The sequence below is a fragment of the Bordetella genomosp. 4 genome, assembly GCF_002261185.1.
GTDB lineage: Bacteria > Pseudomonadota > Gammaproteobacteria > Burkholderiales > Burkholderiaceae_B > Bordetella_A.
Window position 1 is genome coordinate 460678 of record NZ_NEVQ01000022.1, and the last position, 57392, is coordinate 518069.

The following is a 57392-nucleotide window of genomic DNA, read 5'->3' on the forward strand; positions in this document are numbered from 1 at the left end:
TGGCTACCGCCTCAGAGGCTTCCTCCTCGGCCCCCACTCGAACAGCCCACCTCTACCGTAAGAACCTCTTTTCCACCCTCCGCATCGCCTCATCCCCCTGCAGTCCAATGATCTCCCCCACCGTAGGCAACTCCGCATCAACTTCTCGAATGCCACCATCACGACGAATCTGCGCGAACACCTTCTGCATCGCCCCTACCGCCGCACGAATCGCGTGATTGCCATAAATCACTACCCCAACCTTCCCCAGCGCACTGATGTCCGCCTCCGTCAATGCCGGATAAGCCGTAGGCACCAGCACCAGTGGCACCTTGCCCGGCCAGGCATGGACGAAAGCCAGAATCTCATCCGGCGTCTTCTGCTTGGAGTGAATCAAGATCGCATCCGCACCCGCCTCTTCGTAGGCCAGCCCGCGCTTGGTTGCCTCCTCCTGCCCCAACCCTGCAATCAACGCCTCGACCCGTGCAATCACCACGAAGTCTTTGTCCTTGCGTGATGCTGCAGCGGCGGCAATCTTTCCCTGAAACTCTTCGATTCGAACCAGTTCCTGTCGGCCATTTGCACGAAGACTGGTGTCTTTGGGGAAGGTCTTGTCTTCCATCACAATGGCCGACGCGCCGGCGGCTTCGTATTGCGGCACGATGTAGTGCACATTCACCGCGTTGCCGAATCCGGTGTCGATGTCGGCAATGATGGGGATGGACACGATGGAGGCCATGGCACGCATCATCTCAAGGTGGGTGCCCATGGACAGAATGTTGGCGTCGGGTACGGCGTAACTGGCTGACAGTTCGAAGCCGCTGCCCCAGATGCCGCCAAAGCCCGCCTGCTCGGCGAGCTTTGCGCTCAAGGGATTATGCGCGGCCATGGCTGTGAATAACTTGCCGCTGTTCAGTGCATTGCGCAGGATCTGGTTCTTGGTCATTTGAGTTGGTCCCGTTCTATCCATATTGATTACCGGAGGTTGCCCTCGTTGCGCAACCTGTGTCCATTCAGCGCAATGTTGCGCAGGCTTGGGCGATGCGTGTCATGGCGATCTCGAGGTCTTCGTCGGACGCGGCGTAGGACACCCGAAAGTGACCAGGGAGTTCGAATGCCGATCCAGGCACGATGGCCACGCCGGCCGTGCGTAACAGATAGAGCGCGAGATCGCTATCGGTGGCGATGATGGTATTGTCGGCGTAGCGTCTGCCGAGCAGGCCTTCGCAACTGGGAAAGGCGTAGAAGGCGCCAGGGGGCAGATCGCAGGACAGGCCGTCGATGGCGTTGAGCTTGCTGACGACGCTGTCTCGGCGCGATCGGAACGCGGCCACGAAGCCTGGGAGGAAGTCCATCGGGCCATCAAGTGCGGCAATCGATGCGGCCTGACTGATGGAACTGGTGTGCGATGTCGACTGCGATTGCACGAGGTTCATGGCCTTGATGAGTTCGACGGGCCCGGCACCGAACCCGACCCGCCATCCCGTCATGGCGTATGCTTTGGACACGCCGTTGATGGTGAGGGTGCGCGTGGCGAGCTCGGGCGAGATGGCTGCGGGAGTGGCAAAGGGGGTGTCGTCGTAGCGGATTTTTTCGTAGATGTCGTCGGCCATCAACCACACATGGGGGTGGCGTACGAGCACTTCGGCCAAAGCGGCCAACTCATCGTGCGAATACACGGCACCGCTGGGGTTGGACGGCGAGTTGAGCATCAGCCATTTGGTGCGTGGCGTAATGGCCGCTTCCAATTGGGCGGGCGTGATTTTGAACGCGGTGCCTGCGCCGCAGCGAACGATGACGGGCTTTCCACCGGCGAGCAACACCATCTCGGGGTAGGACACCCACGCGGGGGTCGGCACGACAACCTCGTCGCCTGGGTTGATGGTGGCTTGCAGCGCGTTGTAGAGCAACTGTTTGGCACCGCAGCCGACCTGAATCTGTTCGGGTGTAAAGTGAAGTTGGTTGTCGCGTTCGAACTTGCGGACGACGGCCTCGCGCAAGGCGAAAGTGCCAGCCACATCTGTGTATCGCGATTCGTTGCGGTCGATGGCGGCTTTTGCCGCATCGCGTACGTGTTGCGGCGTGGGGAAATCGGGCTCGCCCTGGCTGAGCGCAATGACGTGCTGGCCATCGCGCTTGAGCTGGTTGGCCATGCGAGTCATTTCTTTGGTCGCCGAAGGTTTTGCGCCGAGCACGCGATTAGCAAGGAAGGGACGCTCTAGGTCGGCCGCCTTACCTACATTGTCTATGTCGTTGTTCATTCTATCGTTCCGACTTTAAGCTTGAATAACCAGCGCGCCAGCGCCAGGGGTATGAAAATAGTCGCAAGCAGGACGAGGCTGTAGGCGCATGCCAGGGCGATACGACCACTGTCGATCTGCTGAAAGATTTCGATGGGCATGGTGTTCATCCCGCCGAAATACAGCACCACGGTTGCGGAGAGTTCCGATAACGTGGTGATCCACATCAATACGGCAGCAGCAATCACTGATGGAATGATGACGGGCAGCACAACGCGTATGAAGCTGCGCAAGGGCGGGATGCCCAGGCTCATTGATGCTTCTTCGACGGAGTCCTTCAGGTTATGCAGCGGGCCGGCTGCCGCACGCACGCTAGTGGGCATGCGTCTCAAGAAGTACGCTAATGCCATGATCACCCAGGTGCCCGTCAGCACTATCGGGCCTGCGTTGAACGCGTTAATCAAGGCAATGCCCAGCACGGTGCCCGCGATGGTCAGTGGCAGCATCACCATCACGTCCAGGATGTGGGTCAGCACCGAACGGCGTTTGACGATGAGATAGGCCGAGGCAACCGAGAACACCAGCCCGACAGCTGTGGCAATCGAAGCCAGAAAGAGGGAGTTGTACAAGGGCTCTGGTGCACGTACCAACGCGTGCTGGATATGCGCCAAGGTAAAGCCGCCATAACGCAACACGGGACCGATGGACGGCGTAAAGGCCGTGATGATTACGACGACGGCGGGCAGCATGGATAGTCCTACCATGAACAGCACGAGTGCGCTGGCAAAGGTTGCACGGCCGCCGGATATACTCATTGGCAACGGACTGCGTCCTGATTCCATCTGAAACTGTCGACGTTCAACGACGAATTTCTGAATCAGTAATAGCCCTGCACCCAGAAACACAAGCATTGACGCCATCGTGGTCTGCATCTGGGGATTTCCGCCCATTTCACTGACGAACTCGTTGTACGCCTTCACAGCCAACACGGGCGTTCGCGCGCCGAGAATGGCAGGCACACCAAAGCTGCCGATCACGTGAGTGAAGACGATCAACGCACCCGCGAATATCGAGGGCAACAACAGGGGAAAGGTCACGCCGCTCAACACCCGTCCGATCGGCTGGCCCAGACTGCATGCGGCTTCTTCCAGATTGCGATCAATCGATTTCAACCCGACCAATACGGCGATAAACGCATAGACGTAGTTGTTCAAAGTCATCACGAAGACCAGGCCCCACCAGGAATACAGTGACGGCAGTTCAAGGCCCAGTGGCGAGATCAGCGTGTTGACCAGGCCTTGCTTGCCCAGCAGTAGCAACCAGGCTGCGGCCACGACTACGTCGGGGATGACCAGCGTGATCAATGGCAATGCAGTGACCAGGCCAGCAAGCGGGAAGGTGAACCGTGCGACCATCACCGCCATGGCAGTTCCCACCAGCATCGAGGTGATGGTGACCGACACACCCAGAATCAACGTGTTGAAGAACACATCACGATAGGACGGGTCGGAGAAGAAGCGGACATATCCACCAAGATCCATCTGCCCGTCTGCGCCCATGAAGGACTTGCCCAGCATGCCAATCAACGGCCAGATCAGGAAGATGCCAAGCAGCCCGATAGCCATGACAGCGACGATGAGCCAGGTCGGATCGCGTTTGAGTGAGCCGAGCATCATGAAGGCTCCACGATGGGCGCGTTACGGGGAAGCGCCAAGACCACCGAATCTCCAGTACGGCGCACCGCACCGTCGTGGATCGTGCGCACGTCGATACGAATGATGCCCACCGCTGTGCGCACGGCGTAACCGGTCAGGCTTCCGCGAAATTCAACATGCTCGATCACACCCGCCAAATTCCCTTCATCTGCCACCGCTGCATTGCTGAACAGCATTTCTTCGCTTCTGATGGCGAGCGATGAGCCGGGCTTAACCGGCGCGTCGTGGCTGGTGATGAGCACGCCTGCTGCAGTTTTCAGTCGACGCAGTCCGGCCTCAGACCCCGGCAGCTCCTGCTCGATGGCGATGAGATTGGCGCTGCCAACGAAGTCCGCGGCAAACGCCGTACGGGGAAAAGCATAGATGTCGCGAGGGGCTCCTATCTGCACGATGCGACCTCGGTCCAGCACTGCGATCAGATCGGACATGGCCAGCGCTTCTTCCTGATCGTGCGTCACGAATACCGTCGTAATGCCAGCCTCGGTCTGCAAGTCGCGAATCATGGCGCGCAATTCGACCCGCAGCTTCACGTCCAGCGCAGACAGCGGTTCGTCCAGCAGCAGTAGCTTGGGGCGGATGACCAGTGCGCGCGCCATCGCCACCCGTTGCCGTTGCCCGCCGGACAGCGCTGCCGGGGAGCGATCGGCGAACGCAGCCAGTCCCACGCGGTCGAGCATGGCCATGGCGCGTTCGCGTGCCTGGGCGGGCGGCATCTTGCGCGCCGCCAGTCCATAGCAGACGTTGGCAAGGATGGAGCGGTCCGGAAACAAGGCGTAATCCTGAAAGACCATGCCCACGCCACGCCGGTGCACGGGCACATGGGTCACATCGTCTTCCCCAAAAAGAATCCTGCCGGAATCAGGCCGAACAAAGCCGCCCAGCATGCGAAGCAGCGTGGTCTTGCCGCAACCCGAGGGGCCAAGGAGGGTGAAAAATTTGCCGCTGGGCAGGGTCAGATCCAGGTCGTTGAACAGGTTCTGTCCACCATAGCTCTGGACTATGGATTCAAATGAAACTTGCATGATGGCTTGTGCTCGCTGATCAGAAAGAGGATCAGCGGGCGCTGATGATCTGGCGCCATTGCGCGATGAATTCTGCGCGTTGCGCGCCCATGGCCGCGTCGTCCAGCTGGACAATCGACACGTCCGACAGCTTGGGCAAGGCAGCGAGTGCGCTGACGTCGATGTCCTGGCGCAAGGGGCGGCGATAGGCGCTTTTGAATACCTCGGTCTGGGTTTCCTTGGATGCAAGGTACTCGTACAGCTTGCGTGCCGGTTCCGGGTTTTTGCCGTTCTTGATGATGGCCATGCCTTCGGGCGACAGGAACGTGCCTTCTGCCGGATAAATCAGCTTGATTTCTTTCATGCCGCCGGCGATGTATTCATATCCGGCATATTCCATGGTGACCGCGACGGCAAACTCGCCCTTGGCCACGCCTTCATACGCAGCTGATGTGGTGCCCACGATGACGGCGTTGCGGGCAATCTTGGTCAGCGTCTCCAGCCCCAGCTGCTTGTGCAGGCCATACATCGCAACGAACGATGCGCTGCTGCGCTCAGGATCGGGAATGACAATCTTGCCTTTCCATTTCGGGTCAGCCAGGTCCTCCCAACCCTTGGGTAACTGGCCTTGAGGCACCTGCTTGAGATTGGCCATCAGCACGGTCACATGGGTATTCGTGCCTAGCCACAGATTATCCGGGCCGCGATAGGCTGCGGGTACGGCGGCGGCTTGCGGTGAAGCATAGGGTGCGAGCTGGTCGCGGAACTCGCTGATGGTGGACAGCCCACCCGACCAGAAAATGTCGCCCAGAGGATTGTTGGCTTCGGCCTTGATGCGTTGCATGAGTGCGCCCGTTCCCGCACGCACAACCGACACCTTGATATCCGGGTGCGCCTTGGCGAAGCCGTCCAGCACACGGTTGACCGTCTCGACATTGTTGGAGGAATAAAGCACGACATCGGCGGCCCGTGCCATACTCATGGAGAGAGGCAGCACGATGAGTAAAATACATAGCTTGAACATGCGACCGAACATGATTCGAACCCCTTTTGTTTTCTTGTTTGGAAGAATTTCATTCTATAGATCAGCTCGATCTGTTCAATGCGATTTCCGAGACAGTATTCCTATACCCGGGGAAGACATGAGTATTTTGCATACTAGAGCGCCCGATGCGCCCTTGACCGCACTGCGCGCCTTCGTGGCGGTAGGTCGCCACGGCAGTTTCACTCGTGCGGCCGACTCGCTGGGCATCACTCAGAGCGCGGTCAGCCGACACATCTCGACGCTGGAAACCTTCGCCGACTGTCGGCTGTTCGTGCGCAGGGGTTCCACGATCGAATTCACGCCGCCCGGCTTGCAGCTGTTCGAGGCGGTGAAAGACGCGTTGTCTACCATTGAACTCACCATGCAGTTACTGGCTCAGCGCGGCCAACGCCATGACAGGCTGAAAGTCAGAACCTCACTGCCCAGTTTCGCGATGACCGTCGTCATCCCGTCGCTGGGCGCCTACACCGCCAAGCACGGTGTGCAGATCGATCTGATCACCTCCCTGTCGCCTCCCCAGACATCCGACGATTTCGATGTTCTGATTTCTCGCGACCTCAGCCTGCCCGGAACGGAGTGCTGGGAATTGGTGCGCGAAGAGTTGATCTGCGTGGCCTCACCTGCTGTGATCGAGCGGTTCAACGCACAGCCGGAAATCCGCATGCCTATGGTTGCGGCCCGATCCCGTCCCGATGTGATTGCGATCTGGGCGCTGGCTGCCGACGTCTCGCCCGACCGCTTGCACGTCGTGGCGACCTACGATCACTTGTTCCTGGCCGCGACGGCAGCTATAGGTGGTGCTGGGTTTCTGGTGGTGCCCCAATGGCTGGTGCTGCAGCAACTGCAGGTTGGCTCATTGGTTAGTTTTGACAATCAACGCATCGGCTCGGGCGCGAGCTACGTCGCCTATGTCCATGCACACAGCGCGCATGCGCAGACGGCGGGCGCATTCTGTCGATGGTTGAAGGCCAGTCTGCGAGACCGGGCAAGTGGTGACGAATGCCGAACACCGGGTTCGGCATGATAAGACTATTCTCGGTTATAAGACGCGGCTCAAGACTGACCATGATCGAGCACGATCAGAGGCCAATCTGATTATCAAAAATACGTATAGAACCCTAATGACTCGTGGAATGAAGGGATGCTATGTGTATTGCACTGACAAAGAAACCGCCGAGTACTTTCGATCTCGCATCAATGAGATATAGCAGTTTCGAGTTGATCCGGCAGATCAATCGATTGATGATCGGTCTTAGAAGAAAATAAGTGGAACCCAGGCCGCCCCCGTGCCTGGCAACTTTACGCTGACATGGCTATCGCGCCCGCGACCGCCGCGTACCGCCCTGCCGACGGCTAGCCTTATCCGCCACAACATTCTCAGTAGACATGCGCTCGCCCCGCTGTGCCACCAGCTGCAACAAATGCAGCAACTGACGCCCTTCATCCGGAGTCAAGTCCGCCATCAGCAAATCATTCAGACGGGCAATCTCCGGCAGCATCGTGCGATACAGCGCCTGCCCAGACTCAGTCGCCATGACGTTCGTGATGCGTTTGTCGTCTGTATCACGCACCCTATCGACCCACCCCTTGCCACACAGCGAGCCCAGCGCGCGCGAAGTCCGCACCAAGTCCAGCCTTGCAGTAGCCGCCAACTCCGCCGATGTCAGCGGCCCATATTCCACAACCGCCGCCAGCAAACGCCACTCACGCCGCGTAATACCAAAGCGACCCTCGCACAGCCGCACGAACATCGGGCTAGCCTGCGACCACGCCTGGTACAGGCAATACATAGGCATCTCCGCCAGATGAAAGGGACGCTGTACGGGCACAGAAGGCATCAGAGGCTCTCCTACCTGGATTTTCTACGTTTGTTTATGCCGATATTGGATTAGATCAAGAAACACGTCCGTTGCTACAGTCTCTCCATCTTGACCACAACTCATCAAAAGACGGCAAGACAGGAGGAAGACATGATCAAACGGATAATACTGGCCGCCCTGGCGGCATGTGCGCTAGCCACCTCGGCATGGGCAGCCCCACCGCTGAGCGGCCCTTTGACCATCGTGGTGGGCTATCCGCCCGGTGGCAGTTCGGACCGCATCGCCCGGCTGGTGGCCGAACGCCTGAAAGATCGAGTGGGCGTTTCTGTCATCGTCGAGAACAAGACCGGCGCGGGTGGCCGCATCTCGGCGCAACTCCTGCACAACGCCGACGCGAACCAGAACGTGCTGTTGCTGGGCAACCCCGCCGTGATGGTGGTAGCCCCGCTGGTCTATGCCGACCCCGGCTACGATGCGCAGCGCGATTTCAAGCCCGTGTCGCTGGTCAGCAGCTACAAATTCGCATTGGCGGTGTCGGCCGATTCGCCCATGAAAGACATAAAGGCGCTGCAAGCATGGCTAAAGGAACATCCCGACCGATTCACAGTAGGCGTGCCCGCCACCGGCAGCCTGCCGCACTTCTTCGCATTGATGCTGGGCGACGAGATCGGCCAGCAGGCCGAGGTCGTAGGTTATCGCGGCTCGGCGCCGCTAATCAGCGAACTGGTTGGCGGCATCCTGCCGCAGGCAATCGATACCCTGGATACGCTACTGCCACAACATCAGGGCGGCCGCGTGCGCATCCTGGCCACCTCGGGCACCGAGCGCGAAGCAGAGCTGGCGGACGTGCCGACCTTCCGTGAGGCCGGCATCGACCTGGCGGCGGATGGCTGGAACGCATTTTTCGCACCGGCCGCCATGCCGCAAGACAAGGTCGAACGCCTGGCGCACGATATCTCCGCGGTGATGGGCGATCCAGCCCTGCAAAAGGCCGTGCGCGCCATCAACCTCGAGCCGATCTCGGCCGATGCGGCGCAGACGGCACAGGCGCTGGCGGCCTATCGCAAACAATGGGAACCGGTAGTGCGCGAATCCGGCTTCAAGGCAACTCAGTAACAGGGGCAGGCATTCCATGAGCAAGATCCAGAACGTGCTGTTCATCATGGCCGACCAGTTGCGGGCCGACCACTTGGGCTGCTACGGGCATCCGTACCTGCGCACGCCCAACCTCGATGCGCTGGCGGCGCGCGGCGTGCGCTTTGAGCAGGCGTTCGTGAATTCGGGCGTGTGCGGGCCCTCACGCATGAGCTATTACACCGGGCGCTATCCATCCAGCCACGGCACGACCTGGAACCGCGTGCCGCTGTCGGTGAGCGAGGTCACGCTGGGCGAGCACCTGGCCAGCCGCGAGCGCGATATGGTGCTGATCGGCAAGAGCCACGTCATCCCCGATCAGGCCGGCATGCACCGCTTGGGCATCGACGGCGGCTCGGAACTGGGTACCCTACTGGCGCGAGGCAGTTTCCGCGAGGCCGACCGCTATGACGGCCACCACGAGCCCGGCGATGAAAGCGGGTATCCGGCATTCCTGCGCCGCCATGGCTACGATTCGCCCGATCCGTGGTCGGACTACGTCATTTCCGCGGTGGATACAGACGGGCAAGTGGTCAGCGGGTGGCATATGCGCAATGTGCACCTGCCCGCACGGGTACTCGAACCGCATTCGGAAACCGCCTACACCACCGACTGCGCCCTGGATTTCATGCGCAAGCGCGGTTCGCAGCCCTGGGCCCTGCACCTGAGCTATGTGAAACCGCATTGGCCCTACATGGCGCCCGACCCCTACCATCGTATGTATCGCAGCGACCAATGCCTGCCGGTGGTGCGCAACCAGCAGGAGCTGGCCGGCGCGCATCCGGTGCTGCAGGCCTATCGCCAGCATGAGGAAAGCCAGAGCTTCGCGCGTGAAGAATGCGTGCGCACCGTGCGGCCGGTCTACCAGGGGCTGATCACACAACTGGATACCCACCTGGGCCGGCTGTTCGACTACATGGAAGGCGCCGGGCTGATGCGCAACACGCTGGTGGTGTTTACCTCCGACCATGGTGATTTCCTGGGCGACCACTGGCTCGGCGAGAAAGAGCTGTTCTACGACACCGTGCAACGGGTGCCGCTGATCATCATGGACCCGAGCGCCGCGGCCGATGGCACGCGCGGCCAGGTATGCCGGCAGTTGGTGGAAAGCGTGGACATCACGCCGACCATCCTGCAGGCGCTGGACGTGCCGCAAGCAGGCCACCTGCTCGAGGGGCGCGCCCTGCAGCCGCTACTGCATGGCGCACCGGAAGGCATGCCGTGGCGCGCCGCAGCGGTGTCCGAACTGGACTACAGCTTCCGTCAGGCGCGCCTCACGCTGCGCAAGACGCCGCAGCAGTGCCGAGCATGGTCAGTGCGCACCGACCGATGGCGCTACGTGTACTGGCGCGACGAGCCCGAGCAGTTGTTCGACCTGCAGAGCGATCCCAACGAGTTCGAGGACCTGGGCGCCAGCAAATCCCACGCCGCAGTCCGCGCCGAAATGCGGCAACATTTGCTGGACTGGTCGCTGCGTAGCAAGCGGCGCACGACCATGTCGGACGAGGCGGTCGAGAGATCTACCAACGCGCACAAGCGGGCGGGCATTTACTTTGGGCAGTGGTGATCATCGGGGCAAAGCAGCCAAGTCTACTTGTCGTCGGAAACATTAATGGTGCTTCCCGTGCTGAGCCGTTGCGCAATCTGCTGAGCAGACATCCCGCCAAAGCCATCCACACCGGGAGACAAGCGTAACGCCCCGCCCTCGATCGGACTCATTACCGTCGGCGACGTCAACATCACATCGTCGGCACGAATATGAATCATCTTGCCCACACGGTCACGCGTAAACGCCGCCAGATTGCGTTGGCCCTCCGGCGTCAGCTTCACGTCGACGAAGTCCTGATTCGTCACATCATCATGTGCAACAGCAGCGCTCTGGACAGGTATCCGTACTGTCTCCGCATGGGCTGCAACACTGCACGTCAGCGCAAAACCCGCTATTAATCCAATCATCCGCATGAGCGCACCCCGTGTCTCAAGTCTGTGGCGGCGCCGTTCTCGCAACGACATCTCTCATGAGAATTGATTGTAGCGAAGTCATCGATCGTTCCTCGTCAACGCCTGACTGTCCCTGTTGTCCAGCCTCGTTTCTGGCCACTCCCCTCAAGTCGACTAAACAGGGATAACCCCAATGTTTAAAACATCACACGAATACGTATTATGACTTCCTCAAAAAAATAGCGATATCCGGAGACAGAGCAATCAGCATGAATTGTCGATGCTCAGGCTAGCCCGATTCCCCTATCAATACCTCACCGCCTCTCAACTCGACGAAGTTCTGGACGCGGATGGGGGGGGCGATGGTCGGTCTGCACTCACCTTGAAGCAACGCAAACCAATAGGGCTTGGCCACTGCCCGGCAGAACCACTTTGAGGGCGTAGTCAATAGCCGCCTCTAGCCCCTTTCCTGCCCGTTTACTTGCAGCACCTTCGTTAAAACACAGCCCCATCAGGAGACTATCAATGAAGAGTTTGAACCGAAGCGGCTGGGCCGCACGCCTGACATTCACTGCCATTGCTGCTTGCTTTGCTGCTGGCGCCATGGCCGCCGAGTACAAGGAACGAACGCTGAAGCTGGGTCATGTGATCGCCGACGATCACCCGGCCGCATTGGGTGCAAAACGCTGGGCGGAACTGTTGGCCCAGCGAAGCGACGGCAAAATCAAAGTTCGAATCCATGGCAACGGCGCCATCGGCGGCGACACGCAAATGACCTCTGCCCTGCAAGGCGGTGTCCAGGAACTGGGCATCATCACATCGTCGCCCATGGCCAGCGTAGTGCGTGAGGTCGGCCTGATTGATCTGCCGTTCACCTTCAATTCTGCCGCCGAGGTCGATGCCGTGCTGGCTGGAAAAGTCGGTGACGCCATCGCCGACAAGATGAACGATAAAGGCCTGGTGATTCTGGGCTGGATGGAAAATGGTTTTCGCAGTGTCACCAATAGCCGTCGCCCCATCACCAAATTCGAGGACATGGAGGGCCTGAAGATCCGCGTGCTGCAGAACCCCGTCTACATCGAAACCTTTAACGCACTGGGCGCCAACGCCGTGCCGATGCCTTTCCCCGAGGTCTATACCGCACTGGAATCACGCGCGGTAGATGGCCAGGAAAACCCGCTGGGCACGATCAATACGTCTAAGTTCAACGAGGTGCAGAAGTACCTGAGCATCACGCGACATACCTACACCCCCTACGTGGCGGTCGTCAGCAAACGAGTGTGGGACCGACTCAATCCGGATGAACAAACACTACTGCGAGAGACCGCTGCTGAGGCATCAGCCTACCAGCGTCAAGTCTCGCGTGAAAGCGAGGCCAAGTTCCTGGCGGAACTCAAAGAGCGCGGCATGGAGGTCAACGAACTCTCACCGGAAGAAACGCAGCGCATGCGTGAAAAGCTCAAGCCTGTCATCGACAAATTTTCGAAAGAACTCGGTGGTGAGCTCGGCGCAGAAATGTTCGCTGAAATCGCCGCTGTACGTGGCAAGTCCAATTAATTGCTGGGTATGACTATACAGATCGCCATCACGGACGGCAGGGCCTATCTCGGGACGGCGATCTGTTGGGCAATGACCGTACGGTGAATCTGGCAGGACTACCTCTCGATCTTCCACGTCCATGTGGCAAGGACCAGCGTCGTGCATTAGGCAACGTCGCTAGCTACGGCTAAGGAAAATATTCATGAAGAAATTGATAGACGGGTACTTTCGGCTATTGGGTTTGCTAATGGTCCTCTGCCTGGTCACCATGGTGATCCTTGTGTTTGGCAACGTCGTGCTGCGCTATGGTTTTAATTCTGGCATCACTAGCTCCGAGGAGGTCTCCCGCTGGCTGTTTGTATGGCTGGTTTTTCTCGGCTCTATTGTCGCTTTGCGCCACCGTCAACATCTGGGCGTTGAGGTTGTCGTGCGACGCCTGCCGGTTTTTGGCCAGAAGCTATGTCTGATCGTGAGTCAGCTATTGATGTTGGCAACCCTATGGTTGTTCTTATCCGGCAGCTGGGAGCAAACCCTCATCAATCTGAACGTCGAGGCTCCCGCCACAGGGTGGTCCATGTCCATCGTCTATATGGTGGGTATCGTCTTTAGCGTGTCAGCCGGCGCCATGGTGTTGTGGGATCTATACCGAGTGCTCTCGGGGCGTATCAAGGATGAGGAACTCATCATGGTGACCGAGTCCGAAGAAAAAGCGGAGCTTGACGCGCTCAAGCGCGAATTGGCAGCCGCTGAAGGGAAACAACCATGACTGTGCTGGTTTTTGTCGGATCCCTATTAGGCGCAATGGCCCTAGGGATGCCCATTGCATTCTCGCTGCTGGTTTCCTCTGTCGCCCTGATGTGGCACCTGGACATCTTCGATGCGCAGATCATCGCGCAGAACTTTATCGCTGGAGCAGACAACTTTCCTCTGCTCGCTATCCCATTCTTCATGCTCGCAGGCGAGATCATGAATGTGGGCGGCCTGTCCCGCCGGATTGTCGATTTTGCCTTGGCCGCCGTAGGGCATATCAAAGGCGGACTTGGTTATGTGACGATCGTCGCGGCTTGCATCTTGTCGGCACTTTCAGGTTCGGCGGTCGCCGATGCAGCTGCGCTGTCGGCCCTGCTGGTGCCCATGATGATCAAGGCAGGTCACTCCTCGCACCGCGCGGCGGGTTTGGTTGCGGCCTCAAGCGTCATCGGGCCTGTCATTCCCCCCAGCATCGGCTTTGTGATTTTTGGCGTCGCGGCCAATGTATCTATTACCAAACTGTTCCTGGCAGGGATCATGCCCGGCATCTACATAGGTGCCGCGCTGTGGATCACATGGTGGATTTGTGTACGCAAAGAAAACCTCGGCACACCGCCACGCAAGAGTAGCAAAGACCTGATTCGCGCCGCGTTGGACGCAAGCTGGGCCCTGATGTTGCCCGTGATCATCATTGTCGGCTTGCGTCTCGGGGTCTTTACCCCTACCGAGGCGGCGGTGGTGGCGGCCGTCTACGCGCTGTTCGTTTCCACGGTCATCTATCGCGAATTAAAACTTGCTCAGTTGTACGCGGTGTTCATGACCGCGTCGCGGACCACCGCAGTCGTCATGCTGCTCGTCGCGGCGGCATCGATTGCAGGATGGCTAGTGACGGTGGCGGACCTGCCTGGCGCGATTACCGATATGATGCAGCCTGTCATGGACAATCCCACGCTGCTGTTATTGGCGATCATGCTGCTGGTTATCGTCGTCGGTACCGCCATGGACATGACTCCGACCATCTTGATTCTCACGCCGGTTCTGATGCCTATCGTCCGGGAGGCCGGTATCGATCCCGTATACTTCGGCGTGCTATTTGTGATTAACATGTCCATCAGCTTAATCACACCGCCTGTCGGTACCGTACTCAGCGTCGTGGCAGGCGTGACAAGACAACGCGTCGACCAGGTAATGCGAGGCGTCTTGCCCTTTTTGATCGCCGAGTTGATCGTGCTGTTCTTGCTCGTGCTATTTCCCATATTGATCATGGGGCCAGCGCGCTGGTTTAGCGGTTGATACTACTGAGGAGACAAGGTATGGCCGAGCGTACGACACGATCCGCAAACAAGCAGTCCGGAGGTACGCTTGCCGATCGCGTAACGACGGCCCTGATGGACCAGGTGCGTGGCGGCGTCTACCCGGCGCAGACGCGGCTGCCCACCGAGCCGCAGTTGGCCGATCAGTTTGGCGTCAGCCGCACGGTGATCCGTGAGGCAATATCTCGCCTGAAATCCGAGGGCCTCGTGGAAACGCGACAAGGCAGCGGCACGATTGTGTTGGCACGCCAGATAAACACCTTTCGCATTGATGCGTTGGGTGGGCAGCTGGAAGTCAGAGCGGTACAAGAGGTGCGGTCCGGACTCGAGAGCGAGATGGCTGCCCTCGCCGCTGCCCGCCGTACCGAGGCTCAGAACGAAAAAATCCAGCGTGCGCTGCGCCGCATCGATGACGCTGTAGCCGATGGCGAGGACGGCGTAGCCGAGGACATGGCGTTTCATCGGGCCATCGCCGAGGCCGCCTGCAACCCGCTGATGACATCGCTTCTCGAATTCATTGGTCGAGCGTGGCACGATGTCATCAAGATCACCCGCAGTAACGAAGCCCGTCGAGAGGACTTCTTTCGCCAGGTCGAGTCGGAACACGCCGCCATCGCACAAGCCATCGCCCGGCGCGACGTCGAAGGTGCTCGCCAAGCCGCCCTGCGACATATGCACGCCTCGATCGAACGGATCATGGCAGCAGAGCAAGATCAATAACCAATTTTTTGGGACGTGATCGTGGCGCCATTATTGCGCTGCCCGCTATTGGCCCTACCGAATCTGGGAAGATTCTTTCTCTCTCGCTTTCTCTTTCGCTTTCTCTATCTTCTCGCCGTCGTAATGCGACTTAATGCCGAAGTACATGGCGACGACCAACACGATCAACTTAAACGAACCGAAGACTATAGGGACCCACTGCATCTTTTTCTCAAAACGCTGCTTCAGCAGCTTCAGTTACCACCTGGTGGCAAGTTGGCCGGACACCACAGCCCATACAAGTGTTCAATTCCAACGCCTTAAATCCATACAAATAACCAGATTTTTGTATTATATGGCTTTTTCGTACCCAACAAAATTGCCAAAAATCCATACATCGCCGGATGACTTGTCTCCCTCGCGTCGCCTTAAGAAAGTAAACCTATCTTGGGTGCGGCCACTGACGGCAGGCTTGGGCGCTCGGTACCAGCAAATCGCCGCGCAAATCATTACCGCGGTGGATGATGGCGTTCTCAAGCCAGGCGATCGCCTGCCCCCTCAACGCGAACTCGCCCAGGCATTGGGAGTTGATCTCACGACCGTGACTCGTGCCTACACGGAAGTCCGCCAGAAAGGGCTTTTGGAGGCTCACGGCGCCGGTGGGACCTATGTGGCCTATTCCGAATCGGGAGCAAACGGGACGATTGATCTGGGAATGAATATCCCTCCCTTGCTCAACAGTGCAGAGTTTGCGCACATGCTCGAGCGAGGCAGTGGCACACCCCACGCAACAGCCAGCCCGATGGATCTGATGAGCTATCACGTGGGCGCAGGGGCGAATCGGCATCGTGCCGCAGGGGCAAAATGGCTGCAGCCGATGACAGGCAACACGGACATTGAGCGGGTCGTGGTTTGCTCTGGCGCTCAAACCGCCATCGCGGCACTGCTGCTGGCCAAGAGCCAATCCGGGGATGCCATTGCTTGCGATGAGTTGACGTACCCGGGTTTCTTGGCCGCAGCCCGCTTGCTCCAACGCGTAGCCGTAGGGGTAAAGTCAGATGAACAGGGAACGGATCCTGCCGATCTCGAGCGCGTGTGCGAACAGCATCGTCCCGCGGCGTTGTACTTGAATCCGACGATTCAAAATCCAACTGCGCTGACACTTTCTGTCGAGCGACGAACAGCGCTTTTACGTGTTGCAGAGAAATATGCGTTGCCAGTCATTGAAGATGATCCGTACTGGCTGTTGAGCGAACGCCCCCCGAGCACGATGTTTTCATTGGCTGCCGACACATCTTCGGTCCCGGTTTATTACGTCTCGACGCTATCGAAATGTATAGCACCGGGCCTGAGAACGGCATACTTGGTTGTACCTTCAGATGAGCCGTTAAGTCCCGTTCTCGACGCCCTGCGTTCGCTGGCGCTGATGCCCACGCCTTGGATGGCGGAAATGGCATCGACCTGGATAGAGTCGGGAGTCGCCGTTCAATGGCTGGCACGGATCAAGAGTGAGATGCAGCATCGACAAACCATCGCAGCATCAATCCTGCCGGGAAAGATCCAAGCCGACCCGCATGGGTTGCACCTTTGGCTCGAGCTGCCGCGCCATATCGACCCATACCGGCTCACACAGACAGCGCTACAACAAGGTTTGGGTGTTACTGATTCGGAGGCGTTCGCCACGGGGTCTTTCAGCCCAGCAGCGCTGCGAGTGTCATTGGGTGGGGCTATTGATCGAACTCGCCTGACGCATGGCCTGACCCGATTGGCGGAATTGCTCCAAGGAGATCTTGGGAGGCGAGTTTCCAACGTTGTCTAATTCCCTATGCGATCTTTCACTGCGATCCGGTGATCAGAGACCATATCAATCGTCATATTGACGTCAAGCACGACAGCGAACTGCTCAAGAGCATTCCCAGCCTGGGACACAAAGATAAGGAAGTTCGTTGAACTCTCAACGAGCAGAAGCGACCTTGCCAGTCAAAGCCAGGGACGCACGCAGCATATCGTTGGTGCGGGTCTGCCACCCTTCCCCGCTGGCGCGAAGCGCCTCCAAAATGTCGGCATCGAGACGCAGCTTCACCGCCTCTTTCGTCACGGCTTGAGTACTGCCCGCCGGACGCCCACGCCGCTTAATTTTCTCCGGCGTGTGCACCTCCGCAAACTTCCCAGCCTTGGCTTCCGCCAAAGAATCGCGCAGACCAGGAAGTGCCTGCCCAGCGTCGGCTTCAATGGCCTTGGCCACCTTATCCATATCCAGTTTCTTCAGGGTCTTCATGCTTTCCTCCGCTTGATTTCCTTGGGCATCACGTTTTCACGCTCAGCCTTGGCATACACCATGACTAACAACACGACCTCGTCATCGACCAGATGAAAGTAAATTACTCTCGCTCCGCCAAGCTTGCCTATACCCTTACGCGCCCAGCGCACCTTTCGAGCTCCATCAGCGCCAGGAATGACGTCGCCCGCGTCGGGGTTTTCCGCAATCCAGGCAATGAAGGCATGACGCTCATCGTCGTTCCAAATTTCAGCAGCTTGATGGGATTTTCATCCAGTCAGAGCCTGTATAAGCCTGCTCCCTCTCCACGACGTTCTGCCGCCCCTGAGCCCGCACCGCGCGGCTACGTCGCCCTAACCTGCGGTGTCACGGATGATGGTGTTCTCACGTTCCACGACAAGGCCGGCAAGCTCGTCAGCGAATCTGTGGTTGAGGAGGCAAAGAAGCAAAACCGCGAAGCTATCTTGGATTTGATTCAGCGCAAGTGCGACCAGATCAATGGGGAGCTTGATGCTCTCGCTAACATCCATCTAGATACGCCTTCACCTCACATTTCACCTACCTTTTCGCCCGAGCCCTACCCACCCCCAGCGCCGTCCCAGCCCGCGCCACCAACCCCGCGCTGGTGGGAAAAACTCTTTTCTAAGCGATTGGCGAAGTTGGAGGCTGCCCATCAACAGGCTAGGGCTAACTATCAACGCCAACTCGACGCATGGCACAAAAACAAGGATCAACATGAGCAGAATCAGACACAACGACGCCATTTTCTCGAACATGAGATTCATCAGGACCCCGCCGCCATGGAACGTTGGTTGGAGGAGAATCTGCAGGACATCAGTTGGCCAAGGGAAACGTTGATATCACTGGAAATCGCAGAGCAAGGCCAACATATCCGTCTCGACGTGGATCTGCCCGAAATTGAAGATATGCCGTCAAAAACCGCAGCAGTTCCGGCTCGAGGCTTAAAACTCTCTGTGAAGGATTTACCAGCCGTGCAAGTACGCAAGCGCTATATGGCACATGTACACGGTGTGGGCTTCCGAATCATCGGCGAAACTTTCGCTGCTCTTCCCTGCGCACGCCGCGTCACACTATCGGGCTTTTCTCAGCGTCACGACACTGCCACCGGCGAAGTACGTGATGACTACTTATACTCGGTCAGTGTGGCGCGAGACGACTGGGAGCGTATCGATTTCGAGCAACTCGCCAGGATCGATGTTGTGGAGTCACTCGCTCAATTTGATATACGGCGACAAATGACGAAAACGGGCATTTTCAAACCCGTTGAGCCGTTTTAACTTAAGAGACAACAGGTGTCGTACTCAGTCGCCTCGAGAACCCGAGGCAACTGAGTACGACGACGGATCAAGCCACTACCAAGCCCAACTCAACTTTCTTGCGCTTAACCCAAGCTCCAATCAACCGATCGGCAGCAATCCCCATAAAAGCAATACACAGCCCCGCCACCAGCGCCTTGCCAATTTCATTACCGGAACGTGCAGCATTGATCTGCGCCCCCAGATCCTGAGTGCCGATCAGTGCGGTAATCGCCACCATGAACAAGGCCATGAAAATCACCTGATTCACACCCAGCATGATTTCAGGCAAGGCAATCGGCAACTCCACCTTCGTAAAGCGTTGCAGCGGCGTCGTACCTTGTTGTGTTGCGGCCTCCATAATGGACGCAGGTACGCTACGCAAACCCAATATCGTGTAACGCACCATCGGCACCACGGCAAACAACAGCACGGCAATGATGGCGGACAGATCGCTGACTTTGAACAGCATCACGACGGGGATCAGGTAGATAAACGACGGGAAGGTCTGGAAAAAATCACATACGCCCGCCGCAAAGCGGGACCAGTTGGCAGTACGCGATGCCAGCAGACCCAGCACAAAGCCTACGATGATGCACACAACAGCAGCCGTGCCGATCATATACAGCGTGGTCATGGCTTCGGTCCACAGCCCCGTACCGGCAGGAAACCAGATCAGCAGTCCGGCGACGAGCGCCACCGACCAACCGCCGAAGCGATAGCCGACCAACGCCACGAGTGCGACAAAGGTTACCCACGGGATCGCCTGAAAAAACGTGCGAATCGGGATCAACACCTCAAGCAGCATGAAATTGCGAAACGCCTGCACCGAGTCATACAGATTCAAGTTGATCCAGTCGATGCCTGCATTCCAGAAGGCAGCCGAGGTGATGGTGTGCTCACCGCTCAACTGCGCCAGGCCTGGCACCACGCGAGCCAGCAACACACTGGCCGCCAGGAATACCAGCCCCATCACCAAATGAGGATGACGCTGCCGCCAGCTGAGGTCCGGATCCACATAAACCGGCGCCTTCAAGGCGTAGGCCCGGCTCAGACGGTCCAGGACCACGGCGATCACGACGATTGCCAGACCTTGTTCCAATGCCTGTCCCAGACGCAAGGACTGTAGCGACGTCAGCAACTCGCTGCCCAGACCCGAGGCGCCGATCAATGCCGCCAGCACGATCATGGCGAGGGTTTGCATGACGCCTTGATTCAAGCCCGTCAGCAACAGCGAGCGCGCGGCCGGTATCTGCACTCGCCACAACAGCTGCCAACGCGTGCAGCCCATCATGCGCCCGGCCTCGAGCACACCGCTACTGACCGTTTCCAGACCGAGTGCCACACAGCGCGCGACCGGTGGCACCGCGAACAATGCCGTCGCAATCATGGCGGACACGTTACCGACGCCATACAGCACCACGATGGGCACCAGGTACGCAAAGGGCGGCATGCTCTGCAGGACATCGAATAACGGCGTCACCACGCTCTTGAAGCGCGGGCCCTTGCTCATGAATATCCCCAGCACCAGACCGATGAGGAACACCATGGGCACCGTGATAACCACGAGCGCAAACGTCTGCATGGACGGCTGCCAGACGCCGAACAGCGCCAGGTACGTGAACGCCACCGCAGCCAGCAGCGCAGTGCGCCATCCGCCGAGCCAGTGGCCCAGTATCGTGGCCAGGCCCGTCACCGTGATCCACGGCAAGGCAGGCACACTGCCGGCAAAGCCATTGAAGAACAGCGATTCGCTAAAGCTCAACGGATAAGACAGCCAGGATGAAAACCCGCGCGTCACATTGCGTGCGGTGAATTCAAACGCTGTGCCTTCGAAGAAACGCGCACCGTATACGACCCACTCAAAGAACGCGTCGATCCAGTCTTTTAGCGGCAACATCCAATCGGAAGGGTATTTCGCAACCCAGCTCACTCGCTCTGCTGCTACCTGACCCAGCAAGATGATCGCCAGAGCGGTGATCCAGTAAAACACGCCGCGATGCCGAGATGCCTGTGGCCGACGCTCTGACGGCGGCGCCATGACAGCACTGTACGTGGTTGCAGGCGATGTGGATCGAGGCGAATCGAGAGCCTGCGTCACGTCGTTTTTCGATAGCATGGCAGCCTGACTCATTGGAACAGCGCTCCTGCCACTTGTTCGCGGCTGACCTGTCCGACTAGCGTGCCCGACGCGTCGACGACGGGCAAGGCCCGCTCGGAAGCAATCACACGCTTGGCGATTTTCTCCAATACATCGGTCGTCCGAATCACATCCTGATCCGAAGCGATCGTGATATGGGTCGGGTCGGCCGGTGTCATGATCCGCTGCGTCGTGATGAGTTTGGCGCGCGGCGCATGCTGCACAAATTGTTTGACGTAATCGTTGGCCGGCGTCAGCAGCAGCTCTTCGGCCGTTCCGATCTGCGCTAGACGTCCGTCTTTCATGATCGCAATACGGTCACCCAGGCGCACGGCCTCGTCGAAGTCATGCGTGACGAACACGATGGATTTGTGCAGCTTGGATTGCAGCTTGATGAATTCGTCCTGCATCTCGCGGCGGATCAGCGGATCCAGCGCGGAGAATGGCTCATCCAAAAACCACACGTCGCACTCGCCGATCAGGCTGCGAGCAATGCCAACACGCTGTTGCTGCCCGCCGGACAGTTGCCGAGGGAAATAATGCTCGCGTCCCTCCAGGCCCACCGTGGCAATCAACTCCTGCGCCTTGGCCAAGCGCGTCGATTCGGGAACGTTCTGTATTTCCAGCGGAAACGCGACGTTCTCAAGCACAGTGCGGTGTGGCAGCAGACCGAAGTTCTGAAACACCATTCCCATCTTGCGTCGACGGATATCTGTCAAGCTGGCGCGCGAGGCTTGCAGCAAGTCGACACCATCAAACAGTACTTGCCCCGCATGCGGTTTGATCAGTCGCGTCAAACAGCGGATCAGCGTCGATTTACCCGAGCCGCTCAGGCCCATGATGATGAGGATCTCGCCTTTGTGGACATCAAAACTGACGTCACGGACGGCTGCGACCAACCCCGCCGCGGCGAGCTGCTCGTCGCTGGGTTGATATTGATGTTTTTCCAGAAAGCCTGTGGCACGCTTGCCAAACAAGTGCCATAGGTTTTGGCATGAAATTTTTACCGAGTCACTCATGACTATTCCTGTCGAATAGCGCGCAGCACTGCGCGGACACTTTCCGACAAGATCAGCGATATGGCGATATCAAGGCTGACTCAGCGCAAAAATCGATAGTGTCGGAAAGTACGAGACGGATCTGAGATGACGCACATCGTGGTGCGAATACCCATAGGACGGTGCGCGCGGCCACGTCGCTCGTGTCGCGCGCACTCGGAGGATTACTTAGCGCAATCCGGCATCCAGGCTGCGATCTCTTGTGGATGTTGCTCGATCCATGCGGTGGCGGCTGCATCGTGCGTCAGACCTTTGACATCTGCGAATGCCGCTGCCTGATCAATCATCGGCCCAGTAAAGTCGATGTTCTTGATCAACTGATAACCGCAGGACCATTTTTTCTCAAAGCCGGACCAGGCGCCCTTCTTCAGGTAGCCACCTTTGGGTGAGCCGCAATCGTAGGTCTTATCGGGGTTGACACCCCATTTCGGGTCCTCGACGCAAGCGGCTTCGTGCTCGGGAAACTCGACGAATTTGCCGGCGAATTCTGCGCCAACCCAGTTCGGTGCCCAGTTGAACAACACGATCGGCTCTTTGCGTGCATAGGCCGACTTGAGTTCGCCGAACAATGCTGCGGCGGAGCCTGCATTGACCACAGTGAAGTTCAGGTCCAAGGCCTCGATTTTCTCTTTGTCGTGCTTGATCCAGTCTACCGGGCCTGCCAGATAGCGGCCCTTGGGAGCCGTCTCGGGCACGGCAAACTTCTCGGCGCAGGCGTTCAATGCTTTCCAGTCCGGCAGACCGGGACAGATTTCTTCCATGTACTCTGGATACCACCAATCCTCGCGCGTTGTCGCGGTGTGACTGCCCAAATCGACCATGCGCCCAGCTTTGACTTCCTTCATGAAGCTGTTGTGCATGGTCCCTTCCCAGATCTCCATCTGTAAATCCAGATCGCCCAGGCCCATTGCTGCATATTGCCCTTGGCTATCGGCTGGCACCACTTTGGTTTGGTAGCCTAGCTTTTCAAGCAATTGTTGAGCGACACGAGCGAGCACTTTTTGGCTCGACCAGTTATTGTCCGCGATTTTTATCGGGTCGCTTGATTCCGGGGTGAATGCATGTGCAGGGGCACCGATCACAACGGCGAGCACCAACATGCCAGCGCTGAATTTCTTAGTGATGGACAACGGGATATTTCCTCCATGTGTGAAGGGACGACGAGTCACCCCTTCGAGGTTTTGATGCGTGCGTCGGCAATGCCCATGGCAATGCCAACGCATTCATCAGAATGACTACTACCTCTATCGCGCTGCGAGACCCTTTGGCCAGCAGAAAACAACTCTGCCCTTCGGCGCGCGCCAATAGAAGTGGCGTTGGCAAACGCGTTACCAACACAGTAGAACCACACGGTTCAGAATTACGGATGTACTTCCAGCGTTACCCAGGCACAGTCGCGCGACTAAAGCGATCTCGCAACTCTGCACCAAGTACGTAGATAATCTTGAACAACAAGGGCGCCGCGTACACGGCATTTGGCCGGCTTTTTGAGCCGTTTTATTGATGAACAACCCGTGCATGATACTCGCATCGAGCTTTCTTGTCTCGTTTTAATTGCTCGACGTCGCCGATGTACCTGGAAATAAGGGTTGGCGTCGCCAGCAAGCATTACGCCGTCATGCTCAGCATTGACATCTATCCTGACCGTCCCGCCCGTCACGTTGTTCGGCCCACCGCAATATCGCGTCCAACGCCGGACACAGAGCCTGGCCCCATTCCGTCAATCGATACTCAACCTTGGGAGGCACCTGCGGATACAGTTTTCGAGCAACGAGCCCGTCCCTTTCCAGTTGACGCAACTGCTGGGCCAGCATTTTTTGGGAGATGCTGGGGATCAATCGTTCGAAATCGGAATAGCGCTGAACCTTTCCGTCGAACAAGTGGAACAGGATAATCAGTTTCCAGCGACCATCCAGCAGTCGAATCATTTCCTCCACGCCGCTGGCCGCGGTCTCCGCCGTGTATTGCTTTCTCATTTCGCAGTAACTTACTTTTTAGTGCGTTCTTGATGATTCTATAGCTATTGCGCAGAATGGCTGTACTTCATTCAAGAGACACAAAACATGCCAGACTCCCTACCCACCGTCATCGATACTTATTTCGCCGCCAGCAACCGTTCGGATATCGCCGGCCTTGTTCATTGTTTCGTGCCGAACGCGACTGTTCATGACGAAGGCCGAACCCATCGCGGACATGAGGCCATTGCGGCCTGGCAAACCGAGGCACAAAAGAAGTTCGAGTACAGCATCGAACCTCTGGACACCCTGCACGAGGGGAACCACGTAACGGTTACCACCAACGTGGTGGGAAACTTTCCAGGCAGCCCCGTGCAGCTCGAACATATTTTTGTCCTGGCGGACGACAAGATCGAATCTCTGGTAATCCGCTGACGGAGATCGGCCCGGAGTTGCCAGGCAGGCATGACACCCAACGTTATCAACGCTCCTGCGTGCCTGCGGATCGCCCTCACTCTTGCGGCGCGTCGCGCGACGAACGCTGACGCGCCGGGCCGCCTGCGGCACTCAAGTTATAAGCAGTATTGACCAAACCGATATGCGAAAAACCCTGCGGAAAATTGCCCACCAGGCGCTTGCGCACCACGTCGTATTCTTCGGCCAGCAGTCCCAGATCGTTACGCAGCGACAGCAGATGGTCAAACAAGCGATGTGCGTCATCCAGCCGCCCCTGCATGATGTAGGCGTCGGCCAGCCAGAAGCTGCATACCAGGAACACGCCTTCGTCGCCTGGCAGGCCATCGTCGCTGTGCTCGGTCGAGTAGCGCAGCAGCAGACCGTCGCGTAGCAACTCGCGCTCGATCGCCTGCACAGTACCCGCCACGCGTGGATCGTCTGCCGGTAGAAAACCGACCTGCGGAATCAACAGCAAGCTGGCGTCCAGCGCCGTGCCGCCGTAGTACTGCACAAAGGTGTTGCGCCGCGCGTCGTAGCCATGCGTGCATATATCATCGCGGATCTCGGCGGCCAAGGCACGCCAGCGGTCCACCGGACCTTGCAGGCCGAAGCGTTCGCAAGACTTCACAGTGCGATCCAACGCCACCCAGCACATCAGTCGCGAATGGGTGAATGCCCGCGGTGGCCCGCGTACTTCCCATATCCCATGATCGGGCTGTCGCCATAGATCTTCGAGCGGCTTGAGCAGCACCTTCTGCATACGCCAAGCCTCGGCCAGCGGCGCCAGCTCGGCCACTCGCCCGGCGTGCAGTGTCTCGATCAGTTCGCCATACACATCCAACTGCATTTGCCCAGCCGCGCCATTGCCCAGGCGTACCGGCGTACTGCCCTCATAGCCAGGCAGCCAGGGGATATCGTGCTCGGGCAGCCAGCGTTCTCCAGCGAGCCCATACATGATCTGTAGTTGATTGGGGTGGCCGGCCGCCGCACGCAGCAACCATTGCCGCCAGGCCTCGGCTTCCTCCCGATAGCCGGCATTCAGCAGGGCATACAGAGTCAGGGCCGAATCGCGCAGCCAGCAATGGCGGTAGTCCCAGTTGCGGCTGCCGCCCAGTTGTTCGGGCAGCGAAGTCGTGGGCGCAGCCACGATGCCGCCGGTCGGCTGAAAAGTCAGCAGCTTCAGCGTGATCAGCGATCGCACCACCGCGTCACGCCGCGCACCTGGGCCGTTATCCCAATGGCATCGCTTGGCCCATTCGTGCCACCACGCGATGGTGCGATCCATGCTTTCCATGCGATCGGGCACAAAATGCGGGGTCTTGTGCGAGCGATGATACGACAGGGTAAATGGCACGGTCTCGCCTTCCCGCACGGTGAAGCAAGCCACGCTTTTCATGTCGCGGCCTTCCATTGGCACCGGCGTATGCAGCTCGACAGCATCGGGCCCGGCGATGGCACTCAAGCCGTAGTCGCGCCGCCGCACCCACGGAACCGCCTGCCCATAGTTGAAGCGCAGCGTCAATTCCATGTTCATGTCGACCTGGCCCGACTCGCCTCGCACAATGCGCACTACATCTACCCGTTCTTCTTCATCACTCAGGGGCATGAAATCGTACACATGCACGACGCCGGAGGACGTCTCATGGCGGGTTTCCAGCACGGCGGTGTCTGGCAAATAGCGACGCGTGGTGGTGTATCCCGATTGGCTAGGCGCCACCAGCCAGCGACCGTGGCTCTCGTCACCCAGCAAGGCGGCAAAGCATGCCGGCGAATCGAAATGCGGCAAGCAGAGCCAGTCGATGGAACCGTCACGCGCCACCAGCGCCGCGGACAGCATGTTGCCGATCAGGCCATAGTCTTCAATGGGCTTTGACATGAACTCACCCCGCACCGCGAAACGCGGGATATAACGTCATACCGCCGTCGACGAACAGCGTGGAGCCGGTGACGTAGTCGGAATCGTCGCTGGCCAACCAGGCGACGGCGCGCGCCACGTCCTCCGGTTCGCCTATACGCCCGTATGGAATCAGCTTGAGCAGCGACGCCAGGCTTTCCGGTGTGTTCCACGCTGGCGCGTTGATGGGCGTGCGTATCGCGCCGGGCGCTACGGCATTGACGCGAATTTTCATCGGAGCGAGCTCTTGCGCCAATGATTGCATCAACAGCGACACGCCTCCTTTGGACGCGGCATAGTTGGCCTGAAATGCCCACGGGATGACCTCATGGACCGAACTGATGAAAATAATCTTGCCGACGGCGATGTTGTTCGACGATGGGGATTCGCGATTCAGGAAGGCCCGGGCCGCGGCGCGGGCACACAAGAATTGACCGGTCAGGTTGATGTCGATGACCTTCTGCCACTGAGCCAGCGTCATGTCCTGGATGGCTGCCGGCTGTTCGATGCCGGCGTTGTTGACCAGAATGTCGACGCCTTGGTAGTGATCCACAGCGACCTGGAACAAATGCTCGACGTCGTCTTCGCGACTGATGTCGGCGGCAGCTGGCACGGCTTGGCCGCCCGCACGGGCAATTTCCTGCACGACCTCGACGCCGCGCCGCTCGGAGTCTTCGTTGGGACGATGGTTGACGACTACGCGCGCGCCTGCTGCCGCCAATTCCAGGGCGACGCCACGCCCGATCCCTGAGTTGGCGCCAGTGACAATAGCCACGCGCCCGGACAGATCTACCGCATGCCGCATAGTGCTCTCCTTGCGGCGGACGGTTCCGGTATTGCTGCTGTTGTGGATCCGCAGTTGCCGCTCTCGATAGCCAGGGGTCAGCTTAGTCCTTGATGAGCACGGGTTCAACCCCGGCGCTGGGCGAACCGCTCGAGCAGATTGCTTTAGCTGTGGTTCACCGACCCAAAGCGGATGCGCAGCCCGTGCGTCAAACTGTTGGAGCCTGGCCCCGCCCAGTCAGTCGTGCAACAATTGCCTCGGGCTCCCTTTCTACCGCGAGGCCCCGCATGCCCTTCAGTGCCGATGACCTGAACCTAATCTCACAACAGACGCTGCGCCATTACGAAGATCGCGCCGAAGAATTCCGCGCCGGTACGCTTGATCACGACGTCAGCCAAAACATCGCTGCATTGCTGGACAATATTCAGGGCCCGCCACCGTATCGCATCCTGGATTTCGGCTGTGGACCGGGACGGGACCTCCGCGTTTTCGCGGCGCGCGGTCATCATGCCATCGGACTGGAAGGCGCAAGCCGGTTCGTAGAGATGGCGCGCGAGTCATCAGGCTGCGAGGTATGGCATCAAGATTTTCTAGCGCTCAATCTGCCGACCGCCTACTTCGATGGCATCTACGCCAATGCATCGCTGTTTCATGTTCCCACCCAGGAGCTCCCGCGCGTGCTCGCCAATCTACCTGCCGCACTGAAAATTGGCGGCGTCCTGTTTGCATCCAATCCCCGAGGCGCCAATGAGGAAGGCTGGAATCGCGGCCGCTACGGTGCATATCATGACATCGACAGTTGGCGCCGCTATGTGGAAAACGCCGGCTTCACTGAAATCACGCACTACTACCGTCCCGCCGGTTTACCCCGGGACCAGCAACCATGGTTGGCCAGCGCGTGGCGCGCCACGCTTTCGGCCGGGAGCGCGCCGTAAATTTCTGCTGTCACCATTTGACCCAGAAACTAATTTCCCCGCGCCCCATCGGATCCAAGAGCAAGGAATCCCTCGACCATCCGTACGCCCACCGCCAATCCGTCTTCGCGAGCCATAGCCCGCCCCACAACGCCGGCACGATCAACAACGGCGGGCTGCTCCACAAATGAAATAGCATCGGCAAGAGCCGCAGCATTCAAGCGAGCAGTCGACACCGCAGGCGCCGCTACTCCCAGCCCATACAGCCGATCCGCCCAAAAAAACTGATCTCCTGCAAAGGGCATGACAATAGACGGCTTGCCTGCCCTCGCAGCTGAATGCGATGTCCCCGAACCACCATGGTGTATCACGGCAGCCATTCTGGGGAATAGCCAGTCATGCGGCATGGCATCAATGCGCAGAATATTTTCCGGAAGCGTCATCGATCCGATGTCACTCCACCCCGGCCAAACCACGGCACGACGGCCGTTCAATGCTTTGATGACAGTTTCAAGCATCTTCGGCAGATCGATGCCAGTCATGCTGCCGAAACCCACATAGACAGGCGCCGGACCGTTGGCGAGAAACTGCGTCAACTCGGCTGGTGGAATGAAGTCTGTACCGTGCGACGGCACCCATTGACCACACATTACGGCGTTGTCCGGCCAGTCTTTAGGCTGTGGCAATAGCGTGGGTGAAATGCCGTACAGCATCGGATGTTCCGTCCAAAGCTTTGCCTTGGGCGGCAGCCCGAGCACATCGGCTCTGGCACGATTGAGTGCTTTCCTGAGGCCCAACCACAGCAGTTGGTTCGTCAGGACAAGGCTAGCTCGGTTCAATCGTTCGGGAACCCACGCGGACGGTAAAAAAGGGGAAGGAAATTCTCTCGATGGCGTCAGCGGGATCATCCCCGCGCCGATCGCCGGAACTCCTAAACGTTCTGCAACGGAGAGCCCAACAAAGCCAGTCAGCCCCGACACCACGATGGCATCGCAGCCCTGCGCAGCCTCGAACGTCTGTGCCATCCACGCCCCAGCGTTCGCATTGGTCAACTCTACGAGCGCCTTGGCTGTGCCTCGTGCGCCCGACTGGCTCCATCGGGTAAACAGCGCTCGAATATCGCCTGCCAAAGGCGCCGCCGGCACCGCGAGCCGATGCGCCAAATCCAGTGATCGCGCCTCTCCCAGCAAGGAAACCTCGTGCCCGGATTGCATCAAGGCGTGGCTCAACGCAATCAACGGACGCGTATCCCCGTCGGTGCCGTATGTCAGGACGACTATTTTCATGGGCTTTCAACGTTAAAGTAAACGACGTATACTTTTAGCATATCATTTTTCACTCGCCGCAACATCATTACGCATGCCACGCAAGCTCATACGCCCCGACCGCCGCGCAGAGATTCCCGCGCACATCCAGCGTGTTGCTCAGCAACTGTTCCAATCGCATGGCTATGTGCACGTGACGATGGAGCAGATCGCCGGCGAGGCTGCCGTATCCAAACGCACTTTGTACAAATACTTTCCTGTAAAGGAGACGTTGCTGGAGCGTGTGCTGGAGGACGAGTTGGCAAATGATCTGGCACAGCGGAATTTCCGCATTGATAGCCAAGCCGGCTTCCGCGGTAGTATGTTGCGCTTGCTGCACCTGTCTGCGCAATGGTGCGAGCAGCACACGGATTACTTGCTGCCTTACATCCGGCACAAGTTTGCGACTTTCGATCCGAGCGCGGCGGCGGACAAGGACACAGGCATCTTGCCCGTCTGGCAGATGCTGATCGCCGCAGCGCAGGAGCGCGGAGAGCTACGCACTGATCGTCCAGCAGAGCAGCTTGGGACTTATTTCCACTATTTGTATCTGGGTGCCCTGATGCGTTGGCTCATGGAGCCTCGTCTTGATCTACGGCAAGAATTCGATATGGTAGTTGCGCTATTCGTAGACGGAGCGGGATGAGCGTATTCATAAAACGAACGTCCGTTGACCGCGGCGCGCAGCTCGCCGATCGGAGCCGCTAACGCCTCGTCCAATCTTTCAAAGGAAGCAAACATGGCACAGAACATATACGACGATCCGCGGTTCTTCGCCAAATACAGTCAACTGCCCAGACAGGTCCACGGGTTGGAGGGTGCTCCCGAATGGGGCGCTATCAAAGCAATGCTGCCATCGCTGCAGGGCAAGCGTGTCGCTGATCTCGGCTGCGGGTTTGGGTGGGCGTCCCGTTGGATGCGCGAGAATGGAGCTACCTCGGTAGTCGGATATGACCTATCGGAGAATATGATCAATCGCGCCCGCGCGGATACACGCGATGATGCAATCGAATATCGTATTGCCGACCTCAACACACTCGAACTGCCGGCTCGCAGCTTCGAACTGGTCTACAGCGCCCTCACCTTTCATTATGTCGAAGACTTTGATCGTCTCGTCGGCACGATGCATCGGGCCTTGGTACCTGGCGGCGCGTTGGTATTCACCATTGAGCATCCGATCTTCATGGCCGCGTCGCAACCGAACTGGATCGAGGATGGCCGAGGTCGCAAGACATGGCCGGTGAATGGCTATGCGATTGAAGGCGAGCGTCGCACCAATTGGTTCGCCGATGGGGTCCTGAAATATCACCGGATGCTTGGAACGACGTTGAATACGCTCATCCGGAATGGCTTTCAGATCGATCAGGTTGAGGAATTCGCGCCAACGCCGGTTCAGATTCAGGAGAACCCTGGTCTCGCCGAGGAATTAGAGCGTCCTATGATGCTTTTGATCGCTGCTCACGCAGGCTAATTGAGTGACGAGCTCCCATAAGGCCATTCCCGTCGGAGCAACATAACCCGCCATGCTCTCAGTTCTGCTAACCTCATGGCATGTCCCAGAGCAAACCCAAACCAATCGCCTTCCGGAACTCTGCAGAATTGAGCGAGTGGTTGATGAGTCATCATCAGCACAGTAGCGAGGTGTGGGTGCAGATATTCAAGAAAGGATCTGGCAAGCAATCGGTCACCTGGACAGACTGCGTGATCGAAGCCATCCGCTTTGGCTGGATCGACGGGCAAAAGCTGCCGCTAGATGAGGTTTCGTTTATGCAACGCCTAACGCCTCGAAAGCAGAAGTCAAACTGGTCTGCCAAGAACCGCGAGCATGCAACTCGGCTCATCGAAGAGGGGCGGATGACGCCTGCGGGCCTCGCCCATGTCGAGGCGGCAAAGGCTGGCGGTCAATGGGATAGCGCCTACGAAGGATCCGCCGCCATGACCATCCCGCAAGACTTTCTGGATGCTCTGGAGGCAATGCCTGCCGCCCTGGCCTTTTTCCAGACATTGGATCGCAAGAACCTCTATGCGATCTACTATCGGCTTCACACGGCTAAGCGTCCCGAAACACGCGCCAGGCGGTTGGCAAAAATCCTTGCCCAGCTTGAGCGCGGCGAGCGGTTCCATTGAGGCAGAGACGGTCATGCCCTCTTACAGCGGCTGCACTACAACATACATCGGCTAGCGTTGTTTATCCAGGCTCATTAGGGCGCCAGCTTCCGCAGAATCTCGTGCGGCCTGTTGACTGCGCCATTGGGTAGCGCTGCAACCGAACGATCGCTGAAACCAACGAGAAAATGAGCTCAGGCTTTCAAAACCGGTTTGGTCGGCGATCATGGCTAGCGAACTGCCAGTCTCTGCCAACGCACGAGTCGCAATATCCGCTCGCACGCATTGGAGAATCTGCGAAAACGTCACCCCTTCGCTCGACAAATGCCGACTCACCGTTCTGCGGTCCATATTGAAATGGGCAGCCAAGGATTCCGCATCACACCCTCCCTCATCCAACATCTTTCTCATCTGCCGCTCAACCTTGTTCGAGAAACTGGCCACCGAGCGTTTCATGATGGGATTCAGCTGTTGCATGGCGAGGCGTCTCAGAAATGGAGATGACGTCACCGGCGTGCGTTGCAGGATGCTTTCATTAATGACCAGCCCCGACAAAACCTGTTTGTACTGCACGGGGCATTTAAAAAAACGCTGAAACGCCCGCATATTGGCCGGCTTGGCAAATGCGAGTGCAATCATGTCGGGTTGAAAGTCTTCGCCCAGCAACCAACGCACCAGCATCGTCACACCCACTAATGCATACTGGGTACATTGAAAGGACTCCTCTCGTGTGCGTGCCGATATTTCGATCACTACCAGAGGATTCTGAAAACGTTTATCCAACTGAATAAACGTCCCGTCGGCATGCAGCGTCAAATGAGACGTGTAGAAATTGATCGCCTGCTCGACGGTTTCAGCCTCGCGCATTAGCAGCGTGACCTCACCCAAATTAGGGACGCCGCGCTGAATCGCAGCGCGCGTCGCAAAGTCCGGACAACCGGATGCTCGAGCGCACTCGGCCAAGAGTTTCAAGAAAGCGTCGAAGGAGATCTGAGTTTCCAGATCCTCCATACAGGCGATATCCAGGCCCACGCCGGCCAACATTTTCGCAGGATCCAATCCCACCGCGCCGGCGGCATCGGGAAAACCGACCAGCGTGGCGCTGCGGATCGTTCTTCTGTTTCGCGCTTCCATTGCTTATTTCCCAACCGACGGGGCCGATGGCAGTAGGAATAATAATAGATCGGCTACTGCGTTCAGCCTGCTCCGCACGGGCACGGCCCGGCTGGCGATCACTTCAGTTTGGCAAAGGCGGTTTCTCGCGCGAACAGTGTGACTATGCCTGACAGCAATGCACCGCCCATCAGGTAGTAAACGGGTGCAATCGGCGTCTCGAATCTCTGAATCAACCACACTGCAACGAATGGCGCAAAGCCTCCAAATAATGTCACCGAGACACCGTATCCGATGCTCATCCAAGTCGTGCGATTGCGAGTCGGGAACATCTCGACCAACGTCGTAGGCAATCCACCTGCGATGGCCGCAAGGATCACCGAGAATATGCATTGCACCAACAGCAGGTCTTTTAATGTTGCAGGCGTCAACGACACCAGATGGTTAAAGGCCGGGTAAGAGGCGAGCAATGCAAACACGCAGGAGAACATCAGGACGGTCTTGCGGCCTATCAGATCGGATATCTGGCCAAACACCGGCGTCAGCACCGCCAGCAACAATAGTCCCACGGTATTGGCCCACAATGCCTCGGATGCCGTCACCTGTAGATTCGATGTCACCCATGTGGGCATGTAGAACAACAGTATGTAGAAGCTGACATTGGACAGCACCGACATGCCACATGCTCTGACCGCTAGCCTGAATCCCGCGCCATCCTGCAGCATGGGAACCGGGCGTGCCTGCAACGCTGCCGCTTGTTCGAAAGCTGGAGTCTCGTCGATGGATCGGCGCATCCACAGTGCAAAGGGTCCGATGACGCAGCCGATGATAAAGGGCATGCGCCATCCCCACTGAAGCATTTCCTCGGGCGTTAGCAGTGAATTGAGCACAGCGGCCACACCAGACCCCAACAACAGGCCGCCAACGACGCCGACCATGTGCAGGCTGCCGTACAGGCCGCGACGTCGTTCGGGTGCCCATTCGACAATGAAGCTGATCGCCCCACTCCATTCACCACCTGCCGAGAACCCCTGCAGCAGACGCGCCAAAACCAGCAATGCTGGCGCGATGATGCCCGCACTGGCGTATGTAGGCAGTATCGCCAACAGCAGCGTGCCGGCAGCCATCATATAGACCGTCAGTAGCAACGCAGCCTTGCGGCCTCGGGTATCGCCGATGCGGCCAATGATGATACTGCCCAGAGGGCGGGCCACAAACCCGACGCCGAATACGGCAAATGATGCCAACAAGGCCGTCGCAGAGTCGCTGGAAGGGAAGAAGTTCTTTGCAATCAGACCGGCAACGAACGCATAGACTGCGAAGTCGTACCACTCCAATATATTGCCCATTACTGGCGCCAGAATCGTGCGCACGCTCGCTATGCTGCGCCTAGTCGTCGCGTCAGACGTCCCGGGGTGAGCGGCAGCATTGACCGCGGGTGTTTGTGTAGACATTTCGCCCTCGAAAGGTTGGTTAGGACCAGCGTTCTTGTTTCTTTTGAGGGCACTGCCATCTTCCGATTTGTGCTTCTTAACTGCCGGGATGGTGGGTCGCCCTTAGGTGTCATAGTGATCCAGCTGCTGAAGCTGACTTGTCCGAATGGGACATGCATTTGTCAAATTGGGACAAGCCATATTGGGGGAATCACTGAGTCGGATGGGCACGATATCGATATCGCAAGAGGGCTAAGACGTACCCCCCAGAGGCGGATGCCTGCACCAAGGCTTCAGGGACGAACCCGCGTGGCAGGTGAAAGCTTTTTCCAGGGCAGATCGCCCGGGTCAGCCGCCAGCATACCGGGCGCCAAGGCATACAGAATATCGGTGTCAGGGGTTTCCACGACCGCTTCAAAATCGGCTCGGAAATGCTGAGTGCTCTTGACTACAATGATCTTCATTTCTTCCGGGTTGATACCCACCATCCGGAACAGCTCGCGGTCCTGGGCGCCGATCCGGCCGCTCGCCACGACAATCAGGACGCCTTCGATTTCCAGACAAGCGCTCGGCCCGAGCCGGGTTTGAAACCCGGTCATTTTGGGCCCCTTGAACGTCGTCACACCATCCGACAAGGCGAGGACGCGAAAGGTCCCAGAAACAGGGGGCTCACTCTGTCCCGTCGGCGTTTCGATGGATTCCCCGATTTCGATTTCCAGAGTCTGCCCTACTCCGGCACGGTGCGCAGCAGCGGCGGCCTGGGGATCATAAAGGACGCCCAGCGCCACACGCCTCGGAAACACGTTGCCGGCGTTGGTGTCCAGCAACGCGTGCAACATGCCGGTCGTCGAACTGGTGCCGCCAATGCCAGGATTGTCTTGCGTATCAGCGATCACAATGGCGCGACGAGCTGACGCGGCGCGCTCCAGGCCGGAGACGACAGCCTCCCTTGCTTTCAATGCCTTTAAGCGCCATTGCGAGGGCTCCGCGACCCGCTTTAGCAAAGTAGCGACGGCTTCCTCCGCTCGGTCGCCATGAGACCACAATACGGGAGCGCACTCTTCGAAATCCGAGGACGGGAATCCCATACAAAAACTGGTCATCGTGCCCAAGCGTTTGTCTATCTCGTTCAGCAACTCATAGGCGCCTTTTGCCGGGTCGGATGCGGTGCCCTGAGAATTAACCGGAATCAGATACGGTAGCCGTTCGACGCTTAGCTTCTCACGTCCGACGTTGTGCAAGTATCGTTCGAGCAGTTCGGCGGCCCGCTCGCCGGTTTTTACGTAGTCGATGTGTGGATAGGTACGAAACGCGACCAAGCCATCCGCTTGTTCAAGCATGACCTTTGTGACGTTCGCATGCAAATCCAGACTGACCACAATAGGAATTGACGGCCCTACCACTCGACGAATGCGTGTCAACAGCTCACCTTCGGCGTCGTCAAACGATTGCGCCATCGCGGCGCCATGCAGCTCGAGATAAATCGCGTCGTAGTCCAGACGTTGCGCGTCGGTCACGATCGTTTCACAAATACGCTCGAATGCCTCGTCGGTAACATAGGAAGAAGGCACCGCCCCGCACCACAGACTAGGCACCAGGGTCCAGCCGCGCTGTTGCGCCTGACGTGCGAAGCCCGTCGCGGAAATCTCGACTTTCTTCACCATATCAAGCATGAGCTCGCCATGAGTGGGAGGAGGAAAGCTCTCTCCACGCTCGAACGCGGCCCAATCGGCGAAATGCGCAGCGAAAGTGTTGGTTTCGTGCTTGAACCCCGCTACAAAGACTCGCAAAGGTGATGTCATTATCTTTCTCCGTGCGCCAATACATAAGCAACGATCTCGTCATGGCGCGCAAACCAGACCCCGCCCGGCAGCGTCTTGGCGTACTTTATTAACTCGTCCAGGATCCAAATCCGAGAGCGGTTGGTGATCACATGCGGATGCATAGTGAGTTCGAACAGACCACCTTCTGTATAGGCGGCGTCCAATTCACGCTTGAAGATGTCAAACACGTCAGCCGGCGGCGTGTAGGGGCGCAGGCCCTGGAACCTGTGCATCAGGAAATAGACTGCGTCATCGCGCACCCAATCGAAGGGGATTTCGACGATGCCGGTGGCCTCTCCGTGCATCTCCAGCTCGTAGCAATCGTCATCGGCTCCCAGCGACGAATCGTACGAAATGCCCAGCTCGCGCAACAGATGCAACGTATTTTCGGAGAAGTCCGCCGAGGGCGAACGAAAACCCGTGGGGCGTCTGCCCGTCACCTTTTCCAGCGCGTCGAGCGAACGCAGCATCAGATCGCGCTCGTCCTCCATGCTGAGGTTGGAGTTCAACTCGTGAATCCAGCCATGGATGCCGATTTCGTGTCCCGCAGCGATTACCTTTTTCTGTTCTTCAGGGTATAGCAAAGCGGTCACGGCCGGCACATAGAAGCTGGCCGGAATCGCGTGTTTTTCCAGCAGATCCAAAATACGAGGGACACCGACTCGATGACCATATTGGCCCCAGGCAAGACGATTGATCGAGCGGCCACCGTCGCGCAGTTCGTTGGTCTCATGATCTGAGTCGAAGGCCAATGCGATAGCTAGTTGTGCACCGTTTTTCCATTTCTGCGGACGTAGCCGCCGCCCTGCTCTGACGCGGCTGACTAAACGCCGCCATTCCTGTTCCGGCCATTGCCAGGGTTGGATCGTGCTTTGATCGTTCATGACGAACTCCTTTCTAAACTTAGTGCAGGGGTGGGCTCAGTTGCGAACACCGGTTGGGAGCACTTTAGGAGTCCTGGTCAAAGTCGATTGACAAGACGGGGCAGGCTTTTTTCAGATTGGGTCAAAACCGGATGAAATGCGATGCGCCACGAAATACGCGAAACGCTATGCGTACTACCAAGCATGCGGCAGCGGACGGCCCCGTGCTCCTTGCCCATGCAACGATCAATTTCCCGCTCCCTCAAATAAAGAACACAACTTACCATTAGTAGGTTACTATTGGTAGGTAAACTCTCTGTGGAGCAATGAACCATGCATGCCCTTATCGTCGTCGCACATCCTGACCCAGCATCGTTGACCCATGCGGTCGCCGCCCAGATAGCAGAGGGCATCGCCGCCTCAAACCCTCAGGACTCATTCGAAATCGCCGATCTGGCTGCAGAGGGCTTTGACCCGCGGTTTAGCCAGACGGACGTAGCCCTGCATTTGAAGGAAGCGGCGCCCCCACTCGACGTCGCGGCGGAACACGCACGCATCGACCGCGCGGACGCTCTGGTATTGGTCTATCCTGTGTATTGGTGGTCTTTCCCTGGATTGCTCAAAGGATGGATCGACCGGGTATTCACCCAGGGCTGGGCGTATGAGGAAGACGCCGACGGCACGTTGGTCAAGAAACTGCATCGCCTGCCAATCCATCTGATCGGACTGGGCGGCGCCAGCCAGCGCACATATGTCCGGCATGGTTACTCCGATGCGATGAAGACGCAAATCGACCATGGGATTTTCGGCTATTGTGGTGCGCGTGTTGCCACGTCGGAATTGCTGCTTGCGTCAGATGCTGGGTTCCCCTCGGCGCACCTCGATACGGCGCGAGCAATCGGTAGCAGGGTTTTCGCGTCCCATACCGCTACAGAGGCAGAGGCAATCCAGGTATGAAAAATCGTTCACAGGAACCTTCCCCACGCCGGGCTGTAGCGGCTTCGCCTCGCCGCCTGTCCAAGGAAGAGCGGCTGCGGCAGCTGCTGGATGTATCGTGGAAACTGATCGGCGATGAAGGCACAGATGCGCTGACACTGGGTCGGCTGGCCGCAGAAGCGGGCGTCACCAAGCCCGTGGCCTATGACCACTTCGGCACGCGCAATGGACTGCTGGCAGCACTCTATGAGGATTACGATATCCGTCAGACTGCGCTGATTGATGCAGCAATTGCCGCTAGCAAACCTAGCCTGAACGAAAAGGCTCGCGTTATCGCCTCCAGCTACGTCAATTGCGTGCTGACCCAGGGACGCGAGATTCCAGAACTGCTCGCAGCCCTCAGCGGTTCCGCAGAACTGGCTGCGGTCAAGCGCCAGTACCAGTTGGCCTTCATCGAAAAGTGCAAGCAGATCCTCGCACCTTTTGCAGGTACACAAGGCGTGTCGCAGACAAGTCTGTGGGCGATGCTTGGGGCCGCGGATGCGCTTTCTCAGGCGGCCGTTGTCGGTGACATCAGTGAACAGCAGGCGCAGGACGAGTTGGCGGAAACGATCCGCGCTATGGTCAAGCGCAGTAAGTAAAAGCATCCTGTTCAACGCAAGGAGCACAAGATGAAAAGCAGATTGGTCGCTATCGTCATTCACGAGGGCGTACAGGCGTTGGACGTCGCAGGGCCGGTCGACACCTTCCATGAGGCCAATGGCCATTTGCAAGAAGAGGACCGGTATGAAGTAGTCCTCGTTGCAGCCAGCCGAGCTCCCCTTCATGCGTCCAATCGAATGCAGTTGATCGCGGATATGACCTTTGGCGAAGCCTCGCGACCGTTTGATATCGTGCTAGTCGCCGGCGGACCTGGATTACCAGACGCCGCGCCGGATTTTCAGCTCAACGAGTGGCTGCAACGAGCCGCGAGCCAAGCCGATCTCTATGGTTCGATCTGCACCGGCGCCTTTACCTTGGGCCACGCAGGACTGCTCGAGCAGCGTCGCGTCACGACACACTGGCAGAACGCTGGTAAATTGGCGGCCATGTTCCCTGGGGCAAACGTCGAAGCCGATGCCATCTACATTCGCGATGGCCGCCTGATCACGTCGGCCGGGGTCACAGCCGGGATAGATATGACACTTGCGCTCATCCGTGAATTCCACGGAAGCGACATTGCTCTGGCCGTAGCCAAGCGGTTGGTCGTGGTAGCACAGCGCCAGGGTGGCCAATCGCAGTTCAGTCCCTACCTGACTGCAGTTGAGGATCCAGACTCGCCCGTAGCGCGGATACAGACGTTAATCACTGCAGACATTGAAAAACGGCACACCCTTGAATCGCTGGCGGCTGAAGTATCGATGAGCCCACGTAATCTCACTCGGCATTTCACACAAGAAACCGGCGTAACGCCGCACGAATTCGTGCAGCGCGTACGTGTCGATGCTGCGCGCACGATGCTGGAGGCGAGCGATAGACCCCTGAAGTCAGTCGCCTATGCCTGCGGTTTCGGCGCCGCGGATCGCATGCGCATTGTTTTCAAGGAACGGCTAGGCGTGACACCTGCGCAGTATCGCGCCAGTTTCAGACAATGAGTGAGCTTGCCTCAAACGCGTCGTGGGAAAAGTAGATCTGCCACGCACCCTGATTTTCCGTATACACGCGGCGTTCGAGAAGCACCTGGCCCATTAGCTCAGCTTGGCCAGGCTGAGCCGCGAATGATCGAGCAGAAATTCAACCTCTGGTAACCCGGGACCTTGACCTCAAGCACGTCAGCCTTCACGTTGCCGAACGTCGTCAGCGGTTTATGACGGATGCCGTCCGCAAAATGATCAATGATGTTTTCTTTGAAGTTCAGTCCGCGTGGATGGCACTTGCACACATGCTCGCGCTGGTCATGAGTGAAATCGTTATAAGCAATGCCCAGCACATCCATCTCTACCCCAGCCGTTACCAGGGCAATAGTGGGTCGCATATGTTCGGGGACTCCTGGTGTCGTATGTAGTGCGATCGCCGTCCAGACATCTTCGATGTCGCGTTCGGCAAGGTCATAGCTTCGCATAAAGTCGCGCGCGGCGTTTGCACCATCGACTTCGAAGCGCAAGTCGGGACTGGAGTATGCTTTTGTCAGCCCCATATCGTGAAACATGGCGCCCAGATACAGCAGCTCCGGATCAAAATCCAGGCCACGACGCTCGCCAGTCAATGCGCCCCAACAGAACACTCGGCGACTATGGTGATAGAGAAGATCGTCCTCTGTGTCGCGAACGAGCTGAGTGGCGGCGCGTGCGATAGCACTGTCTGGAATGTGGATACCGGCGATAGTTTCGGTCATGAATGAATGCTCCGAGTGAGTTAATAGCCTGACGGCACATGTGCATTTCATCACCCGGCCTCGCAGGCTACAACGCGCCCGTCACAGCGAAATTGGACAAACTTGCGTCGTTTTATACCCCGGCCTGAGCGCCGCCCAAACGGCCTTCCTAGTATGAATGCCATGTGCCCAAAATAAGGACACTCCGAGGACACATGGCGCCTCTCGCTGGTCGTGCCGATTACACATCCCGCTCTGTAGCCGGGTCGCACCCGAGCATGCACCTAGGGAAATCCCCAAGAGAAACCTATCCCGCTACACCTGGCATGCCTTTTGCGTCTATATCTTTAACAATTGATTCCGGGCGCCTCCCGGCGCTCACCCCTCTCAAATGGAAGGAAGACACACGAGATGACTGACCGCTACGCACGCTACGAACGCCTCGCCTTTGACCGCCCAAGCCCGCGGGTGCTACGCATCACCATGCGCTCGCCGCTGAAGATGGGCGCCATGGACGCCCAGATGCACCGCGAGGTATCGGAAATCTGGCGCGATGTAGACGCCGATGACAGCGTGAACGTGGTGATCTTCACAGGCGACGGCAAGACCTTCTCTGCCGGTGGCGACCTGAAGCACGAGCGCAAGGTGTGCGACGACTACGCGCTGCGCATGCGGGCGATGAAGGAGTCACGCGATCTGGTGACCAATATGCTGGACTGCCGCAAACCGATCGTAACGGCGGCGCGCGGCTGGGCGGTGGGCGCCGGTCTGGCGACGCTGCTGCTGGCGGATGTGTCCATTGCGGCGAAAGACGCCAAGTTCTCTGACGGCCATCTGAAGATCGGCGTAGCCGCAGGTGATCACGCTGCGATCATCTGGCCCCTGCTCTGCGGGATGGCCAAGGCGAAATACTACTTGCTTACGGCGGATACGATTACCGGTGAAGAGGCAGAGCGCATGAATCTGGTGTCCCTCGCACTGCCGGATGAGGAGGTAGAAGCGCGCGCGCTGGAAATCGCCAACCGTCTCGCACAGGGCGCCCCAGCCGCACAGCGTTGGACGAAGATGATGCTGAATCACTGGATCAAACAAGCCATGCCGATTTTCGATGCATCGCTTGCGTTTGAATTTACGGGCTTCGCCGGGCCGGAAGGCAAGGAAGGCATTGACGCGTTTCTTGAAAAGCGCAGTCCCAATTTCAGTTCGGATTGCCCGTTCTGATACATAAGTAGACGCGTCATGGAAATCGCCGGCTCATAAGGCCGGCGATTTTTCTCTCTGCGCGATGTACCTGCATGCACTGCGCCAGAAAACATATTGCCGTCGACAAGACGATGCAGCCGGATGCCACCTGTCATTATCCGCTCGATCAATCGCCTATCGATCAAGAAAGACGCAGCACGTACTTGCCCTTTGCCTTTCCATTCGCCAGTACACGCAGCGGCTCGGAAAAACGCGCCAAAGGCAATACTTCCACAATGTGCGGACGCAGCGCTCCCTTTGCATGCAACTCATACAACACGCGTTGCACTTCGCGTACTTTCTCCGGTTGACGATCGCGATAATCGCTCCACTGCAATCCAGACACGGCGATGTTCTTGACCAGCAGATAGTTCACCTTCAGTGTCGGAATACGGCCTGCGGCAAAGCCAATACACACCAACCGCCCACACCATGCCACCGCTCGGATCGCAGCGTCGAAAATCTCGTCACCCAAGGGATCGAGCACGACATCGGCCCCGTGTCCGCCGGTGCAGGCGAATACCTGCTGCCGCAGTGATTCGCGCAAGTCTGGTGCCGACAGATCAATGATGTGATCGGCACCCAGGGCTCGCGCAGCCTCGGCCTGCTCTGCGCCCGCCACGCCAGCCAAGGCTGTTCCGCCCAGCGCCTTCACGAGCTGGATGGCCGCACCGCCCACGCCGCCCGCAGCGCCATTGACCAGGACGATCTCGCCCTTCTTGAACTGTCCGCGTTCCACCAGTGCAAAGTAGGCCGTTTGATACACCAATCCCATGCCCGCGGCATCTGCGTCGGAAATGCTATCGGGCAAGGGATAGCAGGACGCAGCGGCCGCGAGCGTACGTTCGGCAAAAGCGCCAAACTCGACCTGCGCCACGACACGGTCGCCCACTTTCAGGCCCTGTACACCAGGTCCGAGCACAGCAATCGTGCCTGCAGCGTCCTTGCCAGGCACAAACGGGCGCGCAGGCAGATTCTGGTATTTGCCGGTCATTACCAACAGATCTGGGTAGTTGACGCCGGCATGGGTAACGGAGATCACCACTTGTCCCTCGCCAGGCACCGGCTCTGCAAAGTCTTCAACGCTCAGGTTTTCGGGCTCGGCGAATTCATGAATAACGACCGCTTTCATTTAGTGCTGTCTCCTGTGGCGACATCGAATAATTGTTGTGTATGCTGGCCCAGCGCCGGCGCCGCAACGCGGCGCTCGTCTGACCTGAACGCAGCGCACACCGGCACGGGCAGCGCGGGCATGGACGCGCCACTGCTGTTCAATACTTCGCGCTCGAACAGACCGCGGGCTTTGAAATGCGGGTCCTGTAGCGCCTGCTCCAGGTTGACGACTTCAGAAACGCAGACGTCATGCCCATCGAACCGCTGCATCCATTCGTCCGCTGATCTCGACCCAATGATGCGCGCAACCTCGGCCGCGATGCGCCCATCGTCTTTCTCGTCAGCCAATTGCGGCGCCTCGATGAGCGACAAAAAGGTAGCCCAGAACTTGTCCTCGAGCGGCGCTGCCGACAGGAATCTGCCGTCGGCCGTTTTGTAGATGGCGTAACGCGGCGAGCCGCCGCTGACGAGTTCCTTGCCTGCGCGTGGCCATTGCCCCTGGCTCCAACCGTTGCCCAGGCCCCAATACATCAGGGTGAACAGGTTGTCCGTCATGGAAACATCGAGATGCTGTCCCTTTCCATCCAGATCGCGCTGGCGCAGGGCGAGCAAGATGTTGATGACCGCCGGATACGTTCCGCCCGCCAGATCGCCCGTCAATGTAGGTGGCACGATGGGCGCGCCGCTCGCGTCCCCAGACAGGCCCAGCATGCCGGTTTCAGCCTGAAAATTCAGATCATGCGCAGCTCTGAGTGCTTTAGGGCCATGCTGCCCATAGGTGGTGATAGAGCAATAAATCAGCCTCGGATTGATTTGCGACAGGGTTTCGTAATCCAGACCCAGACGCTTCATGACACCCGGCCTGAATTGCTCCACCACGATGTCCACTTCGCGCACCAGCTCCAGCAACTGCGCGCGATCCGCTTCGGCCTTGAGATTCAAGCATGCCGAACGCTTGCCGCGATTGAGCAGTACGAAGTTGACGCTATCGTCCCCAAAGCGAGGCTCGTAGCTGCGCATTTCGTCGCCGGCGTCGCGCTCCACTTTGATCACGTCCGCACCTGCTTCGGCAAGGATCAACGTGCACATCGGCCCGGGCAGCAAGGTGCTCAGGTCCAGCACCTTTATTCCTTTCAAGGGTTGTGTCATGGCGCATCCTTGTTGTGGCGCGCCCATGCGACCTGGGCGCGGCGTGCGGGTGCGTAGGGTTCCTGGCCCAGCGCCTCGTACAGCGCCTGCGTGATGCGATAGTGATGGTGCAGCCCGCTGCGCTTGAGCAATGAAATCGGGCCCTCGGGATAACCCAGCCCCAGACACAGTGTCTTGTCCATGTCCGACGCGCTGGCCAGGCCGTCGTCCAGACGGCGCAGGGCAGCGTTGTAGTATGGACGCACCAGGCGATTGAGGATACGGCCGGGAAAATCATTGCAAACGGCCACCTTCAGGCCCGCAGACTCGAAAGCTTGCCTGGCGGCATTTACGGCAGCCTCGTCTGTGTAGGGCTTTTTCACCAGCTCGACCAGATTGGTGGGTGCATCGTCGCCCAGTCTAAAGCGCGCGAATCCGACCACATTGGCTGGACCCTCGTCTTCACCGGTGTGCACACCCAGGCATTCCATATCGAGCTCGATGGCGACGAAAGCTTTGCCTGCGGCCCCTTCGATGCCTTCGCTCCACGCCTTGCCTGCGCCGTCTCCGATCAGCACGACTCCGTCGCCTTGGCCGGCAGCAGCCGCAATAAACGCATGGGCATCAGGAAAAGATTGGCTTTCGCCACGCTTGATAATTTGATAGCTCATGTGCTCAGGCTCCGAAAATCTTGTTGCTGTCGTAGGTGTGGAAACCGGCGCCCGATTTTCTGCCGAGTTTTCCAGCGCCGATCATGCGTTTGACCAGCGGGGGGCAAGCTGCACGGGGCTCATTGGTGAGGCCGTGCATGGCATCGGACAAGAGCTTCTGCGTATCCATACCAACCATGTCCAGCAGCTCCAGCGGACCCAGCGGATAGCCCAATGCGGTCTTGACGGCGAGGTCTATGTCCGCCGGCGTGGCCACACCCTGGTCCACCATATTGATGACATCGTTGTGCCACGGAATGAGGAAATAGTTGAGAATGAATCCCGGGGTGTCGCGCGTCTTGACGGGCTTTTGCCCCAATGCTTCGCAGAACGCCCAGGCCTTGGCAAAGGTCTCCTCCGACGTGGTGAGGCCAGGCGACATTTCGACAAGCTTCATCAGTTGCGCGGGCAGGCAGAAATGCATGCCCACCACGCGATCGGCGCGACCGCTGCCACCGGCAATCTCAGTGATCGAGATGGTTGACGTATTGGAGGCAAACAGCGTGTGAGGCGGGCAGATGTCGTTGAGCTGAGAAAACAATGCGTGTTTGACCTTCAGGTCTTCGAACACGGCCTCGATGATTACATCGCACTCGGCCAGATCCTCGGCTCGCGTGGTGCCTTTCCACTGTGCCATGATGGCCTCGTCCTGGCCTGCTGCCAGTTTGCCACGGGCGACCGATTTTTCCAGAAATGCCGCGGTCTGCTTGCGAGCATTGTCCAGTGCATCCTGGCGCGCATCGAGCACGATGGTCCTGAATCCCGCTCGGGCAGCCACGATAGCGATGCCCGTGCCCATGGTGCCGCTGCCGACGACACCGACCGTCTTTATCTCGCTCATTTCCCTTCCTTTTTCAAAAAGCTGCGGCCGATGAGTTGTCGATGGATCTGGTTCGTGCCTTCCCAGATCTGCGTGATCTTCGCGTCGCGCATCAGGCGTTCAGCCCGGAAATCCTGGCAATAGCCATAGCCGCCATGCAGCTGCACGGCATCCGTGGTGATGCGCATGGCGAGGTCGGTCGCCTTGAGCTTGAGGATGGACGCCTCTATGCCCATGTCGTCCACGCCTTGATCCACGAGGCCGCCAACATGCCAAAGCCAGCTTTCGCACAGTGCCAGCTCTGCCGCCAGATCGGCCACCATGAACTGAATCCCCTGAAATTCGAGGATGCGCTTGCCCGACTGCTTGCGGTCATTGATATAGGCAGTGGCGTCCTCGAATGCTGCGCGCGCAATGCCAAGTGCATGCGCAGCCACGCTGGGACGCGATTTGTTCAGCGAGCCGAGCAGCACGCCCAAGCCCTTTCCAATCGGCGCGAGAATATTGCCGCGCGGAATGCGGCAGCCTTCGAACGACAACGAAGCCGTGCCAGAGGCCCGCGTACCCATCTTGTGCTCGGTGCCAGTCACCGTCAGCCCCGGCGTGCCTTTTTCGCTCACGACAGCGCCTATGGCCTCTTTGGCATTTTCGGCGCCCGCCCATTTGCCGAACACCACATACACGTCCGCTACATCACCATTGCTGATGAATATTTTCTGTCCGTCTACGACGATGTCATCGCCGTCTTCGCGGAACTGTGTCTTCATGCCCGTTGCGTCCGAGCCTGCTGATGGCTCGGTGATCACCAGCGACGCCAGCGCTCCCTCGGCCATACGGGGCAGGATGCGGGATTTCAGTTCTTCGGATCCATACTGAATCACCGGCTTGATCGCGTGAAAATTGGTGGCCCAGATAATGCCGGTGGCGGCGCAGGCTTTGGATATCTCGCGCACGCAGGCCAGATAGCACCGGTACGACAAGGGCATCCCCCCATAGGCTTCGGGGATGAACATGGCGTTCAGGCCCAGCGCATTGATGGCCTTGATGTTCTCCCAGGGAAACTCGCCTTTCTCGTCATAGGCCGCGGCACGCGGCGCGATTTCGTTCTTGGCCAACTCACGGACGGAATCGAGCAGCATGCCCTCTTCTTCCGAGAACGCCAGCGCCTGATCCAGGCGTTCCAGTACGTTCATGCTTTCTCCTTGATCATTTCACTTTTCATGCGTGGCCGCGCGGCTTCAGACCGACACGCTCTGCGCGCCGTCGATGTAAATAGTCTCCCCGCTGAGAAAGCCCATGCCTTCCTGGAACAGCGACGCCACCAGCACGGCGACGTCCCGGGCTTCGCCGGGCTGTTTGCGGGGAATGCGTTTGTCCAGATAGGCGCGCAAGGGGCCGGCTTCCATCGCCTCGCGATTCAGGTCCGTCATGATGTAGCCCGGGGCCACATCGATCACCTGGATGCCGTCCTTGGCCCACTCGACCGCCAGGCATCGCGTGATCGCGCCTACTGCCGCCTTCGACGCGCAATAGGACACGTTGCGCTTTACGCCCAGCTTGTCGTAGAAAGACCCGATATTGACGATCACGCCGCCGCCTTGATTCTTCAGCAGCGGATGCACGATCTGGCATGCCTGCAGCAGCGACACCGCGTTGATGTCCATCAGTTTGCGGAACTCGTCCATCGGCAGATCGATGGTGGGCGCCTCGGTATGCAGGCCGGCATTGTTCACCAGGCCCCTGACAGGCACGCCCAGATTGCTGTGCAACGCCGCCATGGCGTCTTTCATCGCCTCGCCATGGGTCACATCGCAGGCCACCGCATGCCAGCGCGCGGCAATATCATCGGGTACGTCGGCAACATGCGGTTTGTCGCCCGAGCGTGACAGGCATCCCACCTCGTAGCCACGGCGGGCCAGCTCATAAGCGATCATCGCTCCAATACCGCGACTCGCCCCCGTTACATAAATCAGTCCTGAGTCCATGTTTCAGCAGTCCTTGAAATTGGCAGGCCGTTTTTCCACAAAGGCGCGCAGGCCCTCGGCAGCGTCGTCGCTGCGGTAGGCGAGCGTCGACAAATCACGTTCGATGCGCAAGCCGTCTTCCAGACCAGTGCGCCCGCCTCGCTGCACTGCCTCGCGCGCGAAGAACAGCGCGCAGAGACTGTGCTTCAGATACGGTTCCAGATAACGTTTACCGATCTCCAACGGGCTGCCCTCGTTGTCGATACGGTTGACCAGACCGATGCGCTCGGCTTCTTCCGCCGCGACGGTTCGACCCGACATGATCATGTCCAACGCGCGTCCCTCGCCCACCAGCCGCGGCAACCGCTGGGTGCCGCCGTATCCTGGAATCAGACCCAGCTTGACCTCGGGCAATCCGACCTTCGCACGCTCTGTCGCCACCCGGAAGGTGCAAGCGAGAGCGAGTTCGAGGCCGCCACCAAAGGCATAGCCATGAATCACCGCGATGGACGGAATCTTCAGCGCAGCAATCTGGTTGAAGACGGCTTGCCCTTTGGCAGCCCCTTCGAGCTCTTGCATCAAGGGCCGGTTCATCAACTCGGGAATGTCTGCGCCTGCGCAAAAAGCCTTTTCACCGGCACCGGTGAAAATCAATGCGCGCGCGTCTGATTCGGCGACCCGCGTCAACGCGCTACTCAATTCAGACAAGACCTCGAAGCTCAATGCATTGAGCACTTCAGGGCGATTGAGCGAGATATGCGCAAACTCGCCGTCATACTCCAGCTTTACGCTCATAGCGATACCCTTTCCTTGATAGCATTGTTGACGTCATTGGATGCCGACGACGCTTTCCAGCGTACCGGTTCGGGCACGAGACGGCCGTCCTTCAACCACTCGACCAATTCGCGTTTGAGGATCTTGCCGCTAGGAGTGAGCGGGAACGCCTCCATCGCGAGGAAATACTCGGGCATGTCGTACTTGGACAGCCCCGCGTCATGCAGGTGTTGCAGGACTTCGTCAGCGGTCAGCGAAACGCCGGACGCGAAGATCACCGCCAGACAGACTTTTTCTCCCAGGCGATCATCAGGTACCGGGAAAGCCGCAGACTTGATGATGCCCGCATGCCGATGCGCCAGATCTTCGATCTGCGATGGATAGATATTGTGGCCACCGCGAATGATCAGGTCTTTCTTGCGGCCCATCACATGCAGGCAACCGTTTTCATCCAGCATGCCCAGATCGCCGCTCAGGAACCAGCCCGAGGAATTAAAGGATTTCTCGGTTGCATCCTGATTGTCGTAATAGCCCAGCGTCAGCACGCCACCTTTACCGCCGATCTCGCCCGTCTCGCCCGGCGCCACTTCAAGGTCGGGGTTTTCGGGATTGAAGATCCTGATCTCGTAGCCTTTGCAGGCGCGCCCGCATGTGGACACAATCGTATTGCTGTCATCCGTGGGCAGCGTGTACTGATGCGAACCGTTTTCCGTCATCCCATACACATTCTGCGGTTTGACGCCCAGATCCAAGAAGCGTTGTGCCACCTCGCGGGGAATGGGTGCGCCCGCCATGTAGAACACCGTGACGTTGCCGAGTTGGCTCAGACCACGCTCGCGCAACGCATTCAGCATATCCATGGCATGCGTCGGCACGCCCATGACATACGTAGCCCCGGTTTCCAGCGCCCAATCCAGGGTCGATCGGCTGGCGGCGGGGTTGTACAGCACCAGTTCAATGCCCGCCACCAGAGACTGTTCCAGCGCCACCGTGCCGATGTGATGGCTCATGGGGCTGAGCGCGAGCAGAATCGTCGACGCATCATGCCTCCAGTCCGCAACCAATGCACGTCCGTTGGCGAGCAGCGTGTTGTCGCTGTGCATCACGCCCTTGGGCTCGCCGGTCGTGCCCGAAGTGAACGCCAGGTAGACCACTTTGTCTGGATCGAGCACCGGTGCGCTGCTGATTCCGATGCTGCTGACATGGTCAGGAAACGGCAGCACCCCCTCGGGCAGCCAACCACTCGCGGGCTCGGCGCCTTGCGGAGCCAATGCATACAGTTGCTTCAACGTCGAGATGCCAGCCGATTCCTTGAAGATCGAATAATGGTCCGAGTCAGCGCCGTAGCCCTGCTGCGCGAATAATGCCTTGCAGCGTATGCGCGTGAGCAATTTGACGATTTCGGCGTTGGTGTAGTTTTGATGCAAAGACGGGCAACATACATAACCGTTGCGCGAACATGCCAGGAAAATCAGCACCGCCTCGATACGGTTGGGCAACCAGATCGCCACGCGGTCGCCACGCCGCAGGCCACCCTGATACAAGTGCTCGGCAATGATATCGACATTGGCGAGGACCTCTCGCCAGGTCAGACGGCGATATGGGTCACGTACCGCGCAGGCATTGGGCCGCACACGGGCATGCTCGCGCGCCAGCGAATACAGTGTGTCCTGGTGCCACACACCGCTCAGGTAGTTTTCCCTGGCGGTCTGTGGATCATGCAACGTCAGTATGGTGTTCACAACACTCCTCCATGAATCCTTCTGTGCGCTGACGGCGTGATCACACCACCATCAGTTACCTTGTCCTGGTTCTCCTCCCCATTTCAAGCACAATTCATGCCAAGTGTGTCTTCCCTCTACTGCCGTACTGGGCAGGGTGTTAAAGTGTCCAAAAATTGTCCACCATGTATTGCACAAGGACATGTAAATGGATGAAGGCAGACAAAATCAAAGTACACGCAAGGGTGTTCTGGTACTCGACTCCGAGGGTAACGCCGTTTTTGCCTCCGGTACCGGGCTGGACAAACACATCCAGGAAAAACTCACTTCCCTCTGGAAGGATCGAGACCTGCGCAAGGTGTCACCCATGTTCACGCTCGAAGGCACGAGCGAACCGATAACAGTTGTGTCGTTCGTATCGGCCGGGACAGGCTGTTTTGTGCTGTATCGCCACGACAGCGGCGATGCACTTTACGAATTCGTCAGCAGTGTGGATTTCTCGGCGGATATCCTGCGCCATTTCGTGACCGACCCGTACGAGGCCATTACCGTCATCGACGACAAGGCTCGCATCCAGTACATGAGTCCCGTGCATGAGAAATTCTTCGGCGTTCAGCGGGGGCAAAGCTGGGGCGCGGATGTCAATACCGTCATTGAAAACAGCCGCCTGCCCGCCGTGCTGCGCAGCGGAAAAACGGAAATCGGTCAGATTCAACGTATGCGCGGAACCAGCCGCGTGGTCAGCCGCACACCGATCACCAATCCCGAAGGCCGCATCGTCGGCGCGATCGGTCAGGTCATGTTCAAAAGCCCGGCCGCCGTCGAGGCCTTGAGCGAGGAAATCAGACGCCTGCGCCAGGAGATCAGTTTCTATGAGCGTGAGTTGCCGCGTCTGCGCGGCAATATACACGGCATGGATTCCATCGTCGGCGAGAGCGACGCCATCCGCAAACTGAAAGATCGCATCAAGAAAATCGCCGCCCTCGATGTGTCCGTGCTGCTGGTCGGTGAAAGCGGCGTGGGCAAAGACCTGGTCGCCCATGCCATCCATCAGCTCAGTCCGCGCGGCAGCAAAGACATGGTGCTGGTCAACGCCGCGGCCATTCCGGGCAATCTGGTGGAGGCCGAGCTATTCGGCTACGAAGGCGGCGCTTTTACCGGCGCCGAAAAGCGCGGCCGCACAGGAAAATTCGAAGAAGCCGATCACACGACCTTGTTCCTGGACGAAATCGGCGATATGCCCTTGGACATACAGGTCAAGGTGCTGCGCACGCTGCAGGACGGTACTTTTCAGCGGGTGGGCAGCAGCGCGCAACGCCGGTCGGATTTTCGCCTGATATCGGCCAGCAACCGCGACTTTCAGCGCATGCTGGCTGATGGCGACTTTCGTCTCGATTTGTTCTACCGCATCAGCGCTGTCACTATCCGCGTACCGCCGCTGCGTGAGCGCCTCGAGGATGTGCCATTACTGGCCCAGACATTTCTCGAACGATTCATGCAACGCCACAATGTAAAGGGCAAGTATTTCGGACCGGGCGTCATCGCTTATCTGCAATCATTGCCGTGGCCCGGCAATGTCCGTCAGTTGCAGCACACGGTCGAACGCGCGGCCATTTTTTCGGAGCAAAACGAAATCACCTGCTCCGACTGCGAAGTCCCGCTGGAAATGAACACGAGCGTCAGCCTCGATCCGTTGAATACCGCGCTGCACGAGATCACAGCGCCGACTGACGTCCTGCCTTTTGCCCCCAAGGAATCGGCCGATGTACGTCAGGCCAAGTCGCGCGTGGAATTGGACCTGATCCGCGATGCGCTGCAAAAATTCGACGGAAACAAAAAGAAGGCTGCGGAGTACCTGGGAATCTCACGATCGCATCTGTACAAGAAGCTGGGCGACGTCCAGGTGAGCTGAAAACGGTCCAATCGATCCTGCTGGAGAATGTCCTCCAGCAGGATCATCACGATCCCGCTATCGTCATAGCATGGCTACAGCGCCATCACGACATGGCATCCAGTGCCCGTTTCAGATTTCCCACGGTGCGGTCCAGATTGTGCAGCTTGTCCAAGCCAAACAGCCCCAACCGGAAGGTCTTGAAATCGCTCGGTTCGTCGCATTGCAGCGGCACACCCGCAGCCGCTTGTATCCCTACTGCGGCGAATTTGCGAGTCGAATGTATGCCGTCATCATCGGTATAACTCACGACAACGCCGGGGGCAGCAAAGCCATCAGCCGCCACGCTCTTGAACCCCTTGTCTCGCAACAATGCGCGCACGGCATCGCCCAGCGCCTGTTGTTCCGCGCGCACTTTATCGACGCCATAGGCTTCGAGTTCCAACATCGCATCGCGCAAGACCGTCAATGAATCCGTAGGCAAAGTCGCATGGTAGGCATGGCCCCCGCTTTCGTATGCCTCCATGATTTGCAGCCATTTACGCAAATCAGCCGCAAAACTGGTGCTGACCGTATCGCCAATACGCTGACGTGCCGTCTCACCCAACATGACCAGGCCGCAGCACGCCGATGCCGACCAGCCCTTTTGCGGAGCGCTGATGAGAATGTCGACGCCGACCGCTTTCATATCGACCCATATGGCGCCCGACGCAATACAGTCCAGCACAAATAGGCCGCCCTCGGCATGCACCGCATCAGCGACTTTGCGCAAGTAATCATCGGGCAGGATGATGCCTGATGCCGTCTCGACGTGCGGAGCGAATACCAGATCGGGTTTGTGCTGCTTGATGGCCGCTACGACTTCTTCCACCGGCGCGGGCGCGAAAGGTGCCTGCCTGCCAGCGCTCACAGGGCGCGCCTTGAGCACAATCGATTCCGACGGGATGCTGCCCATGTCAAAAATCTGCGTCCAGCGATAACTGAACCAGCCATTGCGGATAACCAGGCAACGCTTGTTGGTCGCAAATTGGCGTGCGACGGCCTCCATGCCAAAGGTGCCGCTACCCGGCACCACAATGGCCGCCGAGGCGTTATAGGTTTGCTTCAACACCCGGGAAATGTCTTTCATCACGCCCTGGAAAGCGTTCGACATGTGATTGACGGCACGATCGGTGTACACCACCGAGTATTCCAGCAAACCGTCCGGATCTACGTCGGGCAACAGACTGGGCATGTTTTCTCTCCTAAATGTTGTACTAGGGCCGACCCGACAGCAGTCAGGGCGACTGGCTTTCGGTCGAGTGTATACCGACCTCAGGACCGAGGGTTCATTGCCACGCAGATACGGCAAAGCGCCTCGGGAAACCGGTCCCCCTCGCACCCGGAAAAACTCCTGCCCCCATTTTTATGAAAATGGTTATTATTAACATTTTCATCTACCCTTCACTGCGCCATGTCCGCCGGCCCCCTACCCGATATCCACGCTATCGAGGATTTGTACGCCGAGAATCATCTCTGGCTGCAAAAGTGGCTGCGCAGCAAACTGGGCTGCGTGCATCATGCGGCCGATTTGGCTCAGGATACGTTTGTCCGGATCCTCGGCAAGAGCGAACCCGTCAACATTCGCGAACCGAGGTCGTATCTGGCGACGATCGCCAACGGATTGGTGTATGACTTTCGCCGTCGCCAGCTTTTGGAGCAGCGCTATCTGGAGGCACTGCAGCAACTGCCGGAACCGCTGCAACCGTCGCCGGAAACACGCGCATTGCAGTTGGAGGCGTTGAACGCCCTGGATGCTTTGCTTGACCAGCTACCGCCGGCAGTGCGGCGGGCTTTTCTGCTGTCGCAGCTCAGTGGATGGACACACGCACGTATCGCCGCCGAGCTGGGTATCTCTGTCGCGACGGTGAAACGCCATATTGTGCGTGGGCTCACGCAATGCTGCCTGCTGCAGTGACGGGATCATGACGTCGTCTCCCAACTCCGTCCTGGACCCGCGTCTCGTACGTCAGGCATCCCAATGGTGGGTTGACCTGCAGTCCGAGGGGGCAACGGCGTCGCTGCGTCAAGCATGTCTCGAGTGGCGCAAGGCGAACCCGGAGCACGAGCGCGCGTGGCAGCGCGTGCAGGCAGTGACAGGACGGTTGCATGGTGTCCCTGAACCGCTTATTCAAGCCACATTACTGACGCCCCGGCGCACAAATCGACGCCAAGCCATCAAGACACTATTGCTGCTCGCAGGCGTAACAGGCGCAGGCATAACGACCGTGCGTTTAGCTCCTTGGACGGACTGGAGCGCCGACGAGTCCACACGGATCGGTGAGTCCCGTGATGTGACACTGCCAGATGGGACCAGCGTCGTATTGAATACTGGCACGGCCATCAACGTGCGCTATGACGCGAATGAGCGCCGGGTAGTGCTATTACATGGCGAAATTCTGGTGACAACGGCCGCCGATACCGGCCCCCACCGCCGTACCTTTCTGGTGGAGACTGCTCACGGAACATTACGTGCCCTGGGAACGCGTTTCCTGGTCCGGCAAGACGGCGACGATAGCGAACTGCAGGTGTATGAAGGCGCGGTGGAAGTTCGCGCCGCGCGTAACGATTCCGTCGCAGAAGTCATACACGCCGGTTTTCGCGTGCGCTTTGACGATATGCGTGTCACCGCTGCTGGCCCTGCCCAGGAGACCAGCGCCACCTGGGCGCGCGGCATGCTGGTGGCCACGGAAATGCCCTTGCGCCAATTCCTGGAGGAACTATCTCGGTATCGGCGTGGCCATTTGGGGTGCGACGACGAGATCGCCTCGCTGCCGGTCTCGGGAACATTTCCGCTCGCGGACACGGACCGGATTCTGCGCGCACTGGAGTATGAGCTGCCGGTCGACGTGCGGCGCTACACAAATTATTGGGTCACGCTGCGGGCGCGCGCGTCGTGATGACACTTTTTTTTGAATAACGTGAGCTGTTTGCGTTTTTCGTTCGGCCTTACAGATAGAAGCCTCATTTTCTACCTGATTCAAGGACGTCGAATGACCCCAGGCAAGCTGAACAGATCGCTATCGCGCACACCGCGCGCCATTGTCCGACGGCACCTCGTGCGTCACTCATATTGCGCGGTGCTCACCGGGGCCGTTGCCGGGCTGGCCGCAATGTCACTGGCTATCCCGGCGTACGCTCAAGCCGCCGAGGCCACCTACAACCTGCCGCCAGGTGAATTGGGGCCGGCCCTCACACGTTTCGGTAACGAGGCGGGAATTCTATTGACGTTCGATAATGCGCTGGTGACGGGTAAACGGACGGCGGGTTTACAAGGCCGGTATAGCGTGCCGCAGGCCTTGTCGGTGCTATTGGCGGGTACTCAATTGGAATCGGTTGCGCGTCCGGACGGCAGTTATTCGTTGCGCCAGCGCCCCACGACAGGTGGGGCGGCAGAACTGCCCGTCGTCACCGTCGTCGGCGCCAGCGGGGACCGTCCAGACTTGCCCCCGCCCTATGCCGGCGGGCAGATAGCACGCGGCGCCGGAATGGGTGTGTTGGGTGATCGGGACATCATGGATATCCCGTTCTCCGTAAACAGCTATACCCTGCAGACAATCGAGGACCAGCAAGCGCAGAGCGTGGCCGACATCGTCACCAACGATCCGGCCATTCTGAATGTCGATCCGACCAATGCCAGCTACGCCAACACATTCACAGTGCGCGGACTCTTGTTGGGTAACGGATCGGTTGGGTTTAACGGCTTGTTCGGATTAGCGCCGAACAATCAGACCACGTTGACAGGCATCGAACGCGTAGAGGTCATCAAAGGGCCAACCGCGTTTCTGAACGGCATGTCGCCCAGTGGTACGGGCGGAGCGATTAACCTGGTGCCCAAGCGTGCTGGGGATGCTCCGCTGACGTCATTCACGGCCAGCTATCTATCCGATTCGCAGTTCGGCGGCCATATAGATATCGGCCGCCGTTTCGGGCCGGAAAACCGTGTCGGCATTCGCCTGAACGCCATGTATCGGGACGGCGATACCTCGGTCGATCAGCAGTCTCAACGGCTCGGTACCTTTACCTTGGGCGTGGACTATCGCGGCGATCGGTTCCGCCTGTCGGCCGATGTAGGCTACCAGAATATGCACACTGACCGGGCGAACAGCACCATTGCGCCAGCCGTCGGACAGTCCATCCCGAATCCGCCATCGGCCGACAAGAGCTTTATGTCGCCATGGAATTTTGTCGATACCGAGGACCTCTACGGCATGCTGCGCGGCGAGTACGACATCAATACGCGAGTGACCGCATATGCGAGCGTCGGCCGTAGCAATACCGATTGGAAACAAGCCCTCGATTTCGGCACACAACTGCAAGAGAACGGGGATTTCCTCAGCACCAGCCGCATGAATTTCACTGGCATCGAACGCACCGTCGGCGAAGCCGGTCTGCGCGCACGAGTGGATACGGGGCCTGTGCGGCATGACCTCAGCTTCAGCGTCAACGGCTACAAAGCGGATCGCACAAGCGCGGGAACGATCACGCTGGGCTCGATCAAATCCAACATCTATGACCCTGTTTTCCTGGACAAACCCGACATGGATCCCCCATCACGCAACCGCATCAGCAGAACGGTGCTATCCGGTTACGCGCTGTCCGACACGCTCTCGATTCTCGATGAACGCGCGCAATTGACGGTCGGCGTGCGCAAGCAAAGAATCATGGCGGACAACTACAACATCGCGACCAACGAGCGCACGTCGCGCTATGACAAGACAGAGTACACACCGATGGTTGGCCTGGTTGTCAAACCAGCAGACGACGTTTCGTTATACGCGAGCTACATCGAAGGTATGCAACAGGGTGCTGTCGTAGGCGCGAGCTACGCCAACGCCAATGAAGTGCTCGAGCCGTATCTCTCAAAACAATACGAAGCTGGCGTCAAGGTCGATTGGGGAAATCTCAGTACAACACTGTCGGCATTCCAGATCGAACAAGCATCGGCCATTGCCGATCCGGTCTCCAATACATTGAACGGCGATGGCGAGCAACGTAATCGCGGCATAGAGCTTAACGTGGCGGGCGAACCGTGGCGCGGCCTGCGTGTGCTGGGCGGATACATGCTGCTGGATGCGAAACTCACTCACACCGCAGGCGGTGTCAACGATGGGAAAACAGCGCCCGGCACATCGCGTCATCACTTCACATTAGGTGTTGAGTGGGATACGCCGTTTGTCACCGGACTGACACTGACTTCACGCGTGATGCATGCGAGCCGGCAATATGTTGACGCCGCCAATACCCAGTCCATCAAGCCATGGACCACGGTGGACCTCGGGGCGCGCTACGTGTTGGAACATTCAGGCGGATATCCGATCACCCTGAGAGCAAATCTGCGCAATGTGTTCAACAAGAGTTTCTGGACCACATACCCCGGGGCCGGCACGCTGAATGTGAGCGAAGGACGCGCACTGATGCTCTCGGCGACAATGAATTTCTGATGCAGGACGCATACACGGTACGAATATGTTGCTACATTAGGGCGACACTCACCGCGAGATTGGTTCTCAATGTTCCCCAGTAGCCGAGAGCGACACCCATGACCGTCCAGATCCGACACGAAACACCCGACGATATCGCCGCTATCGAGGCGGTCACCATCGCGGCCTTTGCAGAGGCGGCTCACACGAGCCATACCGAGCAGTTCATCGTGCGCGCCTTGAGAACGAGCGATCAACTGACGCTTTCACTTGTCGCCGAGGAACAAGGACAAGTCGTCGGCCATGTCGCGCTGTCGCCCGTTGCCATCACCGGTGATCACGGCCATGAAGCGTCCGACTGGTACGGGCTGGGGCCGATCTCTGTATTGCCGGCCAAGCAAGGACAAGGCATCGGCTCGCAGCTGATCAAACAAGCGTTGATGGAACTACGGACGAACAACGCTGCCGGTTGCGTAGTGCTGGGCGAGCCGGCGTATTACACGCGCTTTGGTTTTCAGTGCCATTCGGACTTGCAGTTGCCGGACGTACCCCCAGCGTATTTCATGGCGTTGGCTATGCTGGGGCCAGTACCTGCGGGGACCGTGCGCTATAGCGATGCCTTCAACGCCGTCAACTGAAACTGCATGCGGCTGAGTGGAACTGCC

At 58.5% G+C, this 57392-nt stretch carries 54 protein-coding genes; 24 read left to right on the forward strand and 30 right to left on the reverse strand.

Annotated elements, in window-relative coordinates:
* Positions 1–52 precede the first annotated feature (52 nt).
* From CAL20_RS23380 to CAL20_RS23400, 5 genes are all read right to left on the reverse strand, one after another.
* Positions 53–925 carry a phosphonopyruvate hydrolase gene (locus tag CAL20_RS23380; RefSeq protein WP_094839167.1) on the reverse strand — a complete coding sequence of 291 codons (873 nt, stop codon included), beginning with the start codon at positions 923–925 and terminating at the stop codon, positions 53–55.
* Positions 926–992: 67 nt separating this feature from the next.
* The gene (locus CAL20_RS23385) at positions 993–2240 is read right to left on the reverse strand and encodes a pyridoxal phosphate-dependent aminotransferase (protein ID WP_094839168.1); all 1248 of its coding nucleotides are present in this window, start codon (positions 2238–2240) and stop codon (positions 993–995) included.
* Positions 2237–3895 (reverse strand): ABC transporter permease, encoded by a 1659-nt coding sequence (locus CAL20_RS23390; protein WP_094839169.1) that lies wholly within the window; start codon positions 3893–3895, stop codon positions 2237–2239. The genes CAL20_RS23385 and CAL20_RS23390 overlap by 4 nt, the downstream gene beginning before the upstream one ends.
* A complete protein-coding gene (locus CAL20_RS23395) occupies positions 3892–4956 on the reverse strand; it encodes an ABC transporter ATP-binding protein (RefSeq protein ID WP_094839170.1) in 1065 nt (354 codons plus the stop codon). The genes CAL20_RS23390 and CAL20_RS23395 overlap by 4 nt, the downstream gene beginning before the upstream one ends.
* 31 nt (positions 4957–4987) lie before the next feature.
* Entirely contained in the window at positions 4988–5971 is a 984-nt protein-coding gene (locus tag CAL20_RS23400) for an ABC transporter substrate-binding protein (protein WP_094839171.1), read from the reverse strand.
* Positions 5972–6077: 106 nt separating this feature from the next.
* Here CAL20_RS23400 and CAL20_RS23405 point away from each other — a divergent pair, with 106 nt between their 5' ends.
* Both CAL20_RS23405 and CAL20_RS25925 read left to right on the forward strand, forming a co-directional pair.
* Complete coding sequence (locus CAL20_RS23405) at positions 6078–7004, forward strand: LysR family transcriptional regulator (protein WP_094839172.1); 927 nt, start codon at positions 6078–6080, stop codon at positions 7002–7004.
* Complete coding sequence (locus CAL20_RS25925) at positions 6973–7188, forward strand: DNA/RNA helicase domain-containing protein (RefSeq protein ID WP_373558320.1); 216 nt, start codon at positions 6973–6975, stop codon at positions 7186–7188. The genes CAL20_RS23405 and CAL20_RS25925 overlap by 32 nt, the downstream gene beginning before the upstream one ends.
* Before the next feature lie 105 nt (positions 7189–7293).
* Here CAL20_RS25925 and CAL20_RS23415 read toward each other — a convergent pair whose 3' ends face one another.
* Positions 7294–7818 carry a MarR family winged helix-turn-helix transcriptional regulator gene (locus tag CAL20_RS23415; protein WP_094839174.1) on the reverse strand — a complete coding sequence of 175 codons (525 nt, stop codon included), beginning with the start codon at positions 7816–7818 and terminating at the stop codon, positions 7294–7296.
* A gap of 132 nt (positions 7819–7950) precedes the next feature.
* Here CAL20_RS23415 and CAL20_RS23420 point away from each other — a divergent pair, with 132 nt between their 5' ends.
* Positions 7951–8916, forward strand: a complete 966-nt coding sequence (locus CAL20_RS23420; RefSeq protein WP_094839175.1) for a Bug family tripartite tricarboxylate transporter substrate binding protein — start codon at positions 7951–7953, stop codon at positions 8914–8916.
* A 16-nt stretch (positions 8917–8932) separates the two neighbouring features.
* Positions 8933–10501, forward strand: a complete 1569-nt coding sequence (locus CAL20_RS23425) for a sulfatase-like hydrolase/transferase (RefSeq protein ID WP_094839176.1) — start codon at positions 8933–8935, stop codon at positions 10499–10501.
* A 23-nt stretch (positions 10502–10524) separates the two neighbouring features.
* On the opposite strand, the gene CAL20_RS25930 is transcribed toward CAL20_RS23425, so the two are convergent.
* Positions 10525–10947: a SecDF P1 head subdomain-containing protein gene (locus CAL20_RS25930; RefSeq protein ID WP_373558317.1), complete on the reverse strand. Its 423-nt coding sequence runs from the start codon at positions 10945–10947 to the stop codon at positions 10525–10527.
* A gap of 453 nt (positions 10948–11400) precedes the next feature.
* On the opposite strand from CAL20_RS25930, the gene CAL20_RS23435 reads away from it, so the two are divergent.
* The 5 genes from CAL20_RS23435 (at position 11401) to CAL20_RS23455 (ending at position 16995) form a co-directional block, all read left to right on the forward strand.
* On the forward strand, positions 11401–12432 hold the full coding sequence (locus CAL20_RS23435) for a TRAP transporter substrate-binding protein (RefSeq protein ID WP_094823473.1): 1032 nt from the start codon (positions 11401–11403) through the stop codon (positions 12430–12432).
* A gap of 184 nt (positions 12433–12616) precedes the next feature.
* Complete coding sequence (locus CAL20_RS23440; RefSeq protein ID WP_094823474.1) at positions 12617–13180, forward strand: TRAP transporter small permease; 564 nt, start codon at positions 12617–12619, stop codon at positions 13178–13180.
* On the forward strand, positions 13177–14457 hold the full coding sequence (locus tag CAL20_RS23445; protein WP_094823475.1) for a TRAP transporter large permease subunit: 1281 nt from the start codon (positions 13177–13179) through the stop codon (positions 14455–14457). Before CAL20_RS23440 ends, CAL20_RS23445 begins: the two co-directional genes overlap by 4 nt.
* A 20-nt stretch (positions 14458–14477) precedes the next feature.
* A complete protein-coding gene (locus CAL20_RS23450; RefSeq protein ID WP_094823476.1) occupies positions 14478–15197 on the forward strand; it encodes a FadR/GntR family transcriptional regulator in 720 nt (239 codons plus the stop codon).
* A gap of 145 nt (positions 15198–15342) precedes the next feature.
* Positions 15343–16995: an aminotransferase-like domain-containing protein gene (locus CAL20_RS23455; protein WP_256981720.1), complete on the forward strand. Its 1653-nt coding sequence runs from the start codon at positions 15343–15345 to the stop codon at positions 16993–16995.
* 135 nt (positions 16996–17130) lie between these two features.
* Here CAL20_RS23455 and CAL20_RS23460 read toward each other — a convergent pair whose 3' ends face one another.
* Together CAL20_RS23460 and CAL20_RS25825 are read right to left on the reverse strand one after the other, a co-directional pair.
* The gene (locus CAL20_RS23460) at positions 17131–17454 is read right to left on the reverse strand and encodes a BrnA antitoxin family protein (RefSeq protein WP_254924379.1); all 324 of its coding nucleotides are present in this window, start codon (positions 17452–17454) and stop codon (positions 17131–17133) included.
* Positions 17451–17606 carry a hypothetical protein gene (locus CAL20_RS25825; RefSeq protein WP_306431407.1) on the reverse strand — a complete coding sequence of 52 codons (156 nt, stop codon included), beginning with the start codon at positions 17604–17606 and terminating at the stop codon, positions 17451–17453. Before CAL20_RS25825 ends, CAL20_RS23460 begins: the two co-directional genes overlap by 4 nt.
* 72 nt (positions 17607–17678) lie before the next feature.
* Between CAL20_RS25825 and CAL20_RS25535 the strand changes: the two genes are divergently transcribed.
* A complete protein-coding gene (locus CAL20_RS25535) occupies positions 17679–18752 on the forward strand; it encodes a hypothetical protein (RefSeq protein ID WP_141217717.1) in 1074 nt (357 codons plus the stop codon).
* A 67-nt stretch (positions 18753–18819) separates the two neighbouring features.
* On the opposite strand, the gene CAL20_RS23475 is transcribed toward CAL20_RS25535, so the two are convergent.
* The 4 genes from CAL20_RS23475 to CAL20_RS23490 form a co-directional block, all read right to left on the reverse strand.
* Positions 18820–20904: an ABC transporter permease gene (locus CAL20_RS23475; protein WP_094839179.1), complete on the reverse strand. Its 2085-nt coding sequence runs from the start codon at positions 20902–20904 to the stop codon at positions 18820–18822.
* Positions 20901–21929 (reverse strand): quaternary amine ABC transporter ATP-binding protein, encoded by a 1029-nt coding sequence (locus CAL20_RS23480; protein ID WP_094839180.1) that lies wholly within the window; start codon positions 21927–21929, stop codon positions 20901–20903. Before CAL20_RS23480 ends, CAL20_RS23475 begins: the two co-directional genes overlap by 4 nt.
* A 203-nt stretch (positions 21930–22132) precedes the next feature.
* Positions 22133–23098: an ABC transporter substrate-binding protein gene (locus CAL20_RS23485; protein WP_256981723.1), complete on the reverse strand. Its 966-nt coding sequence runs from the start codon at positions 23096–23098 to the stop codon at positions 22133–22135.
* A 492-nt stretch (positions 23099–23590) separates the two neighbouring features.
* Positions 23591–23944 (reverse strand): winged helix-turn-helix transcriptional regulator, encoded by a 354-nt coding sequence (locus tag CAL20_RS23490; protein ID WP_094839181.1) that lies wholly within the window; start codon positions 23942–23944, stop codon positions 23591–23593.
* Positions 23945–24031: 87 nt separating this feature from the next.
* On the opposite strand from CAL20_RS23490, the gene CAL20_RS23495 reads away from it, so the two are divergent.
* Positions 24032–24358 carry a nuclear transport factor 2 family protein gene (locus CAL20_RS23495; RefSeq protein WP_094839182.1) on the forward strand — a complete coding sequence of 109 codons (327 nt, stop codon included), beginning with the start codon at positions 24032–24034 and terminating at the stop codon, positions 24356–24358.
* Positions 24359–24434: 76 nt separating this feature from the next.
* On the opposite strand, the gene CAL20_RS23500 is transcribed toward CAL20_RS23495, so the two are convergent.
* A complete protein-coding gene (locus CAL20_RS23500; protein ID WP_094839183.1) occupies positions 24435–26255 on the reverse strand; it encodes a glycoside hydrolase family 15 protein in 1821 nt (606 codons plus the stop codon).
* 4 nt (positions 26256–26259) lie between these two features.
* Positions 26260–27078, reverse strand: a complete 819-nt coding sequence (locus tag CAL20_RS23505) for a glucose 1-dehydrogenase (protein WP_094839184.1) — start codon at positions 27076–27078, stop codon at positions 26260–26262.
* Between the two features lie 266 nt (positions 27079–27344).
* On the opposite strand from CAL20_RS23505, the gene CAL20_RS23510 reads away from it, so the two are divergent.
* The gene (locus CAL20_RS23510) at positions 27345–27992 is read left to right on the forward strand and encodes a class I SAM-dependent methyltransferase (protein WP_094839185.1); all 648 of its coding nucleotides are present in this window, start codon (positions 27345–27347) and stop codon (positions 27990–27992) included.
* Positions 27993–28021: 29 nt separating this feature from the next.
* On the opposite strand, the gene CAL20_RS23515 is transcribed toward CAL20_RS23510, so the two are convergent.
* A complete protein-coding gene (locus CAL20_RS23515; protein ID WP_094839186.1) occupies positions 28022–29257 on the reverse strand; it encodes a glycosyltransferase in 1236 nt (411 codons plus the stop codon).
* A 73-nt stretch (positions 29258–29330) separates the two neighbouring features.
* On the opposite strand from CAL20_RS23515, the gene CAL20_RS23520 reads away from it, so the two are divergent.
* The 3 genes from CAL20_RS23520 (at position 29331) to CAL20_RS23530 (ending at position 31402) form a co-directional block, all read left to right on the forward strand.
* Positions 29331–29921, forward strand: coding sequence for a TetR/AcrR family transcriptional regulator (locus CAL20_RS23520; protein ID WP_094839187.1), 591 nt, complete (start codon positions 29331–29333; stop codon positions 29919–29921).
* 93 nt (positions 29922–30014) lie between these two features.
* Positions 30015–30746 (forward strand): class I SAM-dependent methyltransferase, encoded by a 732-nt coding sequence (locus CAL20_RS23525; RefSeq protein ID WP_094839188.1) that lies wholly within the window; start codon positions 30015–30017, stop codon positions 30744–30746.
* Positions 30747–30826: 80 nt separating this feature from the next.
* Positions 30827–31402: a YdeI/OmpD-associated family protein gene (locus CAL20_RS23530; protein ID WP_094839189.1), complete on the forward strand. Its 576-nt coding sequence runs from the start codon at positions 30827–30829 to the stop codon at positions 31400–31402.
* Between the two features lie 51 nt (positions 31403–31453).
* Here the strand turns inward: CAL20_RS23530 and CAL20_RS23535 are convergent, their stop codons facing one another.
* From CAL20_RS23535 to CAL20_RS23550, 4 genes are all read right to left on the reverse strand, one after another.
* Positions 31454–32515: an AraC family transcriptional regulator gene (locus CAL20_RS23535; protein WP_094839190.1), complete on the reverse strand. Its 1062-nt coding sequence runs from the start codon at positions 32513–32515 to the stop codon at positions 31454–31456.
* A 98-nt stretch (positions 32516–32613) separates the two neighbouring features.
* Entirely contained in the window at positions 32614–33948 is a 1335-nt protein-coding gene (locus CAL20_RS23540) for an MFS transporter (RefSeq protein ID WP_094839191.1), read from the reverse strand.
* A 272-nt stretch (positions 33949–34220) separates the two neighbouring features.
* Entirely contained in the window at positions 34221–35729 is a 1509-nt protein-coding gene (locus CAL20_RS23545; protein WP_094839192.1) for a M81 family metallopeptidase, read from the reverse strand.
* Positions 35729–36634: a polysaccharide deacetylase family protein gene (locus tag CAL20_RS23550; protein WP_094839193.1), complete on the reverse strand. Its 906-nt coding sequence runs from the start codon at positions 36632–36634 to the stop codon at positions 35729–35731. The genes CAL20_RS23545 and CAL20_RS23550 overlap by 1 nt, the downstream gene beginning before the upstream one ends.
* 312 nt (positions 36635–36946) lie before the next feature.
* Here CAL20_RS23550 and CAL20_RS23555 point away from each other — a divergent pair, with 312 nt between their 5' ends.
* The 3 genes from CAL20_RS23555 to CAL20_RS23565 are packed head-to-tail and all read left to right on the forward strand — an operon-like array spanning position 36947 to position 39183.
* Positions 36947–37570: an NAD(P)H-dependent oxidoreductase gene (locus CAL20_RS23555; protein ID WP_094839194.1), complete on the forward strand. Its 624-nt coding sequence runs from the start codon at positions 36947–36949 to the stop codon at positions 37568–37570.
* Positions 37567–38190, forward strand: a complete 624-nt coding sequence (locus CAL20_RS23560; RefSeq protein ID WP_094823527.1) for a TetR/AcrR family transcriptional regulator — start codon at positions 37567–37569, stop codon at positions 38188–38190. Before CAL20_RS23555 ends, CAL20_RS23560 begins: the two co-directional genes overlap by 4 nt.
* 30 nt (positions 38191–38220) lie before the next feature.
* On the forward strand, positions 38221–39183 hold the full coding sequence (locus tag CAL20_RS23565; protein WP_094839195.1) for a GlxA family transcriptional regulator: 963 nt from the start codon (positions 38221–38223) through the stop codon (positions 39181–39183).
* 98 nt (positions 39184–39281) lie between these two features.
* Here the strand turns inward: CAL20_RS23565 and CAL20_RS23570 are convergent, their stop codons facing one another.
* Complete coding sequence (locus CAL20_RS23570; RefSeq protein WP_094839196.1) at positions 39282–39923, reverse strand: HD domain-containing protein; 642 nt, start codon at positions 39921–39923, stop codon at positions 39282–39284.
* A 390-nt stretch (positions 39924–40313) separates the two neighbouring features.
* On the opposite strand from CAL20_RS23570, the gene CAL20_RS23575 reads away from it, so the two are divergent.
* Positions 40314–41123 (forward strand): enoyl-CoA hydratase/isomerase family protein, encoded by an 810-nt coding sequence (locus CAL20_RS23575; RefSeq protein WP_094823530.1) that lies wholly within the window; start codon positions 40314–40316, stop codon positions 41121–41123.
* A gap of 163 nt (positions 41124–41286) precedes the next feature.
* Here the strand turns inward: CAL20_RS23575 and CAL20_RS23580 are convergent, their stop codons facing one another.
* From CAL20_RS23580 to CAL20_RS23615, 8 genes are read right to left on the reverse strand one after another with little or no spacing between them, the layout of a single operon-like run.
* Positions 41287–42276: an NADPH:quinone oxidoreductase family protein gene (locus CAL20_RS23580; protein ID WP_094839197.1), complete on the reverse strand. Its 990-nt coding sequence runs from the start codon at positions 42274–42276 to the stop codon at positions 41287–41289.
* The gene (locus CAL20_RS23585) at positions 42273–43406 is read right to left on the reverse strand and encodes a CaiB/BaiF CoA transferase family protein (protein WP_094839302.1); all 1134 of its coding nucleotides are present in this window, start codon (positions 43404–43406) and stop codon (positions 42273–42275) included. The genes CAL20_RS23580 and CAL20_RS23585 overlap by 4 nt, the downstream gene beginning before the upstream one ends.
* Positions 43403–44056, reverse strand: coding sequence for a 3-hydroxyacyl-CoA dehydrogenase family protein (locus tag CAL20_RS23590; protein WP_094839198.1), 654 nt, complete (start codon positions 44054–44056; stop codon positions 43403–43405). Before CAL20_RS23590 ends, CAL20_RS23585 begins: the two co-directional genes overlap by 4 nt.
* Before the next feature lie 4 nt (positions 44057–44060).
* Positions 44061–44936: a 3-hydroxyacyl-CoA dehydrogenase family protein gene (locus tag CAL20_RS23595; RefSeq protein WP_094839199.1), complete on the reverse strand. Its 876-nt coding sequence runs from the start codon at positions 44934–44936 to the stop codon at positions 44061–44063.
* Positions 44933–46108 (reverse strand): acyl-CoA dehydrogenase family protein, encoded by a 1176-nt coding sequence (locus CAL20_RS23600; RefSeq protein WP_094839200.1) that lies wholly within the window; start codon positions 46106–46108, stop codon positions 44933–44935. Before CAL20_RS23600 ends, CAL20_RS23595 begins: the two co-directional genes overlap by 4 nt.
* Before the next feature lie 45 nt (positions 46109–46153).
* On the reverse strand, positions 46154–46900 hold the full coding sequence (locus tag CAL20_RS23605) for an SDR family NAD(P)-dependent oxidoreductase (protein WP_094839201.1): 747 nt from the start codon (positions 46898–46900) through the stop codon (positions 46154–46156).
* A 3-nt stretch (positions 46901–46903) separates the two neighbouring features.
* Entirely contained in the window at positions 46904–47674 is a 771-nt protein-coding gene (locus CAL20_RS23610) for an enoyl-CoA hydratase/isomerase family protein (RefSeq protein WP_094839202.1), read from the reverse strand.
* Positions 47671–49395, reverse strand: a complete 1725-nt coding sequence (locus CAL20_RS23615) for a class I adenylate-forming enzyme family protein (RefSeq protein WP_094823537.1) — start codon at positions 49393–49395, stop codon at positions 47671–47673. Before CAL20_RS23615 ends, CAL20_RS23610 begins: the two co-directional genes overlap by 4 nt.
* 187 nt (positions 49396–49582) lie before the next feature.
* Between CAL20_RS23615 and CAL20_RS23620 the strand changes: the two genes are divergently transcribed.
* Positions 49583–51286, forward strand: coding sequence for a sigma-54 interaction domain-containing protein (locus CAL20_RS23620; protein ID WP_094839203.1), 1704 nt, complete (start codon positions 49583–49585; stop codon positions 51284–51286).
* Positions 51287–51371: 85 nt separating this feature from the next.
* Here CAL20_RS23620 and CAL20_RS23625 read toward each other — a convergent pair whose 3' ends face one another.
* Positions 51372–52499 carry an aminotransferase class V-fold PLP-dependent enzyme gene (locus tag CAL20_RS23625; protein WP_094823539.1) on the reverse strand — a complete coding sequence of 376 codons (1128 nt, stop codon included), beginning with the start codon at positions 52497–52499 and terminating at the stop codon, positions 51372–51374.
* Between the two features lie 219 nt (positions 52500–52718).
* On the opposite strand from CAL20_RS23625, the gene CAL20_RS23630 reads away from it, so the two are divergent.
* From CAL20_RS23630 to CAL20_RS23645, 4 genes are all read left to right on the forward strand, one after another.
* Complete coding sequence (locus CAL20_RS23630) at positions 52719–53222, forward strand: sigma-70 family RNA polymerase sigma factor (protein WP_094839204.1); 504 nt, start codon at positions 52719–52721, stop codon at positions 53220–53222.
* A 7-nt stretch (positions 53223–53229) separates the two neighbouring features.
* The gene (locus CAL20_RS23635) at positions 53230–54204 is read left to right on the forward strand and encodes a FecR domain-containing protein (RefSeq protein WP_094839205.1); all 975 of its coding nucleotides are present in this window, start codon (positions 53230–53232) and stop codon (positions 54202–54204) included.
* 93 nt (positions 54205–54297) lie between these two features.
* A complete protein-coding gene (locus CAL20_RS23640) occupies positions 54298–56748 on the forward strand; it encodes a TonB-dependent receptor (RefSeq protein WP_094839206.1) in 2451 nt (816 codons plus the stop codon).
* A gap of 98 nt (positions 56749–56846) precedes the next feature.
* Positions 56847–57365, forward strand: a complete 519-nt coding sequence (locus CAL20_RS23645; protein ID WP_094823543.1) for a GNAT family N-acetyltransferase — start codon at positions 56847–56849, stop codon at positions 57363–57365.
* Positions 57366–57392: the final 27 nt, after the last annotated feature.

Bases quoted from the DNA above. Each gene is read 5' to 3' on its own strand.
- CAL20_RS23380 (WP_094839167.1), bottom strand. From the start codon at position 925: ATGACCAAGAACCAGATCCTGCGCAATGCACTGAACAGCGGCAAGTTA.
- CAL20_RS23385 (WP_094839168.1), bottom strand. From the start codon at position 2,240: ATGAACAACGACATAGACAATGTAGGTAAGGCGGCCGACCTAGAGCGT.
- CAL20_RS23390 (WP_094839169.1), bottom strand. From the start codon at position 3,895: ATGATGCTCGGCTCACTCAAACGCGATCCGACCTGGCTCATCGTCGCT.
- CAL20_RS23395 (WP_094839170.1), bottom strand. From the start codon at position 4,956: ATGCAAGTTTCATTTGAATCCATAGTCCAGAGCTATGGTGGACAGAAC.
- CAL20_RS23400 (WP_094839171.1), bottom strand. From the start codon at position 5,971: ATGTTCGGTCGCATGTTCAAGCTATGTATTTTACTCATCGTGCTGCCT.
- CAL20_RS23405 (WP_094839172.1), top strand. From the start codon at position 6,078: ATGAGTATTTTGCATACTAGAGCGCCCGATGCGCCCTTGACCGCACTG.
- CAL20_RS23415 (WP_094839174.1), bottom strand. From the start codon at position 7,818: ATGCCTTCTGTGCCCGTACAGCGTCCCTTTCATCTGGCGGAGATGCCT.
- CAL20_RS23420 (WP_094839175.1), top strand. From the start codon at position 7,951: ATGATCAAACGGATAATACTGGCCGCCCTGGCGGCATGTGCGCTAGCC.
- CAL20_RS23425 (WP_094839176.1), top strand. From the start codon at position 8,933: ATGAGCAAGATCCAGAACGTGCTGTTCATCATGGCCGACCAGTTGCGG.
- CAL20_RS25930 (WP_373558317.1), bottom strand. From the start codon at position 10,947: ATGTCGTTGCGAGAACGGCGCCGCCACAGACTTGAGACACGGGGTGCG.
- CAL20_RS23435 (WP_094823473.1), top strand. From the start codon at position 11,401: ATGAAGAGTTTGAACCGAAGCGGCTGGGCCGCACGCCTGACATTCACT.
- CAL20_RS23440 (WP_094823474.1), top strand. From the start codon at position 12,617: ATGAAGAAATTGATAGACGGGTACTTTCGGCTATTGGGTTTGCTAATG.
- CAL20_RS23445 (WP_094823475.1), top strand. From the start codon at position 13,177: ATGACTGTGCTGGTTTTTGTCGGATCCCTATTAGGCGCAATGGCCCTA.
- CAL20_RS23450 (WP_094823476.1), top strand. From the start codon at position 14,478: ATGGCCGAGCGTACGACACGATCCGCAAACAAGCAGTCCGGAGGTACG.
- CAL20_RS23455 (WP_256981720.1), top strand. From the start codon at position 15,343: ATGGCGACGACCAACACGATCAACTTAAACGAACCGAAGACTATAGGG.
- CAL20_RS23460 (WP_254924379.1), bottom strand. From the start codon at position 17,454: ATGAAGACCCTGAAGAAACTGGATATGGATAAGGTGGCCAAGGCCATT.
- CAL20_RS25535 (WP_141217717.1), top strand. From the start codon at position 17,679: ATGACGCTCATCGTCGTTCCAAATTTCAGCAGCTTGATGGGATTTTCA.
- CAL20_RS23475 (WP_094839179.1), bottom strand. From the start codon at position 20,904: ATGAGTCAGGCTGCCATGCTATCGAAAAACGACGTGACGCAGGCTCTC.
- CAL20_RS23480 (WP_094839180.1), bottom strand. From the start codon at position 21,929: ATGAGTGACTCGGTAAAAATTTCATGCCAAAACCTATGGCACTTGTTT.
- CAL20_RS23490 (WP_094839181.1), bottom strand. From the start codon at position 23,944: ATGAGAAAGCAATACACGGCGGAGACCGCGGCCAGCGGCGTGGAGGAA.
- CAL20_RS23495 (WP_094839182.1), top strand. From the start codon at position 24,032: ATGCCAGACTCCCTACCCACCGTCATCGATACTTATTTCGCCGCCAGC.
- CAL20_RS23500 (WP_094839183.1), bottom strand. From the start codon at position 26,255: ATGTCAAAGCCCATTGAAGACTATGGCCTGATCGGCAACATGCTGTCC.
- CAL20_RS23505 (WP_094839184.1), bottom strand. From the start codon at position 27,078: ATGCGGCATGCGGTAGATCTGTCCGGGCGCGTGGCTATTGTCACTGGC.
- CAL20_RS23510 (WP_094839185.1), top strand. From the start codon at position 27,345: ATGCCCTTCAGTGCCGATGACCTGAACCTAATCTCACAACAGACGCTG.
- CAL20_RS23515 (WP_094839186.1), bottom strand. From the start codon at position 29,257: ATGAAAATAGTCGTCCTGACATACGGCACCGACGGGGATACGCGTCCG.
- CAL20_RS23520 (WP_094839187.1), top strand. From the start codon at position 29,331: ATGCCACGCAAGCTCATACGCCCCGACCGCCGCGCAGAGATTCCCGCG.
- CAL20_RS23525 (WP_094839188.1), top strand. From the start codon at position 30,015: ATGGCACAGAACATATACGACGATCCGCGGTTCTTCGCCAAATACAGT.
- CAL20_RS23530 (WP_094839189.1), top strand. From the start codon at position 30,827: ATGTCCCAGAGCAAACCCAAACCAATCGCCTTCCGGAACTCTGCAGAA.
- CAL20_RS23535 (WP_094839190.1), bottom strand. From the start codon at position 32,515: ATGGAAGCGCGAAACAGAAGAACGATCCGCAGCGCCACGCTGGTCGGT.
- CAL20_RS23540 (WP_094839191.1), bottom strand. From the start codon at position 33,948: ATGTCTACACAAACACCCGCGGTCAATGCTGCCGCTCACCCCGGGACG.
- CAL20_RS23545 (WP_094839192.1), bottom strand. From the start codon at position 35,729: ATGACATCACCTTTGCGAGTCTTTGTAGCGGGGTTCAAGCACGAAACC.
- CAL20_RS23550 (WP_094839193.1), bottom strand. From the start codon at position 36,634: ATGAACGATCAAAGCACGATCCAACCCTGGCAATGGCCGGAACAGGAA.
- CAL20_RS23555 (WP_094839194.1), top strand. From the start codon at position 36,947: ATGCATGCCCTTATCGTCGTCGCACATCCTGACCCAGCATCGTTGACC.
- CAL20_RS23560 (WP_094823527.1), top strand. From the start codon at position 37,567: ATGAAAAATCGTTCACAGGAACCTTCCCCACGCCGGGCTGTAGCGGCT.
- CAL20_RS23565 (WP_094839195.1), top strand. From the start codon at position 38,221: ATGAAAAGCAGATTGGTCGCTATCGTCATTCACGAGGGCGTACAGGCG.
- CAL20_RS23570 (WP_094839196.1), bottom strand. From the start codon at position 39,923: ATGACCGAAACTATCGCCGGTATCCACATTCCAGACAGTGCTATCGCA.
- CAL20_RS23575 (WP_094823530.1), top strand. From the start codon at position 40,314: ATGACTGACCGCTACGCACGCTACGAACGCCTCGCCTTTGACCGCCCA.
- CAL20_RS23580 (WP_094839197.1), bottom strand. From the start codon at position 42,276: ATGAAAGCGGTCGTTATTCATGAATTCGCCGAGCCCGAAAACCTGAGC.
- CAL20_RS23585 (WP_094839302.1), bottom strand. From the start codon at position 43,406: ATGACACAACCCTTGAAAGGAATAAAGGTGCTGGACCTGAGCACCTTG.
- CAL20_RS23590 (WP_094839198.1), bottom strand. From the start codon at position 44,056: ATGAGCTATCAAATTATCAAGCGTGGCGAAAGCCAATCTTTTCCTGAT.
- CAL20_RS23595 (WP_094839199.1), bottom strand. From the start codon at position 44,936: ATGAGCGAGATAAAGACGGTCGGTGTCGTCGGCAGCGGCACCATGGGC.
- CAL20_RS23600 (WP_094839200.1), bottom strand. From the start codon at position 46,108: ATGAACGTACTGGAACGCCTGGATCAGGCGCTGGCGTTCTCGGAAGAA.
- CAL20_RS23605 (WP_094839201.1), bottom strand. From the start codon at position 46,900: ATGGACTCAGGACTGATTTATGTAACGGGGGCGAGTCGCGGTATTGGA.
- CAL20_RS23610 (WP_094839202.1), bottom strand. From the start codon at position 47,674: ATGAGCGTAAAGCTGGAGTATGACGGCGAGTTTGCGCATATCTCGCTC.
- CAL20_RS23620 (WP_094839203.1), top strand. From the start codon at position 49,583: ATGGATGAAGGCAGACAAAATCAAAGTACACGCAAGGGTGTTCTGGTA.
- CAL20_RS23625 (WP_094823539.1), bottom strand. From the start codon at position 52,499: ATGCCCAGTCTGTTGCCCGACGTAGATCCGGACGGTTTGCTGGAATAC.
- CAL20_RS23630 (WP_094839204.1), top strand. From the start codon at position 52,719: ATGTCCGCCGGCCCCCTACCCGATATCCACGCTATCGAGGATTTGTAC.
- CAL20_RS23635 (WP_094839205.1), top strand. From the start codon at position 53,230: ATGACGTCGTCTCCCAACTCCGTCCTGGACCCGCGTCTCGTACGTCAG.
- CAL20_RS23640 (WP_094839206.1), top strand. From the start codon at position 54,298: ATGACCCCAGGCAAGCTGAACAGATCGCTATCGCGCACACCGCGCGCC.
- CAL20_RS23645 (WP_094823543.1), top strand. From the start codon at position 56,847: ATGACCGTCCAGATCCGACACGAAACACCCGACGATATCGCCGCTATC.